This window comes from Nocardia aobensis NBRC 100429 (assembly GCF_000308375.1).
GTDB classification, from domain to species: domain Bacteria; phylum Actinomycetota; class Actinomycetes; order Mycobacteriales; family Mycobacteriaceae; genus Nocardia; species Nocardia aobensis.
On the sequence record NZ_BAFQ01000291.1, the window covers coordinates 1 to 57,671 of the forward strand.

Annotated in this window: 50 protein-coding genes and 3 pseudogenes (1 of these 53 running past the window's edge); 27 read left to right on the forward strand and 26 right to left on the reverse strand. The window is 67.0% G+C overall.

Annotation, left to right across the window (positions count from 1 at the left end):
• The 4 genes and pseudogenes from RJ03_RS38000 to RJ03_RS31505 form a co-directional block, all read right to left on the reverse strand.
• Positions 1-204: pseudogene (locus tag RJ03_RS38000) on the reverse strand (IS5/IS1182 family transposase); the annotation flags it as partial.
• Positions 205-377: 173 nt separating this feature from the next.
• Positions 378-611, reverse strand: coding sequence for a hypothetical protein (locus RJ03_RS38005; RefSeq protein WP_174372363.1), 234 nt, complete (start codon positions 609-611; stop codon positions 378-380).
• A complete protein-coding gene (locus RJ03_RS39145) occupies positions 548-811 on the reverse strand; it encodes a transposase (RefSeq protein WP_063920237.1) in 264 nt (87 codons plus the stop codon). The genes RJ03_RS38005 and RJ03_RS39145 overlap by 64 nt, the downstream gene beginning before the upstream one ends.
• A 29-nt stretch (positions 812-840) precedes the next feature.
• The gene (locus RJ03_RS31505; protein WP_051025499.1) at positions 841-1,509 is read right to left on the reverse strand and encodes a TetR/AcrR family transcriptional regulator; all 669 of its coding nucleotides are present in this window, start codon (positions 1,507-1,509) and stop codon (positions 841-843) included.
• Positions 1,510-1,607: 98 nt separating this feature from the next.
• On the opposite strand from RJ03_RS31505, the gene RJ03_RS31510 reads away from it, so the two are divergent.
• From RJ03_RS31510 to RJ03_RS31525, 4 genes and pseudogenes are all read left to right on the forward strand, one after another.
• Complete coding sequence (locus RJ03_RS31510; RefSeq protein ID WP_051025500.1) at positions 1,608-3,065, forward strand: DHA2 family efflux MFS transporter permease subunit; 1,458 nt, start codon at positions 1,608-1,610, stop codon at positions 3,063-3,065.
• A gap of 705 nt (positions 3,066-3,770) precedes the next feature.
• Entirely contained in the window at positions 3,771-4,433 is a 663-nt protein-coding gene (locus RJ03_RS31515; protein ID WP_245552451.1) for a TetR/AcrR family transcriptional regulator, read from the forward strand.
• Between the two features lie 305 nt (positions 4,434-4,738).
• Positions 4,739-5,569, forward strand: coding sequence for an SDR family oxidoreductase (locus RJ03_RS31520; protein WP_036509699.1), 831 nt, complete (start codon positions 4,739-4,741; stop codon positions 5,567-5,569).
• Positions 5,570-6,026: 457 nt separating this feature from the next.
• Positions 6,027-7,066: pseudogene (locus RJ03_RS31525) on the forward strand (amidohydrolase family protein).
• 55 nt (positions 7,067-7,121) lie between these two features.
• Here the strand turns inward: RJ03_RS31525 and RJ03_RS31530 are convergent.
• From RJ03_RS31530 to RJ03_RS31575, 10 genes are all read right to left on the reverse strand, one after another.
• On the reverse strand, positions 7,122-8,060 hold the full coding sequence (locus RJ03_RS31530; RefSeq protein WP_373281739.1) for an acetaldehyde dehydrogenase (acetylating): 939 nt from the start codon (positions 8,058-8,060) through the stop codon (positions 7,122-7,124).
• Complete coding sequence (locus tag RJ03_RS31535) at positions 8,045-8,863, reverse strand: 2-keto-4-pentenoate hydratase (protein WP_036509703.1); 819 nt, start codon at positions 8,861-8,863, stop codon at positions 8,045-8,047. The genes RJ03_RS31530 and RJ03_RS31535 overlap by 16 nt, the downstream gene beginning before the upstream one ends.
• Positions 8,860-10,617, reverse strand: coding sequence for a bifunctional 3-(3-hydroxy-phenyl)propionate/3-hydroxycinnamic acid hydroxylase MhpA (gene mhpA / locus RJ03_RS31540; protein WP_036509705.1), 1,758 nt, complete (start codon positions 10,615-10,617; stop codon positions 8,860-8,862). Before mhpA ends, RJ03_RS31535 begins: the two co-directional genes overlap by 4 nt.
• Positions 10,614-11,642 carry a VOC family protein gene (locus RJ03_RS31545; protein ID WP_036509707.1) on the reverse strand — a complete coding sequence of 343 codons (1,029 nt, stop codon included), beginning with the start codon at positions 11,640-11,642 and terminating at the stop codon, positions 10,614-10,616. The genes mhpA and RJ03_RS31545 overlap by 4 nt, the downstream gene beginning before the upstream one ends.
• Positions 11,639-12,499: an alpha/beta fold hydrolase gene (locus tag RJ03_RS31550; protein ID WP_036509752.1), complete on the reverse strand. Its 861-nt coding sequence runs from the start codon at positions 12,497-12,499 to the stop codon at positions 11,639-11,641. The genes RJ03_RS31545 and RJ03_RS31550 overlap by 4 nt, the downstream gene beginning before the upstream one ends.
• A gap of 40 nt (positions 12,500-12,539) precedes the next feature.
• Entirely contained in the window at positions 12,540-13,217 is a 678-nt protein-coding gene (locus tag RJ03_RS31555) for an amidohydrolase family protein (RefSeq protein WP_281032304.1), read from the reverse strand.
• A 26-nt stretch (positions 13,218-13,243) separates the two neighbouring features.
• The gene (locus RJ03_RS31560) at positions 13,244-14,383 is read right to left on the reverse strand and encodes an amidohydrolase family protein (protein ID WP_036509756.1); all 1,140 of its coding nucleotides are present in this window, start codon (positions 14,381-14,383) and stop codon (positions 13,244-13,246) included.
• 601 nt (positions 14,384-14,984) lie between these two features.
• The gene (locus RJ03_RS31565) at positions 14,985-15,938 is read right to left on the reverse strand and encodes an anti-sigma factor RsbA family regulatory protein (RefSeq protein WP_051025502.1); all 954 of its coding nucleotides are present in this window, start codon (positions 15,936-15,938) and stop codon (positions 14,985-14,987) included.
• Entirely contained in the window at positions 15,935-16,783 is an 849-nt protein-coding gene (locus RJ03_RS31570) for an MEDS and STAS domain-containing protein (protein WP_218001044.1), read from the reverse strand. Before RJ03_RS31570 ends, RJ03_RS31565 begins: the two co-directional genes overlap by 4 nt.
• Before the next feature lie 155 nt (positions 16,784-16,938).
• Positions 16,939-17,202: a MerR family transcriptional regulator gene (locus tag RJ03_RS31575; RefSeq protein WP_051025504.1), complete on the reverse strand. Its 264-nt coding sequence runs from the start codon at positions 17,200-17,202 to the stop codon at positions 16,939-16,941.
• Positions 17,203-17,850: 648 nt separating this feature from the next.
• Between RJ03_RS31575 and RJ03_RS31580 the strand changes: the two genes are divergently transcribed.
• Positions 17,851-18,966, forward strand: a complete 1,116-nt coding sequence (locus RJ03_RS31580) for an aminotransferase class I/II-fold pyridoxal phosphate-dependent enzyme (protein WP_157163558.1) — start codon at positions 17,851-17,853, stop codon at positions 18,964-18,966.
• A gap of 19 nt (positions 18,967-18,985) precedes the next feature.
• Here the strand turns inward: RJ03_RS31580 and RJ03_RS31585 are convergent, their stop codons facing one another.
• Genes RJ03_RS31585 through RJ03_RS31600 form a run of 4 tightly spaced genes read right to left on the reverse strand, consistent with a single transcriptional unit; the run spans position 18,986 to position 21,883 of the window.
• A complete protein-coding gene (locus RJ03_RS31585) occupies positions 18,986-19,390 on the reverse strand; it encodes a hypothetical protein (protein ID WP_051025507.1) in 405 nt (134 codons plus the stop codon).
• Positions 19,387-20,553, reverse strand: a complete 1,167-nt coding sequence (locus RJ03_RS31590; protein ID WP_083871483.1) for a molybdopterin-dependent oxidoreductase — start codon at positions 20,551-20,553, stop codon at positions 19,387-19,389. Before RJ03_RS31590 ends, RJ03_RS31585 begins: the two co-directional genes overlap by 4 nt.
• Positions 20,550-21,224 (reverse strand): TIGR04282 family arsenosugar biosynthesis glycosyltransferase, encoded by a 675-nt coding sequence (locus RJ03_RS31595; RefSeq protein WP_036509713.1) that lies wholly within the window; start codon positions 21,222-21,224, stop codon positions 20,550-20,552. The genes RJ03_RS31590 and RJ03_RS31595 overlap by 4 nt, the downstream gene beginning before the upstream one ends.
• Positions 21,221-21,883 carry a glycosyltransferase family 2 protein gene (locus RJ03_RS31600; protein WP_036509715.1) on the reverse strand — a complete coding sequence of 221 codons (663 nt, stop codon included), beginning with the start codon at positions 21,881-21,883 and terminating at the stop codon, positions 21,221-21,223. Before RJ03_RS31600 ends, RJ03_RS31595 begins: the two co-directional genes overlap by 4 nt.
• Before the next feature lie 114 nt (positions 21,884-21,997).
• On the opposite strand from RJ03_RS31600, the gene RJ03_RS31605 reads away from it, so the two are divergent.
• From RJ03_RS31605 to RJ03_RS31615, 3 genes are read left to right on the forward strand one after another with little or no spacing between them, the layout of a single operon-like run.
• Complete coding sequence (locus RJ03_RS31605) at positions 21,998-23,404, forward strand: hypothetical protein (RefSeq protein WP_373281740.1); 1,407 nt, start codon at positions 21,998-22,000, stop codon at positions 23,402-23,404.
• Between the two features lie 5 nt (positions 23,405-23,409).
• Positions 23,410-24,099: a response regulator transcription factor gene (locus tag RJ03_RS31610; protein ID WP_036509768.1), complete on the forward strand. Its 690-nt coding sequence runs from the start codon at positions 23,410-23,412 to the stop codon at positions 24,097-24,099.
• Entirely contained in the window at positions 24,089-25,195 is a 1,107-nt protein-coding gene (locus RJ03_RS31615; RefSeq protein WP_083871474.1) for a sensor histidine kinase, read from the forward strand. The genes RJ03_RS31610 and RJ03_RS31615 overlap by 11 nt, the downstream gene beginning before the upstream one ends.
• Here RJ03_RS31615 and RJ03_RS31620 read toward each other — a convergent pair.
• From RJ03_RS31620 to fdh, 4 genes are all read right to left on the reverse strand, one after another.
• Positions 25,125-26,192 carry an NAD-dependent epimerase/dehydratase family protein gene (locus RJ03_RS31620; RefSeq protein ID WP_036509717.1) on the reverse strand — a complete coding sequence of 356 codons (1,068 nt, stop codon included), beginning with the start codon at positions 26,190-26,192 and terminating at the stop codon, positions 25,125-25,127. The two genes, RJ03_RS31615 and RJ03_RS31620, sit on opposite strands and share 71 nt — an antisense overlap.
• 120 nt (positions 26,193-26,312) lie before the next feature.
• Positions 26,313-27,350, reverse strand: a complete 1,038-nt coding sequence (gene nrfD, locus RJ03_RS31625; protein ID WP_036509719.1) for an NrfD/PsrC family molybdoenzyme membrane anchor subunit — start codon at positions 27,348-27,350, stop codon at positions 26,313-26,315.
• Positions 27,347-28,252 (reverse strand): 4Fe-4S dicluster domain-containing protein, encoded by a 906-nt coding sequence (locus RJ03_RS31630; protein WP_036509721.1) that lies wholly within the window; start codon positions 28,250-28,252, stop codon positions 27,347-27,349. Before RJ03_RS31630 ends, nrfD begins: the two co-directional genes overlap by 4 nt.
• 2 nt (positions 28,253-28,254) lie before the next feature.
• Positions 28,255-31,506, reverse strand: a complete 3,252-nt coding sequence (fdh, locus tag RJ03_RS31635; protein WP_036509723.1) for a formate dehydrogenase — start codon at positions 31,504-31,506, stop codon at positions 28,255-28,257.
• 364 nt (positions 31,507-31,870) lie between these two features.
• On the opposite strand from fdh, the gene RJ03_RS31640 reads away from it, so the two are divergent.
• The 7 genes from RJ03_RS31640 (at position 31,871) to RJ03_RS31670 (ending at position 38,090) form a co-directional block, all read left to right on the forward strand.
• The gene (locus RJ03_RS31640) at positions 31,871-33,196 is read left to right on the forward strand and encodes a glycosyltransferase (RefSeq protein WP_083871475.1); all 1,326 of its coding nucleotides are present in this window, start codon (positions 31,871-31,873) and stop codon (positions 33,194-33,196) included.
• A complete protein-coding gene (locus RJ03_RS31645; protein WP_083871476.1) occupies positions 33,193-34,185 on the forward strand; it encodes a phytoene/squalene synthase family protein in 993 nt (330 codons plus the stop codon). Before RJ03_RS31640 ends, RJ03_RS31645 begins: the two co-directional genes overlap by 4 nt.
• A gap of 9 nt (positions 34,186-34,194) precedes the next feature.
• Positions 34,195-34,536: a lycopene cyclase domain-containing protein gene (locus RJ03_RS31650; RefSeq protein WP_036509725.1), complete on the forward strand. Its 342-nt coding sequence runs from the start codon at positions 34,195-34,197 to the stop codon at positions 34,534-34,536.
• Positions 34,537-34,538: 2 nt separating this feature from the next.
• A complete protein-coding gene (locus RJ03_RS31655) occupies positions 34,539-34,859 on the forward strand; it encodes a lycopene cyclase domain-containing protein (RefSeq protein ID WP_036509776.1) in 321 nt (106 codons plus the stop codon).
• Complete coding sequence (locus tag RJ03_RS31660) at positions 34,856-36,433, forward strand: FAD-dependent oxidoreductase (protein WP_051025511.1); 1,578 nt, start codon at positions 34,856-34,858, stop codon at positions 36,431-36,433. Before RJ03_RS31655 ends, RJ03_RS31660 begins: the two co-directional genes overlap by 4 nt.
• Positions 36,433-37,470 carry a Rieske (2Fe-2S) protein gene (locus tag RJ03_RS31665; protein ID WP_051025523.1) on the forward strand — a complete coding sequence of 346 codons (1,038 nt, stop codon included), beginning with the start codon at positions 36,433-36,435 and terminating at the stop codon, positions 37,468-37,470. Before RJ03_RS31660 ends, RJ03_RS31665 begins: the two co-directional genes overlap by 1 nt.
• Before the next feature lie 122 nt (positions 37,471-37,592).
• Positions 37,593-38,090, forward strand: coding sequence for a cupin domain-containing protein (locus RJ03_RS31670; RefSeq protein WP_036509727.1), 498 nt, complete (start codon positions 37,593-37,595; stop codon positions 38,088-38,090).
• A gap of 166 nt (positions 38,091-38,256) precedes the next feature.
• Here RJ03_RS31670 and RJ03_RS31675 read toward each other — a convergent pair whose 3' ends face one another.
• Entirely contained in the window at positions 38,257-39,234 is a 978-nt protein-coding gene (locus RJ03_RS31675) for an alpha/beta fold hydrolase (protein ID WP_218001045.1), read from the reverse strand.
• A 168-nt stretch (positions 39,235-39,402) separates the two neighbouring features.
• Here RJ03_RS31675 and RJ03_RS31680 point away from each other — a divergent pair, with 168 nt between their 5' ends.
• From RJ03_RS31680 to RJ03_RS31720, 9 genes are all read left to right on the forward strand, one after another.
• Positions 39,403-39,636, forward strand: a complete 234-nt coding sequence (locus RJ03_RS31680; RefSeq protein WP_036509731.1) for a hypothetical protein — start codon at positions 39,403-39,405, stop codon at positions 39,634-39,636.
• The gene (locus tag RJ03_RS31685; RefSeq protein WP_083871477.1) at positions 39,633-40,076 is read left to right on the forward strand and encodes a GNAT family N-acetyltransferase; all 444 of its coding nucleotides are present in this window, start codon (positions 39,633-39,635) and stop codon (positions 40,074-40,076) included. The genes RJ03_RS31680 and RJ03_RS31685 overlap by 4 nt, the downstream gene beginning before the upstream one ends.
• 276 nt (positions 40,077-40,352) lie before the next feature.
• Entirely contained in the window at positions 40,353-40,787 is a 435-nt protein-coding gene (locus tag RJ03_RS31690) for a hypothetical protein (protein ID WP_157163559.1), read from the forward strand.
• 297 nt (positions 40,788-41,084) lie between these two features.
• Positions 41,085-41,876, forward strand: a complete 792-nt coding sequence (locus RJ03_RS31695) for an SDR family NAD(P)-dependent oxidoreductase (RefSeq protein ID WP_036509735.1) — start codon at positions 41,085-41,087, stop codon at positions 41,874-41,876.
• Positions 41,877-41,935: 59 nt separating this feature from the next.
• Positions 41,936-42,643, forward strand: coding sequence for a hypothetical protein (locus tag RJ03_RS31700; RefSeq protein WP_036509736.1), 708 nt, complete (start codon positions 41,936-41,938; stop codon positions 42,641-42,643).
• 56 nt (positions 42,644-42,699) lie between these two features.
• Entirely contained in the window at positions 42,700-43,662 is a 963-nt protein-coding gene (locus RJ03_RS31705; RefSeq protein WP_083871478.1) for a sigma-70 family RNA polymerase sigma factor, read from the forward strand.
• Between the two features lie 12 nt (positions 43,663-43,674).
• Positions 43,675-43,905, forward strand: a complete 231-nt coding sequence (locus RJ03_RS31710; protein ID WP_036509738.1) for a hypothetical protein — start codon at positions 43,675-43,677, stop codon at positions 43,903-43,905.
• 16 nt (positions 43,906-43,921) lie between these two features.
• Positions 43,922-45,238: an esterase/lipase family protein gene (locus RJ03_RS31715; RefSeq protein WP_373281741.1), complete on the forward strand. Its 1,317-nt coding sequence runs from the start codon at positions 43,922-43,924 to the stop codon at positions 45,236-45,238.
• Between the two features lie 169 nt (positions 45,239-45,407).
• Complete coding sequence (locus RJ03_RS31720; protein ID WP_157163560.1) at positions 45,408-46,433, forward strand: alpha/beta hydrolase; 1,026 nt, start codon at positions 45,408-45,410, stop codon at positions 46,431-46,433.
• Positions 46,434-46,537: 104 nt separating this feature from the next.
• On the opposite strand, the gene RJ03_RS31725 is transcribed toward RJ03_RS31720, so the two are convergent.
• Positions 46,538-47,395, reverse strand: a complete 858-nt coding sequence (locus RJ03_RS31725; protein WP_157163561.1) for a helix-turn-helix transcriptional regulator — start codon at positions 47,393-47,395, stop codon at positions 46,538-46,540.
• A gap of 14 nt (positions 47,396-47,409) precedes the next feature.
• On the opposite strand from RJ03_RS31725, the pseudogene RJ03_RS38695 reads away from it, so the two are divergent.
• Positions 47,410-49,576, forward strand: a pseudogene (locus RJ03_RS38695) (acyltransferase family protein).
• 65 nt (positions 49,577-49,641) lie between these two features.
• Here the strand turns inward: RJ03_RS38695 and RJ03_RS31735 are convergent.
• Both RJ03_RS31735 and RJ03_RS31740 read right to left on the reverse strand, forming a co-directional pair.
• A complete protein-coding gene (locus RJ03_RS31735; protein ID WP_157163563.1) occupies positions 49,642-50,487 on the reverse strand; it encodes a CE1 family esterase in 846 nt (281 codons plus the stop codon).
• 303 nt (positions 50,488-50,790) lie between these two features.
• Positions 50,791-51,066, reverse strand: a complete 276-nt coding sequence (locus RJ03_RS31740; RefSeq protein ID WP_036509744.1) for a GlsB/YeaQ/YmgE family stress response membrane protein — start codon at positions 51,064-51,066, stop codon at positions 50,791-50,793.
• A 1,985-nt stretch (positions 51,067-53,051) separates the two neighbouring features.
• Between RJ03_RS31740 and RJ03_RS37910 the strand changes: the two genes are divergently transcribed.
• Both RJ03_RS37910 and RJ03_RS31750 read left to right on the forward strand, forming a co-directional pair.
• On the forward strand, positions 53,052-53,783 hold the full coding sequence (locus RJ03_RS37910) for a class I SAM-dependent methyltransferase (RefSeq protein ID WP_245552453.1): 732 nt from the start codon (positions 53,052-53,054) through the stop codon (positions 53,781-53,783).
• A 288-nt stretch (positions 53,784-54,071) separates the two neighbouring features.
• Positions 54,072-57,671, forward strand: part of the annotated coding region (locus RJ03_RS31750; RefSeq protein WP_157163564.1) for a non-ribosomal peptide synthetase (this coding region is incomplete at its 3' end). 737 nt of the annotated region lie beyond the right edge of the window; 3,600 of its 4,337 annotated nt are in view.

Consider the following 57,671-nt stretch of genomic DNA (forward strand, 5'->3'; position numbering starts at 1 on the left):
GACTACGCGCCAGTGTTCGCCCTTGTTGAACGCGCGCCCGACCACGTTGCGTCGTTTGTACTCGACCTCGTCGAAGCCTGGCGGCCGTCCACCGAGGCGGCCGCACTTTTTCCGGTCGGCGACCTGGCCGGATCGTCGGGGTATGACGCTGCGGATCCGTTTGCGCCGCAGCAGGTCCCGGTTCGACGCCGCCGAGTACGCCATGTCCGCGATGACCGTGCCGGGATCACGCCGAGGTGGGCCACCGGCGAGCCGGGGCACCGCCACCCGCTCGAGCCACTGCGGGCAGCATCACCCGAGTCTGCGGCCTGTCCAGGCGTGATCAGCACGGCCAGGCCGCGGGGCGTTGCCGTCGGTGGCCACAGGGGCCTTGATGATCAGCCCGCCCCGCGAACGGCCCACCCCGTGGCCGGTCGGTTCATGAATCGCACTCCCGGCCAGCGGTGCGGGCCCCCGGCGGCGTGCTGATGCGCGCGCACGATCGTCGAGTCGATCGCCACTACCCAGTCCAGATCACCGGTGCTGTCGGACGGCGCGAGCAGCGCGGTCAGCACCCGATCCCAGGTGCCGTCGATGGCATCGCGGCGGTGCCGTTCCACACCGTATGCCACGGCCCGAACACCTCCGCCAGATCCCGCCACGGCACACCGGTGCGCAGCCGATACAGCATCCCCTCCACGATCCTGCGATTCTCGCAGAAGTTACGACCAACGCGCCCTTCGGATTTCGGCAACAGCCACTCCGGCAGCTCCCATTGCCTGTCCGTCAGCACACGATATCGATCACCCGCCACCGTCACCACGGCGAACATGATGCCCGATCAGCCCCACACAGCGAACACTATTGGGAGACACGACCTAGAAGGCGGAGCAGCGTCCGCAACTGCCCGCTGTAGTACTCCTCGAATTCCGATGAGCCAGGCTGTTTTCCGGTCGCCTGCAATGCGGTCTCGGGCAGCATGACCGGGGCCAGGATCATGCCCGTGACCGCCATGCGCACGAAGGCCGGATCCAAGTCCGGGTGAATTTCTCCGCGTTCCTGGGCGCGGGCAAGATTGGCCAGGTCGGTCTCGACAGTGTCCTCCCCTTCGAGGTAGTCGCTGGCGGCACCGCTTCCGGTGAGCCCCCGCCACACCAGCAGCCGCGCAGGTCTCGGATCTTCCAGCGCTGCGGAGAGGTAGCGCGCGGCGACCTCCTCGAGAGGGAGTTCCGGATCGGCGCGCTCTGCCTCGGCCGCGGGCCAGCCGCGCTGGATCTCTTGATAAAGGCCCTCTTTGCCGCCGAAGTAATAGGCGATCAGCTGCTTGTTGACCCCGGCCCGGTCGGCGATCTCCTGCACCCGGGCGCCGTCGAACCCCTTGGCCGCGAACTCGTCCAGCGCGGCATCGAGCAGCGCCTGGCGTGAGCGTTCGGCATCGCGACGGCGATCTGCAGCGCTGGGCGCGCGGCGGGGACGACGGCCCGCGGCGGAACGGCTGGAGTTTGCGGTGGTGTCGGGCTCGGTCGCCATTCGAACATTGTAACTGGCTGGATGATCGAGTCATCTGAACGGATACATTGTCATCCAACTTGTTGACAGGTTCATCCCCGTGGGTGACACTTCGAGGGGTGACCATCTCGAATCCATCGGACGCGGCCGTCGAGCGGCCGACACTCAGCCCGCAGGCGCGGCGGGCAGTCGTGGTTGTGCTGTTCGGCGCGGTTCTGGCGTTCCTGGACGCCACCGTCGTCAATGTCGCTTTGAAATCACTCGCCGCCGACCTAGGCGGCGCCCTCGACGCAATCCAGTGGGTCGTGACCGCGTACCTGCTGGTACAGGCGGCGGTGCTGCCGGTGACCGGATGGGCGGCACGCCGAGTGGGAGCTAAACGGCTGTATATCGGTGCGCTGCTGGCATTCACCCTCGCCTCGGTCGCATGCGCGGCCGCGAACAGCGTCGGCCTGCTGATCCTCGCCCGGGTCGCGCAGGGCCTCGGAGCCGGGGTCATGATCCCCGTCGGGCAGATGATCCTGGTGACCGCCGCCGGGCGGCAAGGCATGGCCAGAGCCATGGTGGCCGCGGGCATACCCATGGTGCTGACGCCGATCGTCGGTCCCACCATCGGCGGGCTGTTGCTGGAATACGCGGGGTGGCAGTGGATCTTCCTGATCAACGCGCCCATCGGTGTCATCGGGCTGGTGCTCGCCGCACGGCTGCTGCCCGCCGACGAGCCGGACGAACCGGCCGGAGCCCTGGATACACCGGGACTGATCCTGGTCTCGGCGGGGATGGTGGGCATCACCTACGGGCTCGCCGAGGCAGCCTCACACGGGCTGACGGCTACGCGGGTGCTCGTGACGCTGTGCGGAGGAGCGGTGTGCACCGCCCTGTTCGTGGTGCGCTCGCTTCGCATCCCGAACCCCGTGCTGGACCTGAGGTTGTGGCGGGATCGTTTCTTCACGGCGGGTACCGTCTCGACCTTCGTGATCGGAGCCGTGACATTCGGCGCGATGGTGTTGCTGCCCTTGTACTTTCAGCTGGTTCGCCATCAGGACGCTGCGCACACCGGCCTGCTCATGGCGCCTCAAGGCATCGGTGCGGCCGTCGCCATGGGGGTGTCTGCCCGGCTCTACGAACGGGTCGGTGCACTGACCTGCCTGCTCGGTGCGCTGGTCGGCTGTGTCGCGACCATTCCGTTCATGTTGATCGCCGACGACACCCCGTACTGGCTGCTCGGCTGCGCCATGATCGTGCGCGGCCTCGGCATCGGCCTGGCGGCCATGCCCGCCATGACCGCCGCCTTGCGGAATCTCACTCCGTCCCAGATCATCGATGCCACACCGCAACTCACCGTCATGCAGCGCGTCGGGGGTTCCATCGGCACCGCCGCCTTCGTGGTCGTCCTGCAGCAACACCTGCACGACAAGGGCGTCGAGCATCCCGATCCGGCATCGGCATTCGCGGTGACCTTCGCCTGGGTGCTGGCCGCGTCGGTGCTGGCGGTCGTGCCGACCGCGCTCATGGCTATCCTGGAGATGCGGACTCGCCGCGAAAAAGCCCCGGGCCCAGTGCCGAACCGCACATAAGGCGGCGACGAAGAGTGTGGCTGCGCAGTGTGGTCGACGGCCGCGGACGCTCTGGACAGCCTGACGGCGGCCACCCTCGTCGGCGTTGCGGCGGGCGTAGGCACTGCCGCCTTCTTGTGACCGGCCTTCGGCGGGGTCGGTGGCGGTGAGCAGACCGGTGACTGCGGACCTGGCGGTGTGCGGGGCGGAGATCCGAGGGGTTGATGTCCTGCAACTGATTTCGCAGGATGGGCGCGGCACAACGTTCTTGTGGCTCAAATCATGGGGAGACACGACCTGGTCGGCCTCGCTGAATCGGCGAACTTCATGACCCGGCGCGCACATTCCGCGGCCCGTCGCTGGAAACCATCCCGGGTGACGGTCCCGTGGCTGCGCCTGTCGACCCCCCGACTGCCACGCGGCGCCCACTGCGCCGCCGACCCGCGGCCGGAATTGGCCGGCCCAGACCGAGACCGGCGGTTGAGGCACGGCTACGACCCGAACTCCGGGCGTAGCGACGCCCGGCGCGCCGGCCATCGGTCATCAACGGGACGCCGTCGTCCAGGATGACCCCCTCCAGGCGCCGACGGCCGATACACCGACCCTCACCTCCCCGACGCGCCTGATCGATCGACGCCGCTCTGCCGCCGCAGCGCTGCGCTGCCGGATACGCGCCAGATCCCGGACACGAAATCGTAGCTGATAATATACTCAGTTACGATCTTCATGACGTCGCTGAAGGGATGGCACGAGATGGCCGAGCCAGTGGTCCGCAACCGCATCGACCGACGGCGCGAGCGGACTCGCAACGCCTTGCTGGGTGCGGCGCGGAAGTTCTTGTCGGAGGGGCGTTCGGCGGTCAGCATCCAAGAGATCACCGACGCGGCGGATGTAGGCTTCGGTTCCTTCTACAACCACTTCGAATCCAAAGAACAGCTTTTCGACGAAGCCGTCCGATCGGTGCTGCAGGTGTACAGCGAGATGCGCGACGGCATCGTCGCGATGTACGACGATCCCGCCGAGGTCTTCGCGGTCAGTTTCCGGATGACCGGACGACTGCAACCTCAGGTCCCGGAGATGGTGCGAGTCCTGCTGCATTCCGGCATGTCGGTGTTGTTGCGCGACGAGGGGCTGGCACCGCGCGCCCGTCACGACATCATCGCCGCGCAGGAGGCGGGCCGATTCTCCCCGATGGATCCGGATATGGCGATCATGGCAGCCGGGGGCGCATTGCTGGGCCTGCTCCAGTTGCTGGACGCCCGGCCCGACGCCGACGTGGAAACCCTCACCGACGAGATGACCTTCCATGTGCTGCGCATGTTCGGGATGAACAAACGTTCGGCGGAGAAATTGGTGTCCGCTCCCCTGCCCGAACAACCGCAGCTGTAGCCCGCACTCGAGCCGCCTGCCGTGAGGTCGGCGCGGGTATCACCAGACGGATTGCCGCGGCGAGCCGGCTGGACCCGGCACGCGCCGGTGTGAACGCCGCAGCGACACATTCGAAACCCGCTCTTGACAGCCACTCCCATCTAGTTTGATGATTCCATCATATTTGTCGAGGCAGGACAGGAGCCGGCGACTGCGCCGTAATCAGGCCGGCGACGAGATTGTCGCCGCCGGAACAGTTTCGCTGTTCCGGGCAGCTACCTCCCACCCGGAACAGCCGGACAGGCCCTGGAAGGAAGGCACGACACGTGGACACCGTCGTCATCACCGGCGCGACCGCAGGCATAGGCCTCGAGTGCGCGGCCCAGCTCGCACCCGGCAGACATCTCGTTCTCGTCGGACGTAACGAGGAGAAACTGCGCACCGCCGCTCGACGGATCGGTGCGGCGGGCGCGGCCCGAGTCGATACCTTGACGGCCGACTTCTCGTCCTTGGACTCCGTGCGCACGTTGAGTGAGCAGGTGCGCGCCGAGTATCAGCGGATAGACGTCCTGATCAACAACGCCGGCAGCGTCAATGCCAAGCGCATCGAAACCGTGGACGGCTACGAAGCGACCTTCGCCGTCAACCATTTGGCCCCCTACTTGCTCACCGAGACAGTGAAGCCATTGCTGGTCGCCGGAGCACCGGCTCGCATCGTTTTCACTGCGTCCACCGGGCATTACCGCGGCACAATGGATTTCGACGACCTGCAGTACCGGAGCGGTTATTCGATCATGAAGGCCTACTCGCGCTCCAAGCTGGCCAATGTGTTGTACACCCGCAGTCTGGCTGCGGAATTGGCGGGCACCGGCGTTACCGTCAACGCGTTGCATCCGGGCGTGGTCGCCACCGACATCTGGAATCGCGCCCCTGCTATCGCGCGTCCACTGCTGTCGGTGCTCAAACGTGCCGTGATGGTTTCGCCAGAGGAGGGCGGGCGGCGGGTGGCCTACCTGGCCGCGGATCCAGCCGTCGCCACCATCACCGGTGAGTACTTCGAGGACAACCGAATCCGCCAGCCCTCCGAACTCGCCCGGGATCCGTCGGTCGCCCAGCAGCTACGCTCGGTCAGCGATCAGCTCGCCGGCCTGGCGTGAGCCCGCTCGTATCGACCGGTCCGCGCCTCGTCAGCCCACGATCGGCCCGCGATGGCGGGTCTGCCTGCTGAGCTCGTCCTGCATGACGGTTCGATCCGCCGGTCGCGATCGTCAGCCCCCACGGCGCGGAGACAGTGACCGGCAGACACTTCGAGCGCAGCACCCGGTCGAGCGTCAGCGCGCGAGCCAGGCGTGTGCCGTCGTCGCGCACGATCGCCGATTCGGCGCCGTAGGAAGTACCACCGGAGTTACCCTTCCCGTCCGCGCTTGTCATGACGCCTTCCGCCCAGTTATGATGAAATCCTCAGTTATGGTACAAGTGTCCCCGGACGCGAAATGATCAAGTTGTCAGAATTGTGACTAGAGTCATTTTGCCGACAGTCTCGTCGTCGCGTCGAACTTGGATCAGGCGCTCCGGTAGCCGTCCGGCGAATTACGGCCGACGAAGGAAACCACGTTGTCGAATGACCGCATAGATGTCCATCAACATCTGATCCCACCGCTGTACCGGGAGGTGCTGGCATCGCACGGCATCAGCGCGGCCGGCGGTCGGGAGCTGCCGCGGTGGAGCGCGGAAGAGGCCCTTCGGATGATGACGGGGCGGGGATTGCCGGGGCCGTGCTGTCGATCTCCACACCCGGGACCGCCTTCCTGACCGACGCTCGCGCGGCGGCAGAGTTGGCCCGCGACCTCAATGACTACTCCGCCGCGATTGCCGCCGCCCATCCGGGCCGTTTCGGATTCTTCGCGACACTGCCGATGCCCGACGTGCCGGCCGCGGCCGCCGAGGCGGAACGCGCCCTGGACACACTCGGCGCCGGCGGAGTGGTGTTGTTGGCGAATGCCCGGGGCACCTATCTCGGCGCCGACGGTCAGGACGACCTGTTCCGAGTGCTCGATCAGCGCTCGGCGATCGCCTTCGTGCATCCCGCGGACCTGACAGCCGATCCGGTTCCCGGTATCCCGCCCTTCGCAGCGGACTTCCTACTCGACACGACCCGGGCAGCATATCTGTTGGTGCGCAACGGAATCCGTCGCCGCTATCCACGGATTCGGTTCGTGCTCAGCCATGCCGGTGGATTCATTCCCTACGCCGCGCACCGGATGGCGCTCAGCATCTTCGATCAGACCGGCGCCAGTCCGCTCGATGTGCTCGACGACTTCGCGAGCTTCTACTTCGACACCGCTCTGTCGGCCAGTGCCGCCGCACTGCCGTCCCTGCTCGCGTTCGCCGAGCCCGGACATGTGCTCTACGGCAGCGATTGGCCGTTCGCACCCGAACCGGCGGTGCACTATTTCAACGCCGGTCTCGATACCTACCGTGGTCTGGATGACGCAGCCAGACATAGGATCGAACGCGGCAACGCGGCCGCGTTGTTTCCCCGATTCGGGGCATCGGCTCCAGAGATCGCCCCGCCGCCGCGTTCCGTTCGCGTCCGGCGGCAGCTGCGCGAGCAGGTCTTTCGAGTGATCGCGCGGGCGGCGAGCAAACGCTGACCACTTTCTGCTCGGGGCACGCCGTCCGCGACCGCGCGACACTATCGGCGGACCGTCACTTCACGCTCGCCGAGGTGGTGGCGGCGATACGCTCGGCGACACGCAGTGCCGCCGAAGTCATGAGGTCCACATTCGCGGCACGAGTTGCGCACTCCACCTCCAGGGACACCGAAACCTGATGGGTCACCGCAGCACCGCCGGCGGGCGGATGCGGCGAAGCGTCCGGCAATATCGCGGTGATCTGCACAGGCTGCTTCAGTCGGTAGCCCGGAATGTAGGCCGCGACGTCGGCGATCATGGACTCGATCGATACCCGCACGGCCGCATGGGTTTTCGGATCCGGATCACCGATCAGCGCGAGCACGGTATCGCGCATGAGCCGCGGCTCGGCCGGATCGAGCACGATGATCGCCCGGCCGGCGGTCGCACCGCCGACAGCTTCGATCGCTCGTGAGGTGGTCTCGGTGAAATCGTCGATCATCGTCCTGGTTCCGGGCCCGACAGGCTTCGAGGCGATCGGAGCGACGACCTCGGCGTAGGGCACTGCGGTGACGCGCGAAATGGCCGCAACGATCGGAATGGTGGCCTGACCACCACACGTCACCATGTTGACGTTCGGCGCGTCCAGGTGCTGATCGAGGTCCACCGCCGGTACGACGAGTGGGCCGAGCGCGGCGGACGTCAAGTCGATCAGGCGCTTGCCGTGCGGCTCGAGCGCGGCCGCATTGGCTTTGTGCGCGCCCGCGGTCGTAGCGTCGAAGACGATGTCGATCTCGTCGAAATGCTCCATGCAGAGGAGTCCGGCCACCCCGCGCGCGGAGGTCGGCACCCCGAACCGATCCGCACGAGCCAACCCCTCCGAGGCCGGATCGATGCCGACCATGGCGGCCATCTCCAGGGTCTCCGACGAACGCAGAACCTCGATCAGCACATCGGAACCGATACCGCCCGACCCGATCACCGCAACTTTCACACGGCTCACGACTTCTCCCAAGTGAAGTCGACGCTGCCGAGAAGCATTGTGCCGCTGAATAGTTCGGAGCGCACTCGGGCCCCGGGGCGCAGCGGCGCCATCGGTCCGAGCGCACCGGAAAGTACCAGGTCGCCGGCACGGAGTGGATCGCCGAAGTCGCGTGCGGTCCGTGCCAGCCAGGCCAGCGCGTTCAGTGGGTCGCCCAGGCACGCCGAACCCGTTCCGGTCGACACGATCTCATCGTCGATCGCCATACTCATGGCGATATCGCGCGGTTCGAAGTCGCCGAGCGACAGACGATCGGTGCCGAGCGCGAACCATCCGCTCGACGCGTTGTCGGCCACCGTGTCGGCGACACTGATGTCCCAGTCGGCAATCCGGCTGTCGACGATTTCGAGCGCGGCCACGGCGTAGTCCACCGCACCACGCACCGTGGTCGCGTCGAGCCGGTTGCCGTCGAGATCCGCGCGGAGCAGGAACGCCAGCTCGGCCTCCACCTTGGGCTGCAGCAGCTTGGGTCGTTGCGCCACAGGAGTTTCGGCGACATCCATATCATGGAACAACACACCGAAATCGGGCTGATTCACACCGAGTTGCTGCTGGACGATGGGTGATGTGAGCCCAATTTTGCGCCCTACGATGCGCGCACCCGATTTCACACGGCGACGAATTCCTCTGCGCTGTACGGCATATGCTTGCGTCACATCGTCGGAACCGATCAGATCGCGGACGGCGCGAACCGGTATTCCGGTGTTCGCCGCGGCCGACAACCGCTCGGCTGCGGCGAGCGCTGCAGCCGCGGCCCGATTTCCGGCGTATGTCATCGAGCCTGTTCGAGGTCTTGATCTCGCGAGAATGCCGGATCGGGCCGACCTGCCGCCGTGCCGGATCCGTGCCTTCTCACCTCCAGTTGCCGGCGCAACTCGGCGATCAACGGGCCGGCTCCGCCGGAGGCAGCAGTGCCGAAGACGAACCGGTCCGGGCGCAGCAACACCATCCCTCCGGAACCGACGCCGGCCTTGGCGAACCATCGGATCAACGCGCCGGTGTGGTCTTCCGCGTCGGCGTAGTCGTCACCCGTTGCGCGCCCGTCGCCGGGTGAAACCTGGGGCCGCCCGCCGAAGGGATACACGGTCACGAAGCGTGTTCCCAGCGCCTGCAACGCGGCCACATCGTCGGCACCGAGCGCGGCCCGAGGGTCGACGCCGTAGCCGAGCACCGAAAACCCGAGGCCGAGTACATCGTCGAGACGCCGGTGGCGACCGTCGTAGGTGCGGACCTCCGGTTGCGGGGACAGCGTGCCCTCCACGCCGCGCAATCCGAACAGATCACGAGGCAGGCCGAGGTACGCGTTGCGGCGGAACCGTGGACGGGGTTTCATCTTGGCGGCACGGATCCAACCACCGAGGCCGGGCGTGTGCAACGAGGCCGTCACCACGATGTCGCGGGCGGCCGCAATCAGCGTGTTGTCGACCGACACCAGGGATTTGTTGAAGACCGAGAAGTCGATCATCGCTTTGGCGTGTGGCCGGCGTTCGGTTTCGTAACTGTTCAGAATGGATTGGCCGGCCCCGTGTTTCAGGATCGCGGTGAGCTTCCAGGCCAGGTTGTCCGCATCGCGCACGCCCGAGCCCATCCCCTGACCGACGAACTGCGGCGTCATGTGCGCGGCATCGCCGGCGAGCAGGATGCGCCCGACGCGCCAGCGATCGGCGACCACGGCGTTGAACGTGTAGACGAGCTTGCGCAGGACCTGCACCTCGTCCGGGTTCACGAACCGGGCGATATGCCGGCGGACCGTTTCCGGGTCCTCCATCTGCTCTTTGGTCTGTGATTCGGTGAGCATGAACTCGAATCGGTGATGCCCGTCCGGCTGCGGACACGACACGATCGGCAGATCGGGGTCACACACGAAGTCGAAGTACGGCAGATGCCGGAAGGCATCCACTCCGTCCTTCGCCTTCAGATCCACCACCAGCCACCGCTCCGGGAAACTCGTGCCGGTCATGTCGATTCCCAGCTTCGTGCGCACGACACTGCGTCCGCCGTCGCAGCCGACCAGGAACTTGGCTCGCACTCGCTCGGCGGTGCTCGGATCGCTTTTCGCTTCTCGCTGACCGTAACCGGTGCCGCCACACTGGACGTGCTCGACGCCGACGCCGTCGGCGTCCTGGTCGAAATCGACAACCTCACGACCCCGGCGCACCGTGACGTGCGGGTATCTGCCGAGGGAGCGTTCGAGACTGTTCTCCAGATAGGGCTGGTACAGGAAGTTGACCACCGGCCAGCTCAACGGCCGCTGGACCTGTTTGAACTGCACCAGCACCCGTCCGTCGCGGCGCACCCACTGCACGGCGGAGTCGGTGTTCATGTCCGCGGCGAGTTCGTCTGCGGTACCGGCGGTCTGGAAGATCCGCATACATTCGTCGTCGGTGTAGACCGCCCGCGCCAGACCGTAGTATTCCGGTTCGCGTTCGAGCACCAGCACACTCACGCCGCGCCGGCCCAGCAGATTGGCCAGGGTCAGGCCGGTCGGCCCCAGGCCGACGACCACGACGTCGTAGTCGGTGGTACTCATCGTGAAAACCCTTCTGCGAGCTCGGGAACGGTGATCTCCGGATTTCTGATCGACTGCAGCGCCTGCCGGAATTGGGCGAACTTGTCCAGGACGGCCTCTCCCACCGTGGTGTGACCCCAGATACTGATGCCCTGATAGGTGGTCGGCTCCCAGGTGGATTCGAGCTCCGGGCCGACGACGATCGGATTCCAGCCGACCTCCAGCTCGAAACCGGAGGGAGTCACGCAGTAGAACGACAACTCTCTGTCGTTGGTGTGCTGGCCGACCGACCATTGCATCCGGAACCCGAGCGCGGTGACGCGCTCGAACGCGGCAAGCATGTCGTCCAGCGTCGCGGACTGAATGTTGATGTGCTGCACCGATGTTCGAATCGGATCGATCTTCACACCGCGAATATTGGCGATGGCGATCGAGTGGTGGCGCTCGTTGACCCGCAGGAACCGGATCTTCATCTTCAGCCCGGACACGTTCTCGTCGATGTAGTCCGACAAGCGGGAGTCGAAGACGGTCTCGTAGTAGCCGCGCGTCGCCTCCGGTTCGCGGGAGATCATCGCTACGTGCCCGAGACCGGCCTCCCCGGTTACCCAGCCGGAGCTGATCATCCGCAACGGCTCCGCAGTTGTGACCGGCGTGGTGAAGATCTCCTGTGCGATGCCTTTCGGGCCGGCGAAGCGCCACAACCGCTCCACGCCGCGCAGGGCCGCTTCCTCCGGCGTGGCCTCGATGATCGGGACCCCACGCTCGGTGACACGGGCGACGATGCGGTCGAAGGTCTCGTGATCGTCGACCTGCCAGCCCAGCGCGATGACGTCCTCGGCCGAGCCCCGCCGGATCAGGAACCGGCAGGAGCGGTCGTCCAGGCGGAATCGCAGGGTATTGCTGTCGAGATCATCGACATGCAGCCCGATCGCGTCGGCGCCGAAGCGCCGCCAATCGGTCAGCCGATTCGATTGTACGACAACGTATCCCAGGTGCACCGCACCGAACACCGAATGGTCGGTGTTCGGGCGGAGAAAGTCGCTCATCGCTGCGCCTCGAGAAACGCGGTGGCGAGGGCGTTGAACAGCTCCGCGCGTTCCCACTGCACCCAGTGACCGGTGTTCGCCGCCAGATACAGATCGCAGTCGGGCATGGCGTCGAGGAGCATCTTTCCACCGTCGGGCCTGTTGACCTTGTCGTCGGTCCCCCACACGACCAGCGTCGGATGAGCGACCTTTCGCAGTCGCGAGTCACGAGTGAAATCCATCCGCCACAACGTCCGCAGCGCCAACGGGCCCGACGGGCGGCGCAACGGCGGATTCGCCACCACCTCCGGATCGAGGCTGGCCTGATAGCGCGCCTCGACGAGCTCCTCGGGCACGACGCTGCCGTCGTACACCAGATACTCGCGAATGAACTCGGTGATCTTCTCCCGGCTCGGACCGCCTCCGGTGTAGTAGTTGAGCAGCCGCTGCAAACCCGCGGTCGGCAACGCGCGAGTGGTTCCGACACCGCCGGGACCCATGAGGACCATTCGGCCCACCTTCTCCGGCCGGTCCATGGCCAAGCGCAGGGCCGCCGCGCCGCCGTACGAGTTGCCGATCAGGTCCGCCTTCGGGATGTCCAGTTCATCCAGCAACCCGCCGACGGCCGCCGCCAGATCACCGAACGGATCCGACCGGTCCACCCACTTCGAGGAACGGCCGTAGCCGGGCATATCCGGCACGATCACCCGGAACCGCTGCGCCAGCACCTCGATATTGCGCGAATAGTTCGACACCCCGGAGGCCCCGGGGCCACCACCATGCAGCAGAACCACCACGGGACCCGAACCCGCTTCCACGAAGAAGATCTCGCGATCGCCGACTCGGACCGTCCGTTCGGTCCCGACACCCTTGTCGATGCTCGTCACAGCTACCTCCACACATTTAATGACTGAATCATCAGTTCCGATGGTATCCCTTGTCAAGAGAAAATGATGAAACCATCACAAACTTTTGCCGCGATGAGACAACCACAGCGGAGCGGCGGTTCAGCTCCTCCCAGACCGGTTCATAAGCCCGGTCACCGAGGTAGATGCCGTCGACGTTGGAGAGCAGCACCACGCCGTCGGCGTGCAATTCGTCGTAGGCGTCGGCGATTTCGGCCAGCGCACCGTCGACATCGGGCAGCGGCAGACTGGCGAACAGGCCGAACCGCTCGGGCCGGTCCTTGACGAGTTCGGCGACGAACTCGTTCACCCGCCGGGCCACCGCGCGGCTCGTCTCGTCGTCGTCGAATCGCACACCCGGCGAGCTCAGCGAGACGACTCCGGTAGCGATCTGGAGGTCGTCCATGAGGGCCAGGGCGGCCTCGAGACTCCAGTCGGGGGTGGGCCATCCACCGGCATCCATCCCGTGACTGTCGAGCAGATCGCGGTAGAACTGCGGCAGGTAGTGCTGATGGGTGTCGATCCGTGCGTGACCGCTCATGACGCGCCTTTCTGTGTACTCCTCGACGCCGTCCCGCGCATGCGCTACACGAAAGCGGCGCCGAGGATCGGTGGGTATTGGTTCCACGGTTCCACCGACCCGGCAGCGGTGGGGTGCTCGCCGCATATGGCCGACGAAACCGAGCAGCACCCCACCCGTTCATCGCCCCGGATCCGTCAGGATTTGACCGCCTGCGCCAGGCGGGGAAGCTGCCGCAGGGGGTTGTGATGCTCGACCTCCATGCGCTGGTCGGCATCGAAGATGTCGCTGAGTCCTGGCGCCGGGTCGTGGCTGCCGGATTGCGGGAGGGTGAGCGCGCTGAAGGGCCAGTCGGAGCCGAACACGATGTGGTCACGACTGGTGACCGCGAGCGCGCTGGACATGGCCGCGGCCGACCCACTGAGCGCGGTATCGACGTAGAAGTTCGAAATCTGCCGCTGGATATCCAGGATCGAGAGTTTGGGCAGATCCTGTGGCCACAACTGCCCGATGACGGTCTGCGACGCGACACTGATCCGATGCGACAGGAACGGCACCGTTCCGCCCGCGTGCGCGAGCTGGAAGCGGATGTTCGGATAACGCTGTGTCATCCCGGTCATCATCATCATGGTGGCCGCTCGAGTGGTGTCGAAGGTGAATTCCTCGAGGAAATCCGGCAGTGGGAGTTTCGGTTTCGCGTCGTCCGGGATCGCCGCCGGATGGACGAAGACGTATGCGTTGCGCTGATTCAAGGCGGCCATCAGCGGCTCGAACCGTGGATCGCCGAGGTATACGCCGTTATAGGCCGACAGCAGAATCACACCGTCGAGGTGGAGCTGGTCGAGGGCGAAGATCGCCTCGTCGATCGAAGCCGGAATGTCCGGCATCGGCAGCACCGCGAACGCACCGAACCGGGTCGGGTTGGACTTGAACAGGCCGGCGGCATAGGTATTGCAGTAGCGGGCCATATCGTTGGCCTCCTTGCCGGACAAGAAGGACACGCCCGGGTCGGAAACGGACAACGCCTGAGCCTGGATGCCGTAATAGTCCATGAACGCGAGCGCCTGCTCCGGCGACCAGCCCGGCGTCGGGTAACCACCGATGGTGAGATGGCCGTGCTCGATCAGTGCGGCACGGTAGTCCGGCGGCAGGAAATGCGCGTGGAGATCGATTCGGTAGGTGCCCGAAGGCGCGGGCTGCTGGGTCCGAGCAGGGGCCGCTTGCACGATCGGGACCGCGGCGACCGTCGCGGCGACGCCCAGTGCACCGGCCACCGCGCCCCCCAATGCGCGGCGGCGATTCAACGTGATCCGGGAATTGGGGATGTTTGCGGACACCGAGATCCTCACTCTTCTGATTGGGGCGACACTGCGCGAGCAGAACGAATCCACCCGGACGGAACTGCGTTCGAAGCCGGTCGGCATTCGCACCGCAGCGCTCACCATAACTGATAGGTTGATCAGAGGCGATCGTATGCTCCAACCGAGTCGGCGTGGCTAAATTTTCGGTAAAAGTCAGTAGGCGCGGCCCACACAGTCGAGCGACCGGGTTTCGATCATCGGATGGCGCGTTCCGACCACTGGCGCCTACACAACGGCCGGAGTGCAATGGCGGCCGTCGACGTGACAGAAGGGGCGGTCAGCACTCGGTGATTCGCACCGGAAATGCTGAAGCCCAGAGCTTTTCGGGAAAACCCACGTCCGCCCGCTCGGCCACGACACCACGGCCGGATACGCAAGGCCGGTCACAGCCCGCGGCAAGGACAGGTCGGCCGGGATCATCTCGATGAAATCATCAAATCTGATCAATGCGGACTGCATCGACTATGGAGTCAGTCCGTAGAACCACTGAAAGCGCAGCACCGCAAGGGTTTTCGTGTTCTGCCTAAGGCTTGGGTCAGGGACCTGCGAGGCCAGGCAGTACCACCGGATCGGCGGTTCAGCGCGAATGGACGTGGAGCAGAACACGCCAGGTGGTGCCGTGGGGTGTGGAGTGGATGCGGACCAAGTCGGCGAGCTCGTTGACGAGGAACAGACCGCGGCCGCCGAAGCGATCCCGGACCGGCGGATGCCGCCCGATCAAGGGATCGGTCACGTGCCCGAAATCACGCAGGTCGAAGACGATGTCGTCGCCGTCGCGCCACAGCCGCCACCGGCACGGTCCCCCGGTATGGACGAGACTGTTGGTGACCAGCTCCGTCACGATCAATTCGAAATCGGCAATCCGTTCTTCGGCCAGGCCGAGCCGGCGGGCTTCGGCTGTGGCGGATCGCCGGGCGTCCGATACCTCGGCGGACGTGTCGACGGGGTGTTCCGTCACCTCGACCGGCACGACCAATTCCTCGTTGTATCGGCTGACCACGCTGTCCGGGTCGTATCGATCGCTGCGGTACCGACGGTGCGTCTCCCAGACCAGCGGGTGGGTCAGATACGCGTCGGCGAGTGCGTCGGGAGCGAGTCGCGTGGCGTCGTAGGGGCAGGCGATCGTCACGTCGCGACCGGCGAAGGCCGCGTTGATCAACGCCTCGTGCTGAGCGCAGGCGGGGTATTCGGTGGCGGTGCGCCCCTGCCAGATCGGCTCACCGATGATGCGCACGTGCCGGTCCGGATGCACATCGGCGAATCGCCGCAACACCCCGGGAATGATCCGGCCCGGATTCCGGCCGGCCTGCGCCATATCGATCCACGTCACGCCTTCCCCAGCGGATCCGACGGCATCACGTAATACTCGAAGCCGGAGGCCGGGAACTGCGACCGCTATCGGATGCTGCTGTTCCAGGCCCTCGGTGATGAACGGCGCGAGGGTAGCCAGGTAATCCTCGTCGGAGCGGTAGAACACGGCGGGGTGGACGAACTCACCTGCTCGCGGGCCCGTGCGGGTTGTCGACGTCATAGGAGCTGCTCCGCTCGCACGTTGGAAATATCGAGTAGCCGAATCACGCGATCGATACCGGACCACCGGGTGCGGATCACCAGATCCGCATCGCGCACCGCCGCCCAATCCGCCAGCCGAGTCAGGCCGACATGGTCGATGAATTCCAGGCCGGTGGCGTCGAGGACCACGTCGCCGCCCTCGGGCTTCACCTCGAATCGCTCCAATGTCGGCGCGAGGACCTCACGGGTGGACAGATCGAGTTCACCGGCGAGAGCGACGGTGTGGCTCGCCGACAGCGGAGCGTACAACCGGAACCCTGCTGCGCCGGCATCGGTGCACGGGTGCAGACAGGCCAGCTGGGCCAGCACCCCGGCCTCGACCGCCGACCGATCGTAACCACACAGTGCCGAGAACGGATGGCCGGCCATATAGCGGTCGATCAGATGTTCGTAGCGTGCGAGAACCGCCAGCCGAGTCGCAGTGCCGACCAGCGACGTGCAATCGGCCGCTACTCGCAGTCCTCGAAACCCGTCCGCCACGGCACGCTCGGTCGCCTCGGCGTGGGCCCGGACCTGGCCGGCCGGGTCCAGGACCTCGTCGGCGCCGTAGAGGTCCTCGAGCGATACGGCCTCGGCGCTGCCGTCCCGCAACGCCTCGCTCCAGCCCGCTAGCTCACGCAAGTCGTCGGCGATGTCGCCGACCGCGCCGGACCGGATATAGCGGACGCGACAACCGGCGTCCAGACCGTCGGCGAGGAACTCTGCGGCACGGTCCCTGAACTCCGCCAGCCCCGTATAAGCCCAGCACACATGGTCGCGCAGCCCCAAGCCACGCACATGCTGCAACCGAGCAGACCGTCTCACCGCGCCGAGTCTAACCGCGGCGTGTTCGACCGGTGCCCCGGGGCGACCGGGTCGATCCCCCGGCCTGCCCAGCACACCGCGCGTGCCGGCCATCGAATCGACCTGCCCGACAACATGACTGACGTCGGTGCCCCGGTCGACCGGGTCGCGGAGGATCAGCCGGATCGGTCTTCTCGGCTGAGTTTGGCATTGAGCTCACGCGCTTCGGCGAGCTGGTCTTCGAGGATGATGATCCGGCACGCCGCCTCGAGGGGGGTGCCCTGGTCGACGAGCTCACGGGCACGGGCGGCGATACGCAGCTGGTAGCGCGAGTAGCGGCGGTGCCCGCCGGCCGAGCGTTGCGGGGTGATCAGTTTCGCCTCGTCCAGGGTGCGCAGAAACGCCTGGGTGGTGCCGAGCATGTCCGCGGCCCGGCCCATCGTGTAGGCGGGGTAGTCGTCGTCGTCGAACTTCTCGTTCGCGGTGGGTGATTCAGAAATCCCGCGGCCTCCATACGCCGGAGCGCCCCGATGCCAGACGGCACCGGGGCGCTGAAAGGGGGAATGTACTTGCGTCTTCCGACATGTAACCGAAGCGTCGGCGATCACACGGACCAGACGTGCTTCCGAGTGACCCGACGGGCAACTCCTCCCTTCTCCTCACGGGTTACTTCAACTTTCCGTTCCACTTCATTTCTTGCCCGGCGGGCGGCGAGACCGTCGTACTTGCTGGTCCCGCAGCCGCGCCCGCCGTCTTCCCTCTCACGGGCAGTTCATCATCTCCCGTGCCATCTCGACACTTTCTTTCCTTACTACGAGACACAAGTTACCGCATCAATCGGCGAATGTCTACTGTCGTCACTGAAGATTTTTCCCTGGGTCGGCGAGCAGGGCCAGTCACCGGAGCTGAGCAATCGAGCCTGGCCGCCGAAGGCCTGATGTCATGGTTTCGTCATCGCGTCGTGGGGCATGTCACGCTCCGAGTGCGCGATGATCATCAGGGACTTCCGCCCATGACGCTGTAGCGGCAGGGCACCTCAATACCGGGCGAATCACAACGACGAGGGCGACCTACCGAGGAGATTTGAGGTGACAACTGTCGCCGAACGCGTGCAGCAACACATCGAGCGCGGCCATGCGGCGGATCTGCGGGAGGCCAGGCTGTTCTTGCGCGGGCCCGCGGCCGCCACCACCGACATCGCACTGTCGACCAGCGACTACCTGGCGCTGTCCGACGACAGTCGCATCACAACCGCCATGACCGAGTCCTTCCTCGCCCCCGACGAGGCGGATTCCGGCAGGCTGGCGCGGCGCCTGGCGCACTACACGCAGAGTGCGGCGGCGGTGGTGTGCCAATCCGGCTGGGCGGCGAACATCGGATTGTTGCAAGCCATTGCCGCGCCGGGCATTCCGATACACGTCGGCGAGAACACGCACATGTCCTGGCGGCAGGCTGCCCTCGCCGCGGCCGCGCCGCTACATATTTTCGGGGACAACGACCCTGCCCGGCTGGCCGCACAGATCCGCGCCCATGGTCCCGGCATCATCGCCGTCGACGCGATCGACAACACCACCGGCACGCGCAGCCCCCTGGCCGCGCTGTGCGACGTCGCCGAGGAGACCGGCTCCGTACTCGTCGTCGACGAATCGCACTCTCTCGGCGTCGACGGCCCGCACGGCGCCGGTGCGGTCGTCGGACTCGGCCTCGCGTCCCGGGTGCCGTTCCGCACCGCGAGTCTCGCCAAGGCCTTCGTCGGCCGGGCCGGACTGGTCACTGCACTCGACCGCGACTTCGCCCCCTATTTCGAGTCGGTGGCCCATCCCGCGATCTTCTCCTCGGCGTTGCGGTCCCACGACATCGCCGGGCTGATCGCCACTCTGGAGGTGATCCGGGCCGAGGACGGTCGCCGTACCCGGCTCCGCGACATCGCCCGCACCGTCCGAAAGGCCCTCGCCCACATAGGGTTCGACATGGCCGGGACCGACAGTCACATCGTTTCACTACCTACCGGCACCGAAGCCGGCGGCCGTGCCGTGCGCGCCATCCTGGAAGCACACGGCGTCCTCGGCGCTCCCTTCTGTCCGCCCGCGACCCCTCGGGGCAAGTCGCTGATTCGGCTGTCGCTGCATTCCGCGCTCACCGCCGAACAGATCGAACGCATCATCGCCGCATGCGCACAGGTCCACGCCGAATACCGCCGCTGACAGCGCCCCGCGCCGACCGTCACGAGTGCGAGCGCCGGATGCGCCACAGCACCGTGACACCGACACCGGCCCAGACAATTGCCAGTGCGGCAGCCAGGCCGGCACCGTAATCGCGGTCGAGCACAGTCGAATTCGCCACCGCACCCGCGCGTCCGATGACCGGAACGCTGACGATCGCCAGCACCACGGTGGCGACGACCCCGATGGTGACCGGCCCGCGCACGGAGCCGGGAATCAGATGCCGGCCCGAGACGCCCACGCCGGCCGACAGCGGCGCGAAGACGGCGTCGTGCAACACCAGCAGCCCTACCGACCACACCGCGATCGACTTCAGATCGGTCGTATTCATCTGCAGCACAAGGCTGATGCCGTAGCCCGCAGACGCCATACCCGCCGCGGCCAGCAGCACTCGCACGGCGTTCATCCGAGTGCCTCGATCGCCGACAGCCACTTGGTTTGCAGGACACCGGGCCGGTTGGGCGCGATCAGGCGGCAGGGGTAGCCATGATCCACATCCAGATCGGACCCGTTGAGTCGCAAGGCGACCAGGGTCGCGTCGTCGATCGCGAAGTTGTGCGGCAGGGTCGAACTATTATAGAGGCCAACCGATTCCAGCGATCGAAAGCCGACCGGGCCGCCGCGGTAGTCGCCCACGGCCGCGAGCAGGTCCCGGAGCCTGACACCGGTCCAGCGCGCCGACACGCTCCAGCCCTCCACACAGGAGATCGGCAGATCCACCGTGGTCTGCGGTAACCGCGCCAGCTCCGTTCGCGAGAATGTGCGGCACCCGCGTGCCACGCTCACCGCGAGTCGATACCCCGGATCCAGGGCTCGCTCGGTGACCGAAGCCTGTGTGGCGGTGCGGTTGACCGGTACGCCGAGCGGGCCCATGCCGCTTCGCGGCGCCAGCACCGAGAGCCGGCGCAGCCACGGCACCGACTGCCCGGCTACCGACAACCCCGCCAGCCCGGCCGACACGGCCGCCGCGCCGAGCACTGTTCGGCGCGAGACGGTCTGCTCCCCCGGCCGGCCCTCCGACCCCGAGCCGGACACCGCGGCACCGCCGAGGGCGGCCCGGACGGTCGGCAGTTTCACCGCCAGGTGGATCGCGAGCGCACCGAATGCGACGTAGGCCATCGCGTAATGCGTTGTGGTGAAGAAGAACCGCCACGCATAGAACTGAGCGATATTGAACAGCCCGGTCGCGAGCTGGAACAGCATCGCCGCGACGAGTACCGCGATCGAACCCCGTTCGGCCAGCCGCACCGGACCACCGATCGCGGGGCGGGCGAACAACCGCGGATATACCGACCACAGCTTCACCAGGACCAGTGGAATGGTGATCACGCCCGAGATCACGTGGGTTCCCTGAGTCACACGATAGAGCCATATCGGGTGAGCGGGCCACCGGAACCAGTCCGGCGGATGCTGAATCCAGTGGCTGATCAGACCTGTGACGAAACAGATCGTGACCGTCACAGCGATGGCGACGCCGATCCGCGCGGCCACGAACGGCGAGCGGGCCGGCGAGATGCGAGAACCGACCGCCGCCGGCAGAAGCAACCGGCGGTCGTGGTCGGTACTCATCGGCGCCGCGCCGCCGTGAGCGATTCGGCCGCCGCCGCGAACAATCCGCGGCACCCCGCGGCCACCTCGGCGATATCGGTGAACAGATCGACATCGTTGAGTTCGCGCAGCATCGCGACGCGGCAACCGTTGCGGGCCAACGCCTCTCGGGTGAGATCACCGGTTCGATCGGTGGACATCGGCACCTCCGCGAGTACTCGCGCCGCGCGCACATCACACAGGCCCAGTGCCCACCAGCCGCCGTCGGCCGCCGGCCCCAGCACCGCATCCGGGCCAGCCAGCAGCCGCGCCCCGCACTCGGCCAGCAGCGCCGGCCCGGCCTGGGGCGTGTCCATTCCGATCTGCAGGACGGGCAGCCCGAGACGAGCCGCGTCCGCGTGCGCGTTGGCCAACCGCACACCGAAACCGTCACCACGCTGCGGGACCACATCGAAATCGTGTAGTGCCGAACCGATTTCGCGGGCACGACAAGCCCGCTGCAAGTCGCCGGTCCACGCGACCACACCCCGCGCCGCCCCGCTGTCGCGGACCGCGGCCAGCGTGTCCAGAAGCGCGGCGGCGGCCAGATCCGCGGCCTCGGCCGGGGACAGCGGCGGAGTCAACCGGGTCTTGGCGAATCCGGCGACCGGCGCCTTCGCCACCACCAGCAGTGTCAACGGCAGAACTGTCATCGCACACTCCAGAAGTCGCGGGCGGCACGTACCGTCCCGAGTACCGAACCGGAAACCTTCGACACGCCGTGCGTGCGCGGGCGGTAGGTGACATCACGCTCGACGATCCGCCATCCGGCCCGCGCCGCCCCCGCCAGCAACGCCAGCGGATATCCCGACCGCGGATGTAACGGGCCCAGCGCCACCAACTCCGTGCGGCGAACCACTCGCATCGCGGCCAGATCGTGGACCGGCAACGCGTAGCGACGCCGCAGCCACTGCGCCAGTAGCCAATTACCGAGGCGTGCATGCCACGGCCAGGCGTCGCGGACCGGGCGGCGGCGCCCGGCCACCATGGTGACGCCGGGGCCCAGTTCGGCCACCAGCGATGGCAATTCGTCGGGCGCCATCGAACCGTCACCGTCGAGGACGGCCACCAGTTCGGTGGTCGCGGCCGCGATTCCCGCTTGTACGGCACTGCCGTAGCCGGGTACGGGCTCGACGACCACCGTCGCGCCCGCGGCACGCGCCACCGCGGCGGTGTCGTCGGTCGAACCGTTGTCCACCACGACCACTCGATATTCCGGGGGAACCGCCGACAGGACGCCCGGTAGCGCGCCCGCTTCGTTCCGGCAGGGGATCACCACGGTCAGATCTCTACTGGTTTCGACTGGGGTCACAGGGTCGACCGTAAGGCCGATCGCCGCGAAAAGGGCTGGTGACACAGGTGACGAAAGTATGACGACGCGATTGCGGCGGTGCCCGCTGGTGGCGTCGAGACCTACGGTGAACGGGTGAGCGATACCCGCAGCAGCACCGCATCGCAGACACGGCGAGTATCGGGCGTGCGCGCCGACATCCTCTGCGCGGCGGCAGCGGCGATCCTCGTCGCCGCCGCCTTCGTCGTCCCGAGGATCAGCACGCCGCACTATCGCGATTCCCTCTACGCCGCGGCGGCGCCCATCTTCGGCTCCTGGCTTCCGCACCTCGGATGGGGTACCGGGCCCGCGATCGTGCTCGCCGTCGCCGTCATCCTCTACGGCCCGAAGCTCGCCGCCGCGCTCCCCTGGCATCGTCTGCTGCTGGGCACCTGGGTGACCGCGCTCGCGTGGGCGTTCTCCCTCGCCATGGTCGACGGGTGGCAGCGCGGTTTCGCCGGCCGGCTCACCACGATGCACGAATATCTGCACGAGGTCGGCGGAGTGCACGACATCCCGGCGATGCTGCGCGGGTTCTCCGGCCGGATCCTGGACTATCAGCCCGACTCGTGGACCACCCACGTGTCCGGTCATCCGCCGGGCGCACTGCTGGTGTTCGTCTGGCTGGACCGGATCGGATTGGGCGGCGGCGCATGGGCTTCCACGCTGTGCGTTCTGGTCGGGTGCAGCGCGTCGGTGGCCGTGCTGGTGGCGATGCGGGCATTGGGCGCCGAAGACCGGGCGCGCACGGCCACACCATATCTCGCACTCGCTCCCGCGGCGATCTGGCTGGCGGTCTCCGCGGACGCGTTCTTCGCCGGAGTGACCGCCTGGGCGGTGGCCGCACTCGCGATCGGAGTGGGTGGCCCGCGGTCACGCCCGCTGATCCTGTTCGGCTCGGGGGTGCTGTTCGGGTTCGGCATCTACCTCAATTACGGGCTGGTCCTGATGGCCGTCCCGGCCGCCGCGGTGGCGCTGCTGCGCGGTGTGCGAGCGGTGTGGCCCGCGGTGCTCGGCGTGCTGGCGGTGATCGCGGCCTTCACCCTGTCCGGCTTCTGGTGGTTGGAGGGATATCACCTGGTGGTGCAGCGCTACTACCAGGGCATAGCGACGACGCGACCGGTGTCCTACTGGATCTGGGGCAATCTGGCGGCCACTGTGTGCGCGGTCGGATTGGCATCCGCGGCGGCGTTGCATCGACTGCCGGGTGCCCTGCGTGTGCCCGCACCGGCGGAGATTCGCGCCGCTCCGGCAACGGCGTTCGCGCGCTGGCGCACCCGCGCCGATCCGGCCGCGCTATTGGCCCTGGCGGCACTGAGCGGCTTGCTGCTCGCCGATCTCAGTGGCCTGAGCAAGGCCGAAACCGAGCGGATCTGGCTGCCGTTCGACATCTGGGTGATCGGCGCAACCGCCCTGTTGCCGGCGCGCACTGCTCGCGCTTGGCTGGCCGTTCAAGCGATCGGCACCCTGGTGCTGGCCCACCTCGTCCTCACGAATTGGTGAGCGCGATGCGCATTCTCGTCGCCGACGACGACCCCGTAGTGCGTGAGGTGGTCCGCCGCTACCTCGAACGCGACGGCATGGAGGTCACCGAGGCCGCCGACGGCGTGCAAGCCGAACGCGCCCTGACCGGCGGTGATATCGACCTGGCCGTTCTCGATGTGATGATGCCCGCGCCCGACGGCATCGCGTTGTGCCGGGCGGTGCGCGAGGGCGAGCGTCCCGAGACACCGATCATCATGCTCACCGCCCTCGGCGAGGAGGAAGACCGAGTACTCGGGCTGACCGCGGGCGCCGACGACTACCTGACGAAACCGTTCAGTCCGCGGGAGCTGGCGCTGCGAGTGGCGTCGGTGCTGCGCCGCACCCATGCGCCGCCACCGACGGCCGGCGTGCTGCGCAGTGGCGAGATCCGCGTGCGACCGGCCGCGCGGACCGTGGATGTCGCCGGACGGCCGGTCTCACTGACAGCGCGCGAATTCGACCTGTTGTGTTTTCTGCTGTCCCATCAGCAGCGCGTGTTCAGCCGTACGGAACTGCTGGCGCAGGTGTGGGGCTGGGATTTCGGCGACCAGTCGACGGTGACGGTGCACGTCAAACGTCTGCGTGCCAAACTCGGCGACACCCACCGGATCGAAACGGTGTGGGGGCGTGGCTACGCCTGGGGCGCCGGGACAGGAGTCGACCGTGCCGAATGATGTTGCCGGACTGATCGGATGGGCCCTGGCCGGATCGGTGCCGGTCGTGGCCCTCGGCGCGATGCTGCTGCGCGCCATGCGCAACCGGGCCCTCGGGCTGTCGATGGTGATTCTGGTGTTGATTCCGACGCTGGCCACCCTCTGCGGTTTCCTCGCGGTCAGCGGTCTGATGTTCACCGACGCGCTGGCCAAGATGTTGGTGGTCCTCGTCGTGGTCACCGCGGTGACGGTGCCCGCTGCGGTCGTGCTGGGCCGGGCGCAGGCGCGGCAACTGGTCTGGGAGAAACAGATGCTCGATCAGGAACGCGCCGCCGAGGCGTCGCGGCGTGAACTGGTGGCCTGGGTCAGCCACGATCTGCGCACCCCGCTGGCCGGGATCCGGGCGATGGGCGAGGCGCTGGCCGACGGGGTGGTCGACCGGCCCGGCGACGTCGAACGCTACGGCACGCAAGTCGTGCGCGAGACCACCCGATTGTCGGGCATGGTCGACGACCTGTTCGAGATGTCGAAGATCAACGCCGGGGCCCTGCGCCTGCACGTGGAACCACTGGATCTACGCGAACTCATCGACGAAGTGGTCGCCGCCAACGCACCGGCGGCCGCCCGCGCGGGAGTGAAACTCCGCGCCCTGCAACCCGATACGGCAATCACCGTCGCCGGCAGCGACCAGGCGCTGACCCGGGTGCTGACCAATCTCGTCGCCAATGCCGTTGCCCACACCCCGCCGAAGGGAGGCATCGACATCTCGGCCGGCACCGCGGACGGCAGTGCGTGGGTGCGCGTCGACGACAGTGGTCCCGGCATCGCCGAGGCGGACCTTTCCCGCATCTTCGAGGCCGGCTATCGCGGCACCGCCGCCCGTTCCCCGGCGGCCGAGGGCAGCGCTAGTGGTATGGGGCTGGCGATCGCCGCCGGTCTGCTGTCGGTCCAGCACGGTGAGATCACCGCATCGAACCGGGGCGACGGCGCCCGCTTCGAGATTCGGCTACCGCTACTGCTCGACGCTGCCGACGCTGTCACACCGGTCAGCAGTGCCGCCACTGCGGCGCTCCGACCCCGGCCGCTGCCCGTAAGGGCGCGGTGGCGAACTCGGTGAGACCCCGCGCGGGGTCGATCGCCGCGGTGAAGCCCAGCAGTTCACGTGCCCGATCCGGTCCGGCGACGATATGGCGCACATCGCCCGCACGGAATTCGCCGGTCACCACCGGCTCGGGACCACCGTGGGCGCGAGCGAGGATCGCTGCCACCGCGCCGATACTGATCGGCTGTCCCGAGGCGATGTTCAGCGCCGTGAACCCGTCCAACGGCTGTTCGACGGCCCGCAGGTTGGCGACGGCGATATCCCCGACATGCACGAAATCGCGCATCTGAGCACCGTCCTCGAAGACGCGTGGCGCCGAACCGGCCTCCAGCGCCGACCGGAAGATCGCGGCCACGCCGGAATACGGTGTGTCCTTGGGCATTTCGGGGCCATAGACGTTGTGATAGCGCAGCGCGGTCACCGTCGAGCCGGTGGCGGTGGCCCACGCCGCGGCATAGTTCTCCTGGGCGAGTTTGCTGGCGGCGTACAGGCTGCGCGGATCGAGTGGTGCGTCCTCGGGCACCGGCGCCCACCGCAGTGGTGCGCCGGTATCGGGGTGGCGATGATCGAATACGCCACGCTCGAGGTCCGCACGCCGCCGCGGCAACGGCGTTACCGCCACGGAATCGGCTGTGCGATAACACCCTTCGCCGTACACCACCATCGACGACGCCAGCACCAGCCGGCGGCAACCGGCCCGGTCCATCGCGGCCAGCAGTACCGCGGTCCCCAGATCGTTGTGACTGGCGTAGGCGGGCGCATCCTGCACAGTCACCCCCGCCCCCACCACCGCGGCTTGATGGCACACCACATCGATGCCCGGTAGCAAGCGGTCCAGCGCATCCTGATCGCGTACGTCGACGCGATGCAGGCCGTCCGGCGGCTGGGCCCGGTCGCCGTGCGCCGCGGTGAGCATCGCGTCGACCGCCACCACCTCGTGCCCCGCGTCGCTGAGCGCCCGCCACACATGAGATCCGATAAACCCGGCCGCGCCGGTCAGCAGAATCCGCATACCGAGATTGTGGCCACCCGCTCGGCGTGTCGCGGGTCCGCAGCGCCACAGGTAAGCAAACCGTCACATTCGCACGCCCTGACAACCCCGCCACCGGCCCGCGGCCCGGGGTGCCGGTCCTCAGTCGGGAACACTCTCACGGTGCGCGAGCCGTTCTCGTTGCGGGAACACGGTGTACTTGGGGTCTTCGGCGGATGTGACGCCGGCGTGGAAGATGCCGAAGCGGGTGCACGCCGAGCCCGCCAACGCGGCGGCACCACCGATGATCGCAGCGGTCCTCGAGCGATGGCCCCACACTCCCCCGGCCAGCGCACCGACCACCGATAATGCCTTGGCGGCGTTCATCATTCGTCCCGCCGTCCCCTGGTGCAGCGGCTCGGCCGATAAACCCATCCGGCGGCTCATCAGTTCGCCCGCCGTCAATTCCGTCGCCGCACCGAGGATCAGGGCCCGGCGCGCAGGTGCCGTCTCGCTCGTGGGCGAGGTGAGGACCGCCAGTCCGCCCGCCGCCGTGGCGGCCGAGCCGACGAAGAGAAACGGCATCTCGCGATACCCGTCGTGCCAGGTCGGCACCGCGGTGTCCGACATCAGCGCCGCGGTGTAGGAAGCGACGGCAGGGCCGACGAAGCCGGCACCGACGGTCGCGGCCCTGCCGACGCGGGGAAACCACCCGGTGACCTCCGTGGCCGCGGCGACTCCCGCCAGCGGACCGTAGGTGGCCAGAATCCAGGAACCGACGCTCATCGGCGAACTCGGCTTGAAGACCCGCAACATCCGAACGAATCGTTCCGGTCGGCCCAGATCGTGGACCAGCGCCACCAGCGAGGCGAGAATGGCGACCAGGCCGCCGATTTTGGTGGCGCGGGCCATCTTTCGACGCCCGGTCAGCTCCGCGCCCATCGCCAGGACCGACGATCCACCTGCCAGGCCACCGAGAAACAGGTAACCGGCGATGTCGCGTGCCTCCCACGTCGGCTTGTTGAGTATGGGCTTGCCGTAATAGGACTCGAAGTGCGCGTCGGGCACCATCTTCTTCTCGCCCCGGCCGCGCCCCCGCCGGCGGCGCGGCAACCGACCCACATCTCCGGTGACGGCCATCCGATCCGGCGGCGCGAAAGGATCCTGCGGAATGCCGGTCCGCCTCTCGTGCTCGCTCATCGCCGCCCCTTCACGAACGTCGCCGACAGGCCGGCGAGCATGCCCAACGCCGCGATACCGACATTGCGCCACATGGCCGGTAGATCACGGGTGGTGACGATCGGGTCCGGCGGCAGGCCGTACACCTCCGGTTTGTCGAGCAGCAGGAAGAACGCCCCGGTGCCACCCACCCCGTCATCGGGATCCTCGCCGTACAGCCGGGCATCCGTCACGCCGGCGTCGTGGAGTTGCCTCACGCGTTCTTCGGCGCGCTCGCGCAGCTGCGACAGTTCGCCGAACTGGATGGACTCGGTGGGACAGGTTTTGGCGCAGGCAGGCTCCATTCCGTCCCCGAGCCGGTCGTAGCACAGCGTGCACTTCCATACCCGGCCGTCGTCCTCGCGCTGGTCGATGACGCCGTACGGGCAGGCCGGCACGCAGTAGCCGCACCCGTTGCAGATGTCTTGCTGCACCACGACCGTTCCGAACTCGGTACGAAACAGCGCGCCGGTCGGGCAGACATCCAGGCATGCGGCGTGCGTGCAGTGTTTGCACACATCCGACGACATCAGCCAGCGGAACTCGCCCCGCTGCCCGTCACCGTCTCCCGGTTTGCTGGAACTCGGCATCCCGAGATCGACCACCTCGGCGGTATTCGCTTGCGCCGCAATCGGTTTGCGTTGTTCGACGAATGCGACGTGGCGCCAGGTGTCGGCGCCCAGCCCACCGGTGTTGTCGTAGGACATGCCGGTGAAGTTCAAGCCGTCGTCGGGAACATGGTTCCACTCCTTGCACGCCACCTCACAGGCTTTGCAGCCGATGCACACCGTGGTATCGGTGAAAAATCCCATCCGCGGCTGCCGGTCCGGGTAGCCACCGTCGTGCGGCGGGTCGTCGGCGGTCAGGTCTCGTTCGAAATCCATGCTCACACTCCCGTGCCGGTCTTGTCGGTGACTCCTGCTCGCCGCTGGTAGTCGGCGACCATCGCGGTGGCGTCGGCGCCGCGCGGGCGACGTCCGGGGCGGATGTCGACGGTGAACGCCTTGACCTCCTGGATATGCGAATTCGGGTCCAGCACAACCGAAGACAACTCGTTGGCGGCGTCTCCCGTACTGAGTCCGTTGGGTCCCCAGTGGTACGGAAGGCCGACGTGGTGCACCGTGCGGTCGGCCACGATCAGCGGCGTCATCCGATCGGTGACCAGTACCCGGGCCTCGATCACCGCGCGCGGGCTGACGACCGTCGCCCACTCGCCGTTGATCAGGCCGCGTTCGCCGGCGAGTTCGGGTGAGACCTCGCAGAACATCTCCGGCTGCAGCTCCGACAGATACGGCGTCCAGCGCGACATTCCACCTGCGGTGAACTGCTCGGTGAGCCGGTAGGTGGTCGCCACATACGGGTAGACCCGAGCACCGGCATCGCCGGCGTCGGGTGCGTAGCGATTGTGCCGGTTGGAGAACACCATTCGTGACGGACTCCGCTGCTGACCGTAGAGCTCGTTGCGCACCGGTGAGTCCTGCGGCTCGTAGTGGGTCGGCAACGGGCCGTCGGCGAGGCCGGCCGGGACGTACAGCCATCCCTTGCCGTCGGCCTGCATGATGAACGGGTCGATGCCCGACAACGCGTCCACACCTGCGGCATCGTCGCCGGGCCGGTAGTCCGGCGGCTTGGCCGCCTGGAAATCCGGCACGTCCAGGCCCGTCCACTTCTGCTGGTCGGCGTCCCACCACACGAGCTTCTTGCGCTCGCTCCATGGGGATCCGTCGGGTGCGGCCGAACACCGGTTGTACATGATCCGCCGGTTGTCGGGCCAGGCCCAGGCCCATTCGAGCGCGACCCAGTCCTGCTCGGTCTGCGGTTTGCGGCGCGCTGCCTGGTTCACGCCGTCCTTGCGAACTCCGCAGTAGATCCAGCATCCGCACGTGGTCGAGCCGTCGTTGCGCAACTGCGTGTAGCTGTCCAGCGGCTTGCCCTGTCCGTCGAAGCCGTTGATCTCGGCCAGCACGGCGTCGGCGTCGGGTTCGGCGGTATCGCCCGATGTCGGGTAGTCCCAGGTGAGATCGAGGATCGGACGGTCTCTCGGGTCGGTGGAACCGGCCATCTTCTCGCGGATGATGCGCCCGAGGTGATAGGTGAACCACAGGTCGCTGCGGGCGTCACCGCCGGGTTCGACGGCTTGGTCGTGCCACTGCAGCAGGCGGTTGGTGTTGGTGAAACTGCCCGACTTCTCGGTGTGCGCGGCGGCGGGAAAGAAGAACACCTCGGTGGCATTGTCCTCCGGACGGATCTCACCGGTCTCGACTTCGGGGCCGTCCTTCCACCAGGTCGCGCTCTCGATCAACGAAAAATCGCGCACCACAAGCCAATCCAGATTCGACATGCCCAGCCGCTGCAGTTTGGCGTTCGCCGAGCCGACGGCCGGGTTCTCGCCCAACAGGAAATAACCCTTGCACCGGCCTTCCAATTGTTCGAAGACCGTGTCGTAGGTGCTGTGCGATCCGGTGAGCCGGGGCAGATAGTCGAAGCAGAATTCGTTGTCCGCGGTCGCCGCATCACCCCACCACGCCTTGAGCAAGCTGACGAGATAGTCGTCCATATTCGCCCAGAAGCCGATACGGGCGGCGTGGGAGTCGACGAAATCGGCGCGGCTCTGCCGCGGCATCGCGTAGGGCATCGGAATGTAGCCGGGCAGCAGGTTGAACAGCGTCGGGATATCGCTGGAGCCTTGGATGCTGGCGTGCCCGCGCAAGGCCTGGATACCGCCGCCGGGCCGGCCCATATTGCCGAGCAGCATCTGCAGCACGCAGGCGGCGCGGATGAACTGGCTGCCCGTGCTGTGCTGAGTCCAGCCGACCCCGTAGACGAATTCGCTGGTGCGTTCGGGGCCCGAATTCTCCGTCAGGTGCCGGCAGACCTCGGCAAAGGTCTCCGGCGGGATGCCGCAGACGCGGTGCACCATGTCGGGCGTGTAACGGGCGTAGTGACGCTTGAGGATCTGGAAGACGCAGCGCGGATGCCGCAACGTCTCGTCGCGGACGAACTCGCCCTCCAGAGCCGCGCCGCCCATACCGTGCTGCTCCGGGCGGCCGGCGGAACGCACGTCGTCTTCCTTGTGCGGCTCACCCGATCCACGGCCACGCTGACCCGACGCCGAGGCCACGTCGACGCCTTCGTATTGCCATTCGGCGCTCTTGTAGTGCCGGGCCTCGGGTTCGAAACCGGAGAACAGGCCGTCGAGGTCTTCGGTGTCCTCGAACTCCTCATCGACGATCGTCGCCGCATTGGTGTAGTTGACGACGAATTCCCGGAAGTACTTGTCCTGGGAGAGAACATGATTGATGATCCCGCCCAGAAACGCGACATCGGTGCCCGCGCGGATCGGGACGTGCAGATCCGCCAGCGCGCTGGTGCGCGTGAACCGGGGATCGACGTGAATGACCACCGCGCCGCGTGCCTTGCCCTCCATCACCCACTGGAAGCCGACCGGATGACACTCGGCGAAATTGGATCCCTCGATGATGATGCAGTCGGCGTGCTGCAGGTCCTGCAGGAAGGTCGTTGCCCCACCGCGACCGAAGGAGGTGCCCAGGCCGACGACGGTCGAGCTGTGGCAGACCCGGGCCTGATTCTCGATCTGTACGACGCCCAGCGCGGTGAACAGCTTCTTGATCAGATAGTTCTCTTCGTTGTCGAGCGTGGCGCCGCCCAGACTCGCGATACCCATGGTGCGGGCGGTGCGATTGCCGTCGACCTCGTCCTGCCAATATTCGCGCCGAGTGGCGATCACTCGATCCGCCACCATATCCATGGCCCGCTCGAGGCTGATCGGTTGCCAGTCGGTGGCATGCGGCGGCCGATAGAGGACCTGATGCCGCCGCGCCTCCCCGGTCGTCAACTGCAGGCTGGCAGCACCTTTCGGGCACAGTCGCCCGCGGCTGACCGGTGAGTCCGGATTGCCTTCGATCTGAACGACCTTCTCGTCTTTGACGTAGACCTTCTGCGAACACCCCACCCCGCAGTACGGGCACACCGACGTGACGACACGGTCTGCCTCGGTCGTTCTGGCCCGCAACGATCGACTGTGCCCGGACTGCGCGGCGGCCGCTTTGCCGAGGGGATCTTCGCCGGTCAATTGCCGGTAGACCGGCCACTCCGTGATCCACTGACGTACACCCACCGCGCCTCCTCGGCTCGGACGTCGAAGTCCTCGCCGGGCTACCCGCGATCTCGCGACTCAAACGTGGCGCACCGACAGTTCCGGCGTCGACGCGGTGTGGCGGGGCAGTGATCCGGCGGTGCCGATCCCGGCGGATGTTGCATCGAGTTTGCATCGTTCGACGTATGATCGGGTCGAGTCGGGCCGGAAAGCCCGATTCGGATGTCTCGGTCTCGGAAGTCCCTGGCCGATGTGATCGACGCGGCGCTCATCGCGTGATCCGCGCGTTGCCACGCTGGTTTCGTGGCGGTCGGTGAATGCCGTTCAGCACTTCCGGACATGTTCGAACCGATGGCGGCGGCAGATCGTGGAAGGGAAATCCCGCGTGGCCCGGTACCTTGTTGCGGCCACCCCGATTCCGGGGCATGTGGCGCCGATGCTGGCCGTCGCCGCCGATCTGCGGCGCCGCGGCCATCAGGTGCGCGTGCTCAGCGGTGCGGCCTTCGCCACCGCGGCACAGTCATCGGATGTGCCCTTCGCGCCGTTACCCGCAGATGCCCAGGTCGTGCGCGTCCCGGAGCCGTCCGCTGGAATGCCGGGGCTGGCGCGGCGCTGGCGAACCGGACGGGCCGAGATGCGTTCCGGGTTTCTGGCGCCGCTCGCGGGTCAATATCGCGCACTCACCGCTGAACTGGCGCGCTCGCGCGCCGACGTGGTGCTGGCCGACGTCATGTTCACCGGCGCCATCCCACTGCTGCTCGCCGCGCGGCAGCGGCCACCGGTTGTGGTGTGCGGAGTGGTCCCGCTGATGCTGAGCAGCGCCGACAGCGCACCGTTCGGTATCGGCTGGCAGCCGGCGGCCGGCCGCGACTACACGATGATGAACCGGGTCGTCCACAAAGTCCTGTTTCGTCGCGATCAGTCGGCATTCACCGCCATCCTGCGGGAGCTCGGCGTGGCACCATCCCCGATATATCCGCTGGACTGGCCGATCCTGGCCGAGCGAATGCTCCAATTCACCGTGCCGGAGTTCGAATATCCCCGCCGCGACCTGCCACCCTCAGTGGTCTTCACCGGCCCCGTTCCGGGGTCCCCATCGGAGGCGGCGTTGCCCGGCTGGTGGGACGAAGCATTGTCCGGCGGGCGCAAGGTCGTGCTCGTAACCCAGGGGACGTGGAACAACAGCGATCTCGGGCAGCTGATCCGGCCGGCCTTGTCCGCCCTGGCGGGCCGCACCGACGTGGCGGTTGTCGCCTGCACGGGAGGCGCGCCGACGCAGATTCGGCCCGTCGCGGCGAATACGTACGTGGCCGGCTTGCTGCCGTACGCGCGGCTGCTGCCGCATGTCGCGGTCATGATCACCAACGGCGGGTACGGCGGCGTGCAGCAGGCGCTGAGCCACGGCGTGCCGCTGATCGTCGCGGGCGACGCGGCCGACAAACCGGAGGTCGCGGCGCGGGTGGCATACACCGGTGCGGGCATCGACCTCGGCACCGGACATCCGAGCCCCGCTGCTCTGGCCGAGGCCGTGAACGGGGTCCTGTCCACGCCCCGATTTCGTAGTGCGGCAAGCCGATTGGCGCACGCGATGGCGCGCACGACTCCCTTCGAGACGATCGATGAGCAGCTCGCCGCAGTAGCCGGCAACCGACCTCCCTCGGGGCCGCCCCTTCCGTCGATGGATGTCTCGGCCGATCGGCGCACGTCATGACACGCGCGGAGCTCGACGCGGCCGGCATCTTCGACCCCGCGTTACGGCAATCGTATCGACTGTGCCGGAAAATCAACGCGCGCCACGGGAAGACGTTCTTCCTCGCCACCCGGCTGCTGGCCCCCGATCAACGACCTGCCGTCCATGCGCTCTACGGGTTCGCCCGCCGCGCCGACGACATCGTCGACGAGATCGACCCACAGCGCACCGCCGACCGGTGTAGAAGCGAATTGGACACGCTGGCAACGCGATTCGCCGACGTCGCGATGTCCGGCGACCCGGTGCTCGCGGCGGTGCGGCACACCGCCGAAAGCTACCGGATACCCGCCGGCCTGTTTGAGTCCTTTCTGGCTTCCATGCGTATGGATCTGGTCGTCACCGACTACCCGGACCGGGCCGCTCTCGACCGCTACGTGTACGGGTCGGCCGAGGTCATCGGCTTACAGCTACTGCCGGTCCTGGGCACCGTCGAATCGGAAACGGCCGCAGCCCCGTACGCCGCCGCACTCGGGAAAGCCTTCCAGCTCACCAATTTCCTGCGCGATATCGACGAAGATCTCGCACGTAACCGCGTCTATCTACCGGCCGACGAATTGGCCGCTCACGGCGTCGACCGGGAGTTGCTGGCCTGGTGCCGCCGTCGAGGCCGCATCGAGCCGCGAGTACGACAGGCCCTGATCGCCCAGCACGAGATCACCCGTGAGATATACGAATTCGCGCGCGGCGGGATCGAACTCCTGGCCCCGCGATCGCGCCCGTGTGTTGCCGCGGCGTTGACGCTGTATTCCGAAATTCTCGATCGGATCGCCGCGGCGGAATTCGAGGTTTTCGGTCGTCGGGCCACCGTCACGACCGCCCGGAAGGCGCACGTCGGCGCTGCCGGCATGGTGCGGGCTTGGCTGGCTCGCCGATCGTCGCCTCCCGCACCGCGATGGGCGGAAACCGCGCGTCGGGCGTCCACCACCACCGAATCACCCGGCCGGGAGTGAGGAACCGGCATGGATCGATGGCAGTATTTTCTGGTGCTGGCCGCCTGCCTGATCACCACGGCGCCACTGGAATTCCTCGGCTCCGGTGTGTATCGCAGGCCCCGCCGGCTTGCCGCGGCTCTGACACCGGCTTTGGTGTTCGTCGTCTGGGATCTCATTGCGATCGCCGCCGGAGTCTGGGATTTCTCCGCGCGCTACCTCGTCGGGGTCCGGCTGCCCGGCGCGATCCCGCTCGAGGAACTGCTGTTTTTCATCGTCATCCCCCTGTGCGGCCTGCTGACCTTCTCCGCGGTCGAAAGGCTGCTGGCCATTCGACCGCGCGGCCGTGCCGGAAAGGAAGTGCAGAAATGACCTTGCACGGAATCGGATACACCGTGCCTGCCGTGTGCGCACTGGTGGTGGTCTGCGCGGCGGAATATGTGTGGCTGCGAACCGGACTGTTCCGCCGGCCGGCGTATTGGTTGACGATGATCATCGTGCTCGTCGTCCAGATCCCGGTGGACGGCTGGCTGACCAAGCTGAACGCGCCGATCGTACGGTACGACACCGACCAGATTCTCGGTCTGCGATTCCCCTGGGATATCCCGGTCGAGGATTTCCTGTTCGGTTTCGCGTTGGTGACATCGGTTCTGCTGGCCTGGGAACGGGCTCGGCGACGGGAACCCGCACGATGACACGCCACGCGACGCCCCCAATCGACCAAGCCCGCGACCATCGGCGAGTGCACTACCCGGCCGCTGCGGGCCGACGGGATCTCGGGCAGGAAGGGAGAGCGCCCCACGCGGTGGTCGTGGGCGCCGGCATCGCGGGTTTGGCGGCCGCCACCGGGTTGGCCGAACGTGGCTTCCGAGTCGAGGTGGTCGAACGCGAGCGATACCTCGGCGGTCGGGTGGGCGGCTGGACCCAGCAGCTCGACGACGGCACACAGGTCGGCATGAACCGCGGGTTCCACGCCTTCTTCGCCCAGTACTACAATCTGCGTAAACTGTTGGCGCGCAGTGATACTCGCCTGCTTCGGCTCGACGACTACCCGCTCGTCGACGACCGGGGCCGCCGCGACACCTTCCGCGGGCTCCCCCGGACACCACCGTGGAACGCGCTCGCCTTCGCCCTGCGCAGTCCGACATTTCGCCTGCGTGACCTCCTGCGCATGGACCCTCGCGCCGCCGCCCCGTTGGCCACGGTCTCGGTGCCGGAAATCTTCGACCGACTCGACCACCTGGATGCGGAAACCTTTCTGCGCGCGATCAACTTTCCCGACGCCGCCCGCCATCTCGCCTTCGAAGTATTTTCCCGCAGCTTCTTCATCGAGCCCGGCCGGATGTCGGCGGCGGAGCTGGCCATGATGTTTCATATCTACTTCCTCGGCTCCAGCGAGGGCCTGTTCTTCGATGTCGCGCGGGACAATTTCGATGTCGGCCTGTGGACCCCCCTGGCGGAATATCTCCGCGCGACAGGCGTTCCCGGCAGGCCCGGCCGCACGGAGTTCCATACCGGCGTGACGATCGAGCGGATAGAACCCCGCGGCGCGGGTTTCCGGGTGATCGACGACAACGACGCCACAGTGGACACCGACGCCGTGGTACTGGCGACCGATGTGGGCGGGCTGAAACGGCTCGTTTCCGCGTCACCGGAACTGGGCAATACCGAATGGCGTTCACGCGTAACCGAATTGGCTACCGCACCGTCGTTCGCAGTGCAGCGACTGTGGCTCGATCGCCCGGTGCGTGCGGATCGACCGAGTTTCCTCGGCACCGGCAATCTCGATCCGCTCGACAACATCAGCGTCGTGCACCGCTACGAGAAGCAGGCCGCGGCGTGGGCGGCGAAGACCGGCGGTAGCGTCGTCGAATTGCACGCCTATGCGGTGCACGACGGCACAGCCGTTCGCGCCGTCACCGAAAAGCGCCTGCTGGAGCGGTTGCACGAGATCTACCCCGAAACAGCCCCCGCTCGGATCGTGGGACGAACCACGCTGTGGCGGCAGGACTGCCCTCGCTTCGCCCCCGGAGACTTCGCGCGCAGACCCGGGGTGACGACACCGCATCCGCAGCTCGTACTCGCGGGAGACGGTATCCGGGTCGATCTTCCGGTGGCCTTGATGGAACGCGCCGCGACGACCGGATGGATCGCCGCCAACACCCTGCTGGCGCGGTGGGGTGCGGCCGGGCACGATCTGCATACGGTGCCCTCCCGAGGACGGTCATGGGCGTTGCGCACACTCGCTACGCGCGGGAGGACATCCTGATGAGCACCGGTCCCGAGCCGTCCCGGCGATCCGGACGCTCTCCCCTGCAACGGTTCTCCGCCGAACAATGGGGACAACAGAAGCCCACCTACCGCGACGCGAACCCCGCGTTGATCGGTGCCGTGCTGCGGTGGTCGCAGCAGCGGCCTTCGGGGAATTGGTACGCCTTCGCCGCCAGCCGCAGCATTCGCCGCGACCGGCCCTACGGCACCACCGTCGGCGGGGTCGAGATCGTGGCGTGGCGCGACGGGGACAACACACTGCACGTGGGCCCCGGAGCATGCCCTCATCTGGGCGCCGACCTGGCGACCGCGCGAGTCGACGATGCCACGCTGATCTGCCGGTGGCACGGTATGCGGGTCGGCGACAACGGATCCGCGCGCTGGTGTCCGTTCCCCAGTCACGACGACGGTGTGCTGGCCTGGGTGCGGTTGGACGCGCTCGGTGAGGAAACCCCGACCGACGCACCGATACTCGGCGCCCGACCCGCCGACTGCACCGTGCACGCGGTCACCCGCCTGATCGGGGTATGCGAACCGGCCGACATCATCGCCAACCGGCTCGACCCCTGGCACGGCGCCTGGTTCCATCCCTATTCGTTCGCCCGCCTGCACGTGACCCGGACACCGCCGCGCACCGGAATCACCGCGGACAACCACCGGTTCGTTCTGGCGGTCACCTTCCGAGTAGCCCGCGGCATCGGCGTACCCGTCGAGGCCGAGTTCACCAGCCCGGATCCACGCACGATCGTGATGCGGATCGTGTCCGGCGAAGGGGTGGGCAGCGTCGTCGAAACCCACGCCACGCCACTGAGTCCCGGCTCCGACGGCCTGCCCCGCACCGCCGTCGTCGAAGCCGTCGTGGCCGACTCCGAACGTCCGGGTTTCCGGTATGCGCGCCGGGCGACGCCATTGCTGCGACCGTTCATGAACTACGCGATGCGGCGCCTGTGGCGCGATGACCTCGCCTACGCCGAGCGCCGCTACCATCTGCGCCGATCGAAGTCATCGACCCGGCCGCCGCAACCACATGCGTGACGATCACGGCCTGCGGCAGCTTCACCCCGACTCACCGCGATGTCACAGTCCGCGGGTCTGCTCCGTCGACTCTGTAGCAGGCACCACCGGGTGCCGCACCCGCCGAAACCTACGGAGCTCCGATGACCGCTTCCGCGCAGACCGCCCCCGTCCTCGTACGTGCCGATGAGGCCGAGAACCTCCAGGACGGCGCGCTGAGCCTGATCACCCTGCTCGCCGACGCCGGACAGACCGGCGGCGCGCTGACCGCCAACAAGGCGACCCTGCGCAAGGGCTCCCCCGGCGCGCCGGCCCATTTCCACACCGCCGCGACCGAAATGTTCCTGGTGCTGAACGGATCCGTGCGGATCCTTCTGGGCGAGAACATCGTTCGTCTCGAACAAGGTGACTTCCTGACGGTGCCGCCCACAGTCCCCCACGCATTCGCCCCGGCCGCGGGGACCGATGCCGAACTGCTCGTGGTCTTCACTCCTGGATTGCACCGGTTCGACTACTACCGGCTGCTCGAACGGGTTCATCGCGGCGAGGCGAGCGTCGAAGAAATCCAGGCGAGCTCGCAACGCTACGACAACCACTACGTCGACAGCCCCGTCTGGCGAAATGAGCTCGCCGACGCCTGAGCATCCGCGAAGCCGCCGCGTTTCGGCAAAAGAGGGGCCCGGCGGCACGGATCCGCCGGGTCCCTCACTGTGGTGGAGCGCCACGATATCGCACGCATGTTGGGCCGGCCAGACCTCCGCCGCCCAGGGCGATGCCTCTATCGGTTACCGGTGACAGCTGCGCGGTCTACACGACCGCGGGGCGGCGGGCGGCGTTCGCGTCGATGGCTGTCACGATCTCGTCGAGCAGCGGGGCGGGCAGGTCGTGGCCCATCGCCGCCAACGGCAGATAGGTCGATCCGGGGACCGCCGCGTGGGTCGCTTCGCCGCCGGCGATCGTGATGAGCGAATCCTCGGCGCCGTGGATGACCAGGGTCGGCACCTGCAGCGCGCGCAGGCGCTCGGTGCGGTCCGGGGCCATCAGGGCCGCCGACATCTGGCGGAACGGTCCGTCGGGGTGGCGACCGCGTGCACGGTCGTATGCCAGGGTCGCGACGGCGTAGCGACGCTCGCGTTCGCTGGCGGCGTAGGTCTTCGAGCCGATGAGGGCGTACAGGGCAACGATCTGCTCGATCGCTTCCTCGCGATCGGGGGGCAGAGGCTCGAGCATCTCCTCGCGTACGTCGTCGCTGGGAGCACCGATGCTGGAGTGTGGCGTACTCATGATCGAGCACAGCGACCATACCCGCTCGGGATGCTGGATCGCGAGGAGCTGGGCAACCATTCCGCCCAGTGAAGCGCCCACCACGTGAGCCTTCTCGATCCCGAGGTGATCGAGCAGTTCGACGGTGTCGCTCGCGATCGCTTGCAAGAAGTACGGGCCCGGCGTGGCCGTCCACTCGGTGAGACCGCTGTCGCGGTTGTCGGGGCGGATCACGCGGTAGCCGCGGACGCCGAGGTTTTCGACGATTTCCTGGGGCCAATGAATCAACTGCGAGTTCAGACCCATGATCAGCAACAGCGGTTCCCCTGCCGGGTCACCCTCGTCGCGGTAACACATGGTGACCTTGGACAGGCCGGCGAATCTGTCGATCGCATCGCTCATGACAAACCTCCCGAAGTTGTGGACGACCATGGCAAACGCGGAGCTTGCAGGACGAGCTGCACTCGGGTGTTCGTGAATCGGAGAATCGCGATGGTCCACTTCGACGATCGGAACCGCCACCGCCTCTCCATGATTACCCACGGCAGCGTTGCGGCGCAACGATTCCGCAAGCGTCCACGAAATCGGCTCCGCGGGCGAGCCCCCTTCACGGTGCAGCGCCGACTCGGACCGTGCGTCGTCGCAGGCGGAGAATGAACAGGAAACGACCGAACGACCGTGGAGGGCCCTATGACCAGCGATCAGCCTCCTGAGTTCGACGGGAAGTGCGCCTTCGCCGTCAGTGTCGCCGGTGTCGAACGAGCGCCGACCGGCAAGTCGAAGTACACCGTGGTCGAGGACGGCAAGACCTATGTCTTCAGCGGCGCGGTACCCAAACTGCTGTTCCGGCTTCTACCGGGCAGTGTCCGGCGGGCGCAGGCACGCTGGGCGGCCGGACCGACCGGCGAGACCGGTTCGGTGTGAGGATCGCTGCGGCACGCGCCGAAGATTTCGACGGATTGTTCGCGCTCGTCGTGGCCTTCTACGCCGAGGGCGGGTTCACTACGCCCGACAGCGTGTTACGCCGAAACCTTTTGTCGCTGACCGAATCCGACACGGCCAGGGTCTGCGTCGCCGACAACGACGATCGTCTGCTCGGCTTCGCGGTCACCACGACCAGCTTCGGCTTGGAACACGGGCTCATCGCCGAGCTGGAGGACCTCTATGTGATTCCGGCGGCACGGCGCCACGGTGTCGCCACGGCCCTGATCGACGACGGTGCCACGTGGGCGCGAACCCGCGGGTGCCACCACCTCGAACTCGTCATCGCACCCACCGGCCGCGACGACGCCCACCTGGACGGTTTCTACCGATCACGAGGCTTCCACGACGACGGACGCCGGCTCCTGACCCGGGAACTCTGACCACCTCACCTGCACGGCAGCGGCCCGTTCGCCCGCTCTCGGCTACCTCGCAGTCCGGCGCGGCGTCGAACCGGGCTTCCGGCCGGGGCGCCGACAGCGAAGGTGCCGATGCCGGCGAATCACCGCGCCGTTGCGATTCCCACCGGCCGCCAGGGGCGGTTCAGCGGCGGCAGGTGAACCGTTGCGGCACAACAACATACGAGGTGCTCGGTCGAACCGGAGCAGCGGCGCTGATGCCTGGTTGCACCGTCGCGTCCGAAAGGCGATTCTGGAGGAGTGCGAGCCCGTGACGTGGAGATCGGGCACACCTACGTGGTCCTGGTCCCCCACCGACTACCGATCGCCCGCTACCCCGAACGCGAGCTACCGGGCACACCGATATGGGTCGCCGGGCTTCTGGCCGGCGCCCGCTTCCGGCTCACCGTGACCAGCGTCGACCGCGACACCGACCCAGCGACCGCCGAAGGGCTTCGGCTCATCGAACGCGCCCACACCGACATCGCGCTCACCTCCGGCCAGGCGGCCGACCTCGGCCTGCCCGCCGGCCAGGGCTACCGAGTGGTGGGAATGCTGGTCGACCGCACCGGCCGCCCGGCCCGCGTGCCGTCCCTCGAGACCATCCGGGTGCCGGTCCGGTGGCTGTACCCGGCCGAAGATCCACGCCTGCTGGCCAAACCCCACCGCGACGCCGACCTATGGCCCTTCATCTGAACCACACCGCGCCTGGACCTCATCGAGCAGGTCGGTGTCGGTACACGACTGAGCGAGAAGGGCTTTCGTACCGCGCGTCCGCAAACGGGCGATAGAAGCTGCCTTCGACCATCGCCGCCGCAACCACATCGTTGGCCGACAGCCCGGCAGTCCCGCCCTACGCCACGGGTCTTCTCGACGGCCCGACACCGGTCGTCGTCTCGAGATATGGCCGGAACGGACACCGATGATTTTCGGGGTGCGCTCGCCTCTGCATAGGTAGGACGTGATCGACATGAACAACGGAAAGAGGAAGTTATGTTGCTGCAAGGCAAGAACGTCGTTGTCTACGGCGCGGGTGGCGCGGTCGGCAGCGCGGTGGCCCGCGCATTCGCCGACGAGGGCGCCAGGGTGTTTCTGACCGCGCGCACTCTCGACGTCGTCGATACCGTCGCGAAGGAGATCACAGTGGCGGGCGGCGCGGCCGAGACCGACGTGGTGGACGCGGGAGACGAGAAGGCGGTCACCGACCACCTGGCTGCCGTCGTCGCCGACGCGGGCAGCGTCGACGTGTCGTTCAACGCGATCGGAATCTCACCGCGCGACCTGCAGGGAATCCCGCTCACCGAATTGCCGGTCGAGAATTTCCTGCGCCCGATCACGACGTACACCCGGGCTCATTTCGTGACCGCTAAATCCGCCGCGCGGCACATGATCGCCCAGCGGTCGGGGGTGATCATGATGAACACACCCGAACCGGCCCGCCTGCCGCTGCCTCTCGTCGGGGGCATGAGCGTCGGCTGGGCCGCGATGGAAGGTCTCAACCGGGCCCTGTCGGCCGAATGGGCTCAGCACGGCGTGCGCACGATCTGCCTGCGCACCACCGGCATGCCGGAAACACCGGTCATCCACACCGTGTACGGGCTGCACGCCGACGCCATCGGTATCACGAAGGACCAGATGATCGCGGCCGCAGGCGCGATGACCCATCGCAAGCGTCTGACCGCATTGTCCGAACTCACGGCTGCGGCAGTATTCCTCGCCTCCGACCGGGCCTCGGCGATGACGGGCACCGTCGCCAACCTGACCGGCGGAATCATCGTCGACTGACCTCAACCGCCCCGACCACCATGCCGATGCCGGGGCGGGTCATCGGAGGAGCACATGCAATGAACGAGCTACTGGCGCACGCCGTCGCCGCGCACGGCGGCATGGATCGATGGAACCGGCTCGACACGATCGTCGTCGACGCCGCTATCACGGGGGCATTCTGGCAGATCAAGGGACAAGGAGAAACCCTGCGGAACGTCCGCGTCGAGGTGGACACCACGCGGGAGCGGTTGACGATGGACTTCGTCGGCCAGGACCGCAGATCGGTCTTCGAACCCGACCGTGTCGTCGTGCAGCAGCCGATCGGCACGGTTGTCGCAACGCGCGACGACCCGGAGCGGTCGTTCGAAGGCCACCAGTTCGAAACACCATGGGACGACCTACATCTCGCCTATTTCACCGGCGAAGCAGTCTGGACATATCTGAATACGCCGTTCCTGTTCACCTGGCCGGGGTTCGTGTGCGAGGAGATCGCCCCCATCGAAGCCGACGGCGAAATATGGCGGCGACTTCGCGTGACATTCCCCGATCACATCAAGAGCCACACCCGCACGCAGGTGTTCTGCTTCGGCCCGGACGGGTTGCTGCGCCGCCACGACTTCACCATCGACATCGTCGGCCGGACCGTCGAGTCGCAGCTGTATGCCGGCGACTACCGCACCATCGACGGCGTCGTCATCCCCGCCACCCGGCGCGCCTACGCCCCGATGGGCGACGACCGGATCGTCTTCGTCGCCATCGACATGGCCGACATCGTCGTCCGCTGATTCGAATTCCTTCCCACCGAGGATGTCACGATGAACAACACCGACCGGAGCGGATCATGCAGACCATGACCGAAGCCGAAGCCGGCGACAAGGATTTCGAAAGGCTGAGCGAGCCGTTCCGGCGTGAGCTGCTCGCCTACTGCTACCGCATGCTCGGCTCGGTCGAGGATGCCGAAGAGGTGGTGCAAGACGTCTACCTCGCGGCATGGCGTGCCTACGACCGCTTCGAAGAACGATCGTCGCTGCGTACCTGGCTGTACCGCATCACGACCCGGGCATGTTTCAAGGCGCTGGACAACAGCAGACGCCGTCCTCTGCCCGCGGATCTGGTTGCCCCACAGACAAACTCGGATGCCGCCCTCGACGCACCGACTCGGGAGGTGCCGTGGCTTCAGCCGATACCCGATTTCCTGTTCACCACCGCACCGGCCGATCCGGCGACCGTCGTGGTGGAACGACAGACGATGCGGCTCGCGCTCATCGGAGCACTACAACAGCTTCCACCACGACAACGGGCCGTGCTGATTCTCCGCGACGTACTGCAATGGCGCGCCGCCGAGGTCGCGGAACTGCTGGAGATGACGACTGCGGCCGTCAACAGCGCGCTGCAACGTGCCCGAACCCAGGTCCCGGTCCGGCGAGACGAGCTGACCGAACCCGCCGAGCCACAGTTGCGGGCCCTGCTCGACCGATACGTGGCCGCGTTCGAAACAGCGGACGTCGATCAACTCGTCGCGGTATTGACCGAGGACGCCAGGTGGGAGATGCCGCCGATCACGACCTGGTTCGAAGGGCGCGATACCATCGTCGCTTTTCTCACCAAGCAGATGCGCGTGATCGGGCCTGCGACGCTGGTCGCCGCTGCAGCCAACGGACAGCCCGCCTTCGCGGTCTACGCTCGCGGTGGCGACGGCACTTATCACCCCCACGCGCTGCACGTCCTGACTCTCACGACCGACGGCGTCGCCCGGATCGTCGCGTTCCACGGCGCATCGTTGTTTCCGCTATTCGGACTCTGAGACGGCGACAGCATGTCCGAACCGGAAAACACCGCCGCATGTGGTGCGACACTCGATACGCAGCTGCGGCTGTTCTGCTGTCTCATGCTCGGCTCGGTCGACGCCGCCGACCGTGTGATGCGGCAGATCTACCGTCACGCACCCGACCATCGAGACGATCGGCAGATTGAGCAATCAGAACGCGCCCGGCTGTTCGGTATCGCCGCCGGCCTCTGTGGCGTTGGCAATTGTTCATCGCACTGATCGGAGTGCCGCCGGCATGAAGCTGTCGGCCGCGGGAGTCGATATCCCTAGAGGTTGCGCGATTTTCAGTGCACGGTCGTACACTGAATTGGTGAGCGATCGGCAACAGTCGGAGATCGAAGCGCTCGCCCGGTTGGCGGGCGATGAACTCGGCGGTGCCGTCGCCGGGGTCGCCACGGTGCATCGCGCCATCTCCGATCACGTCTTCGCGGCCGTGCGGCTGGGGGTCGGCCCCGCCGCTCTGCCGGTGCAGGTGGTGCACGATTCCATCGCCGACAGCGTGTACCGGATCGCCAGCGGTTCCGCGGTCTCGGCGGGCGTGCTGGCCGAACATGCCGCGACGCTCTCCGGGGTATCCGCCCCGTCGCGTACGGTTTTCGGTTCGGGCTTCCTCGCTGCCCTGCAGGGGTTGATCGGTGACACTCTCGCCCAGCAGCGGCCGATTCTCGCCCCTCCCATGACGTTTCGGTCCGGCGGCGAACCGGTGGCGCCGGAACGGCTCGCGGAGTACATCACGAACCCGAGCGGTCGGCTCGTGATCTTCCTGCACGGTTTGGCGGAAACCGAACACGCGTGGCGTCTCGGCGGCAGACCGACCTATGCCGAACGACTCGAGGCCGATCTGGGCTGCACATCCCTTCAGGTGCGGTACAACAGCGGTCTGCACATTTCCGAGAACGCCCGGCAACTGGATGATCTGTTACAGCGCCTCGTCGAGCACTGGCCGGTCGAGGTCGAACAGTTGTCGCTGGTCGGCCATTCGATGGGTGGGCTCATCGCCCGTGGCGCGTGTTTCGACGCCACCGAGGAGGGACGTTCCTGGGTACGCCAGGTGCGCCAGGTGGTCTGCCTCGGGTCACCTCATCTCGGAGCGCCGCTCGAGCAATTCGTCCATTACCTCTCCGCGGCGCTGGTCCGCGTCCCGGAGACCCGCCCGTTCGGACGACTGCTACGCCGCCGCAGTGCGGGCATCCGCGATCTGCGTCAAGGTTCGCTGGTCGATCAGGACTGGGACGGTGTGGACGCGGACGCGTTGCGCCGCCGAGCGATCCGCGAGGTTCCGCTGCTCGAGGGCGCCGATCATTACTTCGTCACCGCGACCATCACTCGCAGCCCGCACCATCCTCTGGGCCGCGTCATCGGGGACGGTTTGGTGCTCACCACGAGCGGTTCGGGCCGAAAGCGCGCCCGGCGCATCGGTTTCGACGACGACAACGGCATGCATTTACCCGGGGCGAATCATTTCACGCTGCTCAACCACGAGGCAGTCTATGAAGCGTTGTCCCACTGGTTGCGCGGCGAGCGCGAACAGAAATCGCTGCGTTCGGACTGAGTCGGACGAATTCGAACCACAAGGGCCGTGAGAAGCCGAATACGTCGGCGTCCGTGGTGGCGGTTCATGATGATGTAGTCCGCGCATCGGCGCGAGACGGTGCGAAAAGCTGTCTACACGTGGCGTCGACAAGCAAGGATGGAACGCCGTGAGCCCAAGCTTCAGGATCGTGACGACCGCGATACAGGCAGCGGGCGCTCGCGCACTGTCGATGCCCTCGGCGTGGTGGTCGCTGCTGGCGCCCAAGCGCCCCGTCGTCGATGGTCAGCAACTCTCCCCGCGCCTGCACGTGTTGGCCACCCTCGGAAAACGTGAACTGCTCGCCCGGCGGCCCCCGTCCCCGGCAACGCGAGCCCGCTTCGATGTCCTGACACGCATCGCCGGCGGCATCGACCATACCGGGGCCGCTGTCGAAACCATCCAGCTGAGCGGTCCGGCCGGCCCGCTCAGCGCGCGACTCTACGAACCCACAGAACTGCGGCGACCTTGCGGCTTGCTGGTGTACGTGCACGGCGGCGGCTGGCATCTGGGCAGCGCCGCCGGTTTCGACGCACCCGCCCGACTCCTGGCCACGCGCGCCCGCGTGAAAGTACTGTCGGTCGACTACCGGCTCGCGCCCGAACATCCGTTCCCCGCGGCATTCGACGATGTACTGGCCGCGTACCGATTCGCTGTCGATCACGCACCGGACTGGGGTGTCGACAGCAGCCGGATCGCGATCGGCGGCGACAGCGCCGGCGGCAATCTGGCAGCGGCGACCGCCCTGCATCTCGGTGCGGACTCTCGATACCGACCGGCTCTGGCTGTGCTGCTGTATCCGGTGGTCGACACCAGCATGGACGGCTACCGATCCAGCGACCTGTTCACCGTCCCCTTGGATCGCGGCTGCGTCGAACGAGCCCTGACTTGGTACGCCCCCGACCCGCACACCGCCCTCGACCCACGAGTGTGCGTGCTGCGCGCGCCGAATATGGGCCTCATGCCGGCCACTCACATCGCCACCGCCGGAATGGATGTCCTGCGAGACCAAGGCGAAGCCCTGGCCCGCCGACTCGACGACCTCGCCGTACCGGTATCGCTCGAACGCTACGACGACCTGCCGCACGGATTCGCCACCATGCTCGCAGACCCCGACGCACGCGCCGCCACCGAAGACATCGCCGATGCCGTCCGCGCACGAATAGGCGAGCCCTAGCACCAGGCGGATCGACGTCAGGCGGGGAGGTGGACGCGCAGTGTCGGCGATGTAGAGGTTGCCTGCCGCGTCGAAGGCGGCGCCGTTGGCCATGGCGAGGCCGCTCACGAACACCTCACGCCGGTCGCGGTGGCGAATGCGCGCGAATCGGTGCTCGCGACACACACCGCGTAGGCATGCCACAGCTCAGCGAATTCCGCACTGGCCGTGAGAAGTTCGCCGATCACGCACCGCAGACGGGAATCGTCGGGATACACTGCGCCGGCTTGCCGGAAGCCCGCGACGATCGCCTGGCACGTCCAGGTCCAGTCGACGCAGAAGTCCCGGCTGACCGATTCGAGGAACGTCATTCGAGCCACATTGTCGCGCGGATATGCCGAGAAGAACGCCCTTGCCATGACGTTCGCCGCAAGGATGTCCATCGAAGAATCCATCACGAATGCCGGTGCGGCCGAATAGTTTTCCAGCATCTGCCGGAGCACGGGATCGACCGTTTCCACCGCGCGGGCGGCCGGAACGACGCCGGCCGGACGGAACAGATGCTCCCTCAACGCGTCCGAGAGCAGCAGGTTCCGACTCAGCGCATCGAGTATCTGCGCGGAAGGATGCCGCTCACGCCCACGCTCCAGATGGGTGTAGTAATCGGCACTCATTCCCGCCGCGTCGGCCACTTCTTCACGCCGCAGCCCGGCCACCCGGCGACGACCATACGAGACCAGCCCGAGCTGATCAGGTCGCACGCTCGCCCGCCGCGCCCGCAGGAACCCGCCGAGTTGGTTGCCCGTCACTCCGCCCACGTCAGGCGGTCCGTGAAACGCGGGTCCAGGACTTCCTTCGAATCCCGGTCCGGGAGAATTCCGCGATGTCGAACCGCCGAATTCGACCATAAGCAGCACATCCGGCACCGCAAATTCGTCTGCCACGGAATCGGCACGTCGTCGCGTCACGACCGGGTCGATCAATCACAATGCTGCACATGACGGACACGGCCGTGAGCGGGTTGGCAAATCGGCAGGCAGACCGGGTTCACCATGCATCGCAGCCTCGGGAAGGATTTCGGCCCGATATCGAGGGCCTGCGAGCGGTCGCTGTCGTGGCAGTCGTGCTGTTCCATGCGGGAATTCCGGGTATAAGCGGTGGATTTGTCGGTGTGGACGTCTTTTTCGTGATTTCCGGATTTCTGATCACCGGCATACTGTGGCGAGAGGTAAGAGCCAGCGGCACCATCGGGTTGGCCCGGTTCTACGGAGCACGCGCTCGCCGGCTGCTGCCCGCGGCGGGCATCGTGGTGGTCGCCACCGCGGTCGGCGCGGCGGCGCTGTTGCCGCCGCTGCAGGCGCGCCAGGTCCTCGGCGACGGGATCGCCGGCGCGTTGTATGTCGGAAACAATCGGCTGGCCCTGCGCGGCACCGATTACCTCGCGGCGAGCGAGCCGCCTTCGCCGTTCGAGCACTTCTGGTCACTCGGCGTGGAGGAACAGTTCTATCTGGTGTGGCCGGTGCTCATCGTCGCGTCGGCATGGCTCGTGCGGCGCCGCCGCACCGGATCGGCCGGGCCACTTCCCTATCTGATCATTCTTGCGGCTGTCGCCGCGCTCTCGTTCACGATCTCACTGATCTGGACCGGCACGCTGCCTCCGTGGGCATTCTTTTCGCTGCCCGCCGGCGTGGGAGTTGGCCGCCGGCGGCCTGGTGGCGCTCTCGGTTGTCGTGTGGTCCCGGTTGCCGCACTCGGTGGCCGCGCCGGCCGGATGGATCGGTCTGGTTCTGGTCCTCTTTGCTTGCACCCAATTCGACGGCAGGACACCCTATCCCGGCAGCGCGGCCCTGATGCCCGTCGCGGGTACTGCTCTGATGATCGTATCCGGCTGTGCCGGACCACGTTTCGGGGTCGGTCGGCTGCTGACCCGCGGTCCGGTGCGGGCGATCGGAGCCGTGTCCTACGCCTGGTATCTGTGGCATTGGCCGGTGTTGCTGCTGGCACCGCATATGCTGGGCCATCCGCTCGGGCGAGTCGGCGCAATCGGTGCGCTCGTGATGGCCGGCGGGCTTGCCCTGCTCACCCAGTGGACGGTCGAGAATCCGGTCCGCTTCGCTGCACCGCTGCGGAACTCGGCCGCGCGCAGCCTCGCCTGCGGCTTCGCCTGCACCGCACTCGCCACGAGTGCGGCACTCGTCCTGCTCGCGCTCGTCCCCGCCCCGGTCGGGCACGGCGAGGCGGCACCGTCCCTCGTACTCACCACGCCCCGCGACTCGGCCGCGACCGCCGCCGACCCCCGTGACGAGGCGGTCCGGCAGCTGATGGCACAGGCGCAATCCGCGGTCGCCGCCTCGGCCGAAATCCGTGCTGTCCCATCGAATCTCACCCCTTCGCTCGACATCGCGCCCGGCGACAAGGCCGACGCGTTCACCAACGGCTGTGTCCGGTCGTGGCGCGAGGTCGGCCAGGCCGAGTGCGCCTCGGGTGATCCGGACTCGTCCACCACGGTGGCCCTGGTGGGCGATTCCCATGCGGCGATGTGGAATCCGGCGCTCGAGCCGATCGCCGAGGCGCGGCACTGGCGGCTGGAAACGATGGCCAAGGTCACCTGCCCCCTGCTGGACCTGCCCATCACCAGCCCGTACTTGGACCGGGAGTACACCGAATGCGAGCAGTGGCGCGGCCAGGTGCTGAACCGGCTGCGCAACGAGCGCCCGCGGTTGGTCGTGGTGGGCATGTCCCGACGCTACGGCGGCGATTTCGGCTTCGTCTCCTACGATCGAGCCTGGGTCGACAGCCTGGCCCGCCTGGTGTCCGAGCTGCGCGCGATCGGTTCGGCGGTGCTCGTTCTCGGCCCGATCCCCGATCCCCACAGCACGGTGCCGACGTGCCTGTCCGAACACCTCGACGATGCCACCGCATGCGCACCCGCACGCCCCGTCGGAGTGAACGACGCCGGCGTCACGGCCGAGCAGGCGGCGACCACGGCCGGTGGCGGCGAGTACGCCGATCTCACCTCGATGTTCTGCGCTGCGGGCCGCTGCCCCGTCATCGTCGGCAATACTCTGGTGTTCCGCGACGACAATCACCTCACCGTCAGCTACGCCCAGACCCTCGGACGAGCGATCGGTGCCCTCACCGACCGCGCCCTCGCCCACGGATGACGGGCACCGGAATCCACTGCGGCATCGGACGCCGGCTCTGCCAGTGCAGAGTGCCCGCTCGGCTCCTACGGGAGAGTGGTGGCGAACATGAAGTTCCACAAGCGATCTCGCAGATCCTCGCCCGCCGCGCCGGACGGCCACTGGTGAAACTGGCCGTTTTCCACCCGGTACTGCACGGAGGTCCCGCTCCGGCACGGTCCGTAGCCGGCCGTCGTGCCGAAGGTGTCGCTGGACCGGGCTGGAAGGACGGGGCAGCCATCGCGATCTACCCATGCGCCGACGTTGGCCACACCGGCCGCCGGATCGGAGATCGGGTCGACCTGTCCCTGGGCGATGACGACGGAGATCGGGCGAGCCGGTTTGCAGGGCGACCCGGGACTGGGAATCAGCAGGGTGGGGTTGGGGAGGGTGGGATCGCCTCCCTCCCAGGAGGTTACGTCCGCGAAGACGTCGGAGGCGTCGCACGCCAGCCGCTGCGACATGATGCCGCCGTCGGACCAGCCGCTGCTGTATACGCGTCCGGGGTCGATGCACCAATTCGCCTCGATGTCGGCGACGACCGAGCGCAGGAACCGGACGTCGATCGAGCCCTGCTGGAATTCCCAATCGTTGCCCACCAGACCGTTACCGGGATCCAGCGGCAGATTGTTGGCGTTGCCCTGCGGGTAGGCGACGATGAAGTGGTGCGCGCCCGCGTAGGGAGTCCAGCCCGAGACCTGCTCGAAATCTGCCGCATTGCTGGCATTTCCATGCTCGGCGAGCAGCAGCGGCACCGAGTGTCCGGCCAGGCCGGCGGGAACGTTGAGCCGATAGATCCTGTTACCGATCGTCCGTACGACGGTACCGGCTGTCGGTGCCAGACTGCATTGCGCCGCGGCGGGGCGAACCGGGCTCCGATCAACATGTGTCACCTGCGCAATCTGCAATGACGCGACGACTGCGGCGATAGCGGCCGCGGCGAGGTGAATTGCGATAGCGCGCATACTTTCCCATCATCGAGACGGCGATGGGCAGCAGCCTACTGTGGCCCTGGTTTTCCATAGTGGTAAACGGTTGAATCGGTTCACCTCGCCTGCGCGCGACCGAATTTCGTGGACACAATGCTGGGCTCGGAGGCCACGACGGCCTCCGAGCCCAGTATTACGCCTCCGTTCATCACACCCAACTCACGCCCGACCGGGCGGGCGAACGGGCGATCCCGAGGCGAGGCGCCCTTATCGGAGTGCGCGTCCGCGGCCGGTGACCATACCGACCAGGAACAACAAGACCACCGCGCCGCCGAGGCAGGTGAAGAAGCTGAACCACAAGCCTCCGCCCTCGACATCGACGCCGAACAGTTTCAGCAGGAACCCGCCGATGAGGCCGCCGACCACGCCGACCACAATATTGAGCAGAATGCCCTGCTGAGCATCGGTTTTCATGATCTTGCTGGCCAGCCAGCCCGCCAATCCACCGATGATGATCCAACCGATGATTCCCAGACCCAGCATCGTGTCTCCTCTTTCGAACGTCGAAACGCTCCTCATCCGAGCGTGCTCGACGCCGATATACCCCGCATCCCGACAACCAACCAACCGACATCGAAAGCACCAAACACTCTGTGTGACAGCCACTTCGCGTACAACAGTCTGTCCGCGTCTATGCCGCGCCGGGCATCGCCGTACCGGGCCCGCGGTCGAAGATTCGGCCACGCCCACATCGTGATCACCACCGTCCTCGCGCTTATCCGGGAAACCCGCATCGTCGGTGTTCGACCAACCAGCGGCGATCGGAGGATTCGCCGACCGCCGCCCCCGGGAAGCCGGGACCGCTGATCGCTGTTTCGACACCAGCAACGGCGGTAGCGTAGAGAGGGCGGGCGGCAGGAGCGAACAGCATAGAAAAAGGGGCCCGGTTCGAACAGGGTCTTTTCGCGGGGTCCGTCGGCCACCGGAAATTGCATCGAAAATGTGAACCTGGCACACCTGCTGTTCGTGCTTGCTGGGTAGGACGAAGGATAGACGGGCAAGCTTCTCACCAACGAGCACAACGGCGAGTTGCGGCAGGGAGTGCCATGAGCAAGCTCGGACAGCAAGCCATCGTCTGCGGTGCGAGTATGAGCGGGCTGCTGGCCGCCCGGGTGCTGTCGGACTTTTACGAGCAGGTCACACTCGTAGAGCGGGACCCGCTGCCCGACGGTCCCGAGCAGCGTCGCGGTGTGCCCCAGGCGCGGCATTTTCACGCTCTCCTGAGTACGGGATCGAATGTCCTGGGCCAGCTGTTTCCCGGCCTGCTCGATGAACTCGTCAGCGCAGGCGCGAATGTTCTGGCCAACGAGCCGTCGCGTGTCTATGTCCGGTTGGGCCGGCACGAGCTCGGCGGTTCGGACAAGTATGCCGACCCGGCATCGCTGGTCGTCTATCAACCCAGCCGGCCATTTCTGGACTCCCATGTCAGGCGGCGGGTCCGCGCCATCGAGAACGTGAGAATCCTGGACAGCCATGGTGTCGTCGAGCCGATGACCGACCGGGCGCGCCGGGTCACGGGCGCGCGGGTGGTCAACCGCTACACGGGTGAGGAAACCGGGCTGAATGCCGAACTGGTGGTCGATGCGATGGGTCGCTCCGCGCACACCCCGGCGTTTCTCGACAACCTCGGCTGCGAGCGACCGACCGAGCAGCGCTACCCGGTGCATCTGAGCTACGCCAGCCAATTCCTGCGGGTTCCCGCTGACATCGTCGGCGACAAATTGGGCTTCTCGGTGAGCCCGCTGCCCGAACGACCGGTCGGGGTGGTGGCCGTGGCCTACGAGCACGACACCTGGATCCTGACCCTGTTCGGCGTGGACGGGCACAAACTTCCCCACGACCTGTCCGGCGTCATCGAATGCGCCGCGCAATTCGCGCCGCCGTCCCTGATCGCCGCGCTGCGGTCTGCCGAGCCACTCGGCGCGATGTCGGCCCAGCATTACCCGGCCAGCACATGGAGACGCTACGACAAGATGCGTCGATTCCCACCGGGTCTGCTGGTGATGGGCGATGCGATCTGCAGCTTCAACCCGGTCTATATGCAGGGCATGACCATGGCCGCGCTGCAGGCGGTCGCGCTGCACAACTGTCTGACCGATCGCGACGGAGACTTGAGCCGGCGATTCTTCAAGGCGACTGCCAAGCAGATCGGCCCGGTGTGGCGGGGGAATCGGTTCACCGATTTCACCGTGTCCCAGGGAGATGGTTGGCGCCGGGCGCCGCGACGCGTGGTGAACTGGCCCATAGACAAGGCACAGGAAGCCGCCGCGAACGATCCGGCGGTCGCCGAAGCCGTCCTTCGGGTGATGCATTTCGTCGACCCACCTGCCCGCCTCGCGCGGCCCTCGTTCCTGATGCGGCTGGTCACGGCCAACCGCCGAGCCGCAGCGGCGTCGAAACGGCAGAAAGGTGGCGGCGCGGAGAGCAGGGTGAACGATATAGCCACCGAAATCTTCGACATCGACCGCATGCCGCGCGGTGGACCGGATGCGTCGTGGCTGGACCGGCGGTTGCAGACCGATCGTCTGGAGTACCTCGACCGCGACGACGTCGATGCTCGCAAGCGCAGCATCATGCGTTCTCTGGACCGCGGCGAAAGGGTTTTCGGGATTCACCGGAGGCTCGCGCGCATCGTGCTCGACGAGGTCACCGGCGTGCGCGATCCCAAAATCCTCGAACTCGGCGCCGGCCACGGTGGGCTGTCGCGGGCGCTGCTGTCGATGCATCCCACCGCCCAGGTCACGGTCACCGACATCGAGCCCGCGGCCGTAGCCGCCATCGCCGCCGGTGACCTGGGCAGCCATCCGCGGGCCACCGTGCGCGAGATGGATGCCACCGCCATCGACGCGCCCGACGGGTACTACGACCTCGCCGTGTTCGCGCTGTCCCTGCACCATCTGCCACCACCGTCGGCCGCCCGGGTGTTCGCGGAAGGCACCCGCGCCGCCGATGAACTGCTGATCATCGACTTGTCGCGGATGCCTTCGTTGCTGCACCTCGTCACGGTGGCGTTGGCACTGCCGTTGACGATCGTTCCGTACTGGCACGACGCGTTGATCAGCTCGTTGCGCGCCTACAGCCCCTCGGCGCTGCGTGCGTTGGCCGGCTACGCCGACCCGGCGATCACCGTCGAGCTGCGCAGGCAGCCGCCCGTTCTCCCCGGCAGCCCGCAGATCGCGGTGGCCAGTTCTGCCCGGTAGCCCAGATCCTCTCCTGACTCCTGATGTCTTCCAATCCCGTTCGGCGTAGGGTGCTCGTGAGGCCACATCGTCAGTGGCTCCCCGCGAGCGTCCACGGTAGCTCCCTCAGACGATAGGGGCCGGACGCGTGGACATTCGATTGAACCGATCGGCATCGAGGCCCGTGTCCACGAACATGGGTGCAGTGTGCGCTATCGCCATCACCGCTACAGCCGGCCCGAGATCACATGATCGGTCGTCGGGTTGCCGGGATTTGAAGCCTCGAGGACATACGAGGAATTCGTCATCATGCTCAACTACGGTGCTCAACTGGAGGTTCTGGGGTCGTTAACCGCCGCTCAAAGGTCGATTTGGGCTGCCCAACAACTCCGGCCCGAAGTCCCTTACAACGTGGCCGTTTTCCTGACGATCGATCACGATGTCGACGCCGAAAGGCTCATGGTCGCGTGCGAATCGGCGGCAACGCGGTTCGGCACACCCTGCGCGCGGCTGTCCCTCGACGACGGCGAACCGGTTTTCCTAGTAGACCGCTCGTTTCCGCACACCCTGCGTTGTATCGATCTGCGCGCCGAGCACGACCCGGAATCGGCTGCTCGCGACTGGATGGACAACGACTACCGCCGGCCGATCGATGTGGCCCGTGACCGGCTCACCGACTTCGCACTGCTGCGGATCGCCGACGAACTGTCGTACTTCTACCTGCGTACACACCACCTTCTCTTGGACGGGTACGGCGCCGATAATCTGATGCGGCACATCGCGGCCGTCTACTCGGGCGCGGCGCCCGATACGGGCGAAATCGACTTCTCCGAGTTCGACCTGATCCGCGGCGCGGATCAGAAGTATCAGCAGTCCTCGCGCAGCCGGGCCGATGCCGAGTACTGGAAAGCCGTTGTGCGTGAACCTCTCGACATCACCGACCTGGGCGGGACGCGGAGGCCGGTGGCACCACGCCACCCGCTGATCCGGGAACTGAAGTGCCCGCCTCGGCTCGCGGACAACCGGCATGTCCGCTTCGATGTCGCAAGGATTGTCGCGACCGTAGCGGTGTTCATCGCGAAAACCACAGGACAGCAACATGTCTCGTTGTCGCTGCCGGTTTCGGCACGGACGACCGCGGCACTGAAACGGTGTACGGGCATGGTGTCGAACATGGTGCCGCTGCTCGTCGACGTCCATGACGACGACACCATCGGTGCACTGAGCGATCGGGTAGCCGAGGCCATGATCGGTGCGTTGCGGCATCAACAGTTCCGGCGCTGGCCGGACCTGATCGCCCAGGCGACCCGACCCGATATGAACATCGAATTCGGCCCGGCGATCAACATCATCGACTTCGCCGCCCCGCTTCGTTTCGGGCCTTCCGAAGTGACGTACAACGTATTGACCACCTATCCCATCCAGGACTGCGCAATCAACATCTATCCGCAACTGGGTGACGGCGCGCCGCGAATTCAGTTCATGTGGAATCCGGACCGGTACGCCGACGACGACATCGCCAGGCACATAACCCGACTGGAAATGCTTGTCGACCGCCTTCTGGTGGCGGATGCGTCGGTGACGGTGGGAGAGGTGTCGCTGCTGGCTACCGGTGAACGCGATCTGGTGTTGTCGAAGTGGTCCGGTGCGCGAGTGGCGGCGCCGGTCGGGTTGGCGCCGCAGTTGCTGGCTGCGGCGGTGGCGGCCTGCCCGGCCGCGCCGGCGGTTGTCGACGCTGCCCGGGAAGTGTCGTATCGCGAGCTCGACCAGTGGTCGACGAGGTTGGCGCGGGTGCTGATCGAAGCGGGCGTGGGTCCGGAGCGCGCGGTGGGTGTGGCGATGGATCGCTGCGTGGAGTTGGTCGTGACATGGTGGGCGGTGGCCAAGGCCGGCGGGGTGTATGTGCCACTGGACCAGGCCCATCCGGTCGAGCGGATCACCGCGGTGCTGGACGCAGTGGGGGCGGTATGCGTAGTGGCTCGCGGGTCCGGCACGGTAGCCGGGGCCGCGAGGCGTCCGGTCGTGCGCGTCGACGCTCCGGATGTGCCCGAGCGGTCCGCGGCGGCGATCACCGACGCTGATCGGCAGGCCGAGTTGCGGGTGGACAACACCGCGTATGTGATGTTCACTTCGGGATCCACCGGTGCCCCCAAGGGGGTGGCGGTCAGCCACGCCGGCCTGTCGGGATTGGCCGCGGCGCAGCGAGCGGTGTTCGGGTTGGGCACGGATGCGCGGGTTTCGATGGTGGCCGCGCCGACCTTCGATGCGTCGATCTTCGACATGCTGTGGGCGGTCGGATCGGCCGCGGCGTTGGTGGTGGCGCCGCCGCGGGTGTATGCCGGGGAGGCGTTGACCGCGTTCCTGGAGGACCAGCGGGTCAGCGCGGCGGTGTTGACCCCCACCGTGCTGTCGTCGCTGGATCGGACCCGGCTCGACCGGGTAGGCACGGTGATCACCACCGGTGAGGCCTGTCCGCAGGAGTTGGTGGCCGTCTGGGCGCCGGGACGGCGGATGTTCAACGGCTACGGGCCCAGCGAGACCACCATCGGCGCCACCCTTGCGCCAGTGTCGGCGGGGCAGCCGGTCAGCATCGGCACCCCGATCCCGGGGATATGCGCACTGGTGCTCGACGCGCGGCTGAACCCGGCCCCGGTCGGGGTGGTGGGCGAGCTGTATCTGGGCGGGCCTGCGCTGGCGCGCGGCTATGTGGGCCGGATGGAGTTGACCGCGGAACGGTTCGTGGCCAACCCCTATGGGGAGGCCGGGGCGCGGGTGTATCGCACCGGTGACCTGGTGCGCTGGACCTCCACCGGCACCCTGGATTACGTGGGCCGCGCCGACACCCAGATCAAGTTGCGCGGGCAGCGCATCGAACTCGGTGAAATCGAAAACACGCTGCTGGCCTGCCCACAGGTCACCAGGGCCGCCGCCGCCATGCACCGGAGCACCACCGGCGCCCACCTCATCGCCTACGTCGTCCTCGACCACACCGCCACCACCGATCACGACGCCGATATCGTCGAACAGTGGCGACACATGAACGACGAGCTGTACGACGCCGAGGTGGCGGCGCCGGGGTTCGGCATGGATTTCCGGGGCTGGAACAGCAGCTACACCGATGATCCGATTCCGCTCGAGGAGATGATGGAGTGGCGTTCGGCCACCGTGGATCGGATCCTCACCCTGCAGCCGCGGCGAGTGTTGGAGATCGGTGTCGGCTCCGGGCTGGTGCTGTCACAGATCGCGCCGCAGTGTGAGAACTATGTTGCCACCGACGTGTCGGCGGTGGCGATCGACAATATCGCGCACTGGCTCGAGCAGATGCAGATCCCGTGGCGTGACCGAGTCCAGTTGCTGACCCAGCCGGCTCATGTCACCGAGGCACTGCCGCGGGGCTCCTTCGACACGATCATTCTCAACTCCGTCATCCAGTACTTCCCCAACAGCGATTACCTGACCGAGGTAACCGACGCCGCCCTGGATCTGCTGGCCCCCGGTGGGGCGATGTTCATCGGAGACGTCCGTAACCACACCCTGCAGGGCGCGTTCCACACCGCGGTCACGCTGGCCCGCACCGCCACCACCGACGCCGCCGAGATCCGCAGGCGAGTCCAACTCGCCGTGCTCGCCGAACCCGAATTGCTGCTGGCCCCAGAGTTCTTCACCAGGTGGGCCGCCGGCCATCCGGCGGTGGCCGGACTCGACATCCAGGTCAAACGCGGATCAGCCGACAACGAACTCAACCGGTACCGGTACGACGTCATCGTCCACACGACGCCGACGCCGGTCCGCTCATTGGCCACGGCACCCACTCGGGCGTGGACCCGAGTCGCGGGGCTGCGCGGGCTGCGCACGCAGCTGATCTCCGAACATCCTGCCACCCTGCGCATTACCGACATCCCCCGTACG

Excerpts from the sequence above, each read along its gene's own strand:
- RJ03_RS31680 (WP_036509731.1), top strand. The coding sequence starts at position 39,403 with ATGACCAGCGATCAGCCTCCTGAGTTCGACGGGAAGTGCGCCTTCGCC.
- RJ03_RS31700 (WP_036509736.1), top strand. The coding sequence starts at position 41,936 with ATGAACGAGCTACTGGCGCACGCCGTCGCCGCGCACGGCGGCATGGAT.
- RJ03_RS31650 (WP_036509725.1), top strand. The coding sequence starts at position 34,195 with ATGGATCGATGGCAGTATTTTCTGGTGCTGGCCGCCTGCCTGATCACC.
- RJ03_RS31740 (WP_036509744.1), bottom strand. The coding sequence starts at position 51,066 with ATGCTGGGTCTGGGAATCATCGGTTGGATCATCATCGGTGGATTGGCG.
- RJ03_RS31545 (WP_036509707.1), bottom strand. The coding sequence starts at position 11,642 with ATGAGCGACTTTCTCCGCCCGAACACCGACCATTCGGTGTTCGGTGCG.
- RJ03_RS31705 (WP_083871478.1), top strand. The coding sequence starts at position 42,700 with ATGCAGACCATGACCGAAGCCGAAGCCGGCGACAAGGATTTCGAAAGG.
- RJ03_RS31695 (WP_036509735.1), top strand. The coding sequence starts at position 41,085 with ATGTTGCTGCAAGGCAAGAACGTCGTTGTCTACGGCGCGGGTGGCGCG.
- RJ03_RS31585 (WP_051025507.1), bottom strand. The coding sequence starts at position 19,390 with ATGAACGCCGTGCGAGTGCTGCTGGCCGCGGCGGGTATGGCGTCTGCG.
- nrfD (WP_036509719.1), bottom strand. The coding sequence starts at position 27,350 with ATGAGCGAGCACGAGAGGCGGACCGGCATTCCGCAGGATCCTTTCGCG.
- RJ03_RS31710 (WP_036509738.1), top strand. The coding sequence starts at position 43,675 with ATGTCCGAACCGGAAAACACCGCCGCATGTGGTGCGACACTCGATACG.
- mhpA (WP_036509705.1), bottom strand. The coding sequence starts at position 10,617 with ATGAGTACCACCGACTACGACGTCGTGGTCGTCGGCCTGGGGCCGACC.
- RJ03_RS31575 (WP_051025504.1), bottom strand. The coding sequence starts at position 17,202 with ATGGGCCGGGCCGCGGACATGCTCGGCACCACCCAGGCGTTTCTGCGC.
- RJ03_RS37910 (WP_245552453.1), top strand. The coding sequence starts at position 53,052 with ATGCCGCGCGGTGGACCGGATGCGTCGTGGCTGGACCGGCGGTTGCAG.
- RJ03_RS31565 (WP_051025502.1), bottom strand. The coding sequence starts at position 15,938 with ATGACGTCGACAACCCGCACGGGCCCGCGAGCAGGTGAGTTCGTCCAC.
- RJ03_RS31665 (WP_051025523.1), top strand. The coding sequence starts at position 36,433 with ATGAGCACCGGTCCCGAGCCGTCCCGGCGATCCGGACGCTCTCCCCTG.
- RJ03_RS31660 (WP_051025511.1), top strand. The coding sequence starts at position 34,856 with ATGACACGCCACGCGACGCCCCCAATCGACCAAGCCCGCGACCATCGG.
- RJ03_RS31630 (WP_036509721.1), bottom strand. The coding sequence starts at position 28,252 with ATGGATTTCGAACGAGACCTGACCGCCGACGACCCGCCGCACGACGGT.
- RJ03_RS31715 (WP_373281741.1), top strand. The coding sequence starts at position 43,922 with ATGAAGCTGTCGGCCGCGGGAGTCGATATCCCTAGAGGTTGCGCGATT.
- RJ03_RS31535 (WP_036509703.1), bottom strand. The coding sequence starts at position 8,863 with ATGACATACGCCGGAAATCGGGCCGCGGCTGCAGCGCTCGCCGCAGCC.
- RJ03_RS31595 (WP_036509713.1), bottom strand. The coding sequence starts at position 21,224 with ATGACAGTTCTGCCGTTGACACTGCTGGTGGTGGCGAAGGCGCCGGTC.
- RJ03_RS31610 (WP_036509768.1), top strand. The coding sequence starts at position 23,410 with ATGCGCATTCTCGTCGCCGACGACGACCCCGTAGTGCGTGAGGTGGTC.
- RJ03_RS31670 (WP_036509727.1), top strand. The coding sequence starts at position 37,593 with ATGACCGCTTCCGCGCAGACCGCCCCCGTCCTCGTACGTGCCGATGAG.
- RJ03_RS31645 (WP_083871476.1), top strand. The coding sequence starts at position 33,193 with ATGACACGCGCGGAGCTCGACGCGGCCGGCATCTTCGACCCCGCGTTA.
- RJ03_RS39145 (WP_063920237.1), bottom strand. The coding sequence starts at position 811 with ATGTTCGCCGTGGTGACGGTGGCGGGTGATCGATATCGTGTGCTGACG.
- RJ03_RS31590 (WP_083871483.1), bottom strand. The coding sequence starts at position 20,553 with ATGAGTACCGACCACGACCGCCGGTTGCTTCTGCCGGCGGCGGTCGGT.
- RJ03_RS31505 (WP_051025499.1), bottom strand. The coding sequence starts at position 1,509 with ATGGCGACCGAGCCCGACACCACCGCAAACTCCAGCCGTTCCGCCGCG.
- RJ03_RS31515 (WP_245552451.1), top strand. The coding sequence starts at position 3,771 with ATGACGTCGCTGAAGGGATGGCACGAGATGGCCGAGCCAGTGGTCCGC.
- RJ03_RS31620 (WP_036509717.1), bottom strand. The coding sequence starts at position 26,192 with ATGCGGATTCTGCTGACCGGCGCGGCCGGGTTTATCGGATCTCATGTG.